62 protein-coding genes, 1 other RNA gene and 2 pseudogenes (1 of these 65 running past the window's edge) are annotated in these 57,671 nt (G+C 31.7%); 61 read left to right on the forward strand and 4 right to left on the reverse strand.

The genetic code is table 11. The features are described from left to right. The first annotated feature begins 74 nt into the window (after positions 1 to 74). The 4 genes from CAAU_RS06260 to mnmM all read left to right on the forward strand — a co-directional run bounded on the left by CAAU_RS06260 (position 75) and on the right by mnmM (position 2,440). Positions 75 to 524, forward strand: a complete 450-nt coding sequence (locus tag CAAU_RS06260) for a Nif3-like dinuclear metal center hexameric protein (RefSeq protein ID WP_008908584.1) — start codon at positions 75 to 77, stop codon at positions 522 to 524. A 98-nt stretch (positions 525 to 622) separates the two neighbouring features. Then, positions 623 to 995, forward strand: an RNA gene (gene rnpB, locus CAAU_RS13920) — RNase P RNA component class A. A gap of 129 nt (positions 996 to 1,124) precedes the next feature. Further along, complete coding sequence (locus CAAU_RS06265) at positions 1,125 to 1,829, forward strand: pseudouridine synthase (RefSeq protein ID WP_008908585.1); 705 nt, start codon at positions 1,125 to 1,127, stop codon at positions 1,827 to 1,829. 14 nt (positions 1,830 to 1,843) lie between these two features. Then, complete coding sequence (gene mnmM, locus CAAU_RS06270; RefSeq protein ID WP_008908586.1) at positions 1,844 to 2,440, forward strand: tRNA 5-(aminomethyl)-2-thiouridylate-methyltransferase MnmM; 597 nt, start codon at positions 1,844 to 1,846, stop codon at positions 2,438 to 2,440. Here the strand turns inward: mnmM and CAAU_RS06275 are convergent. Then, positions 2,388 to 3,041, reverse strand: a complete 654-nt coding sequence (locus CAAU_RS06275; protein ID WP_040306113.1) for a hypothetical protein — start codon at positions 3,039 to 3,041, stop codon at positions 2,388 to 2,390. The genes mnmM and CAAU_RS06275 overlap by 53 nt on opposite strands. A 57-nt stretch (positions 3,042 to 3,098) precedes the next feature. Here CAAU_RS06275 and surE point away from each other — a divergent pair, with 57 nt between their 5' ends. The 10 genes and pseudogenes from surE to speD all read left to right on the forward strand — a co-directional run bounded on the left by surE (position 3,099) and on the right by speD (position 12,286). Further along, the gene (gene surE, locus CAAU_RS06280; protein WP_008908587.1) at positions 3,099 to 3,863 is read left to right on the forward strand and encodes a 5'/3'-nucleotidase SurE; all 765 of its coding nucleotides are present in this window, start codon (positions 3,099 to 3,101) and stop codon (positions 3,861 to 3,863) included. Further along, positions 3,860 to 4,051 carry a YpmA family protein gene (locus tag CAAU_RS06285; RefSeq protein WP_008908588.1) on the forward strand — a complete coding sequence of 64 codons (192 nt, stop codon included), beginning with the start codon at positions 3,860 to 3,862 and terminating at the stop codon, positions 4,049 to 4,051. The genes surE and CAAU_RS06285 overlap by 4 nt, the downstream gene beginning before the upstream one ends. Before the next feature lie 148 nt (positions 4,052 to 4,199). Beyond that, positions 4,200 to 5,078 carry a MurR/RpiR family transcriptional regulator gene (locus tag CAAU_RS06290; protein ID WP_008908589.1) on the forward strand — a complete coding sequence of 293 codons (879 nt, stop codon included), beginning with the start codon at positions 4,200 to 4,202 and terminating at the stop codon, positions 5,076 to 5,078. A 160-nt stretch (positions 5,079 to 5,238) separates the two neighbouring features. Further along, positions 5,239 to 6,603: an NADP-specific glutamate dehydrogenase gene (gene gdhA / locus CAAU_RS06295; protein ID WP_008908590.1), complete on the forward strand. Its 1,365-nt coding sequence runs from the start codon at positions 5,239 to 5,241 to the stop codon at positions 6,601 to 6,603. A gap of 209 nt (positions 6,604 to 6,812) precedes the next feature. Beyond that, positions 6,813 to 8,045: pseudogene (locus CAAU_RS06300) on the forward strand (BaiN/RdsA family NAD(P)/FAD-dependent oxidoreductase); the annotation flags it as partial. Between the two features lie 11 nt (positions 8,046 to 8,056). Further along, entirely contained in the window at positions 8,057 to 8,419 is a 363-nt protein-coding gene (aroH, locus tag CAAU_RS06305) for a chorismate mutase (protein ID WP_008908592.1), read from the forward strand. A 36-nt stretch (positions 8,420 to 8,455) separates the two neighbouring features. Next, on the forward strand, positions 8,456 to 9,118 hold the full coding sequence (gene cmk, locus CAAU_RS06310) for a (d)CMP kinase (protein WP_008908593.1): 663 nt from the start codon (positions 8,456 to 8,458) through the stop codon (positions 9,116 to 9,118). 3 nt (positions 9,119 to 9,121) lie between these two features. Further along, positions 9,122 to 9,733: a lysophospholipid acyltransferase family protein gene (locus tag CAAU_RS06315; RefSeq protein ID WP_008908594.1), complete on the forward strand. Its 612-nt coding sequence runs from the start codon at positions 9,122 to 9,124 to the stop codon at positions 9,731 to 9,733. After that, positions 9,711 to 11,675: a bifunctional 4-hydroxy-3-methylbut-2-enyl diphosphate reductase/30S ribosomal protein S1 gene (locus CAAU_RS06320; RefSeq protein WP_051004391.1), complete on the forward strand. Its 1,965-nt coding sequence runs from the start codon at positions 9,711 to 9,713 to the stop codon at positions 11,673 to 11,675. The genes CAAU_RS06315 and CAAU_RS06320 overlap by 23 nt, the downstream gene beginning before the upstream one ends. Before the next feature lie 230 nt (positions 11,676 to 11,905). Then, entirely contained in the window at positions 11,906 to 12,286 is a 381-nt protein-coding gene (gene speD / locus CAAU_RS06325; protein ID WP_008908596.1) for an adenosylmethionine decarboxylase, read from the forward strand. Positions 12,287 to 12,332: 46 nt separating this feature from the next. Here the strand turns inward: speD and CAAU_RS06330 are convergent, their stop codons facing one another. After that, positions 12,333 to 13,955 (reverse strand): putative manganese-dependent inorganic diphosphatase, encoded by a 1,623-nt coding sequence (locus CAAU_RS06330; protein WP_008908597.1) that lies wholly within the window; start codon positions 13,953 to 13,955, stop codon positions 12,333 to 12,335. A gap of 145 nt (positions 13,956 to 14,100) precedes the next feature. Between CAAU_RS06330 and CAAU_RS06335 the strand changes: the two genes are divergently transcribed. Then, complete coding sequence (locus CAAU_RS06335) at positions 14,101 to 16,701, forward strand: calcium-translocating P-type ATPase, SERCA-type (RefSeq protein WP_008908598.1); 2,601 nt, start codon at positions 14,101 to 14,103, stop codon at positions 16,699 to 16,701. Positions 16,702 to 16,718: 17 nt separating this feature from the next. Here CAAU_RS06335 and CAAU_RS06340 read toward each other — a convergent pair whose 3' ends face one another. Continuing rightward, positions 16,719 to 17,129, reverse strand: a complete 411-nt coding sequence (locus CAAU_RS06340) for a hypothetical protein (protein WP_008908599.1) — start codon at positions 17,127 to 17,129, stop codon at positions 16,719 to 16,721. A 252-nt stretch (positions 17,130 to 17,381) separates the two neighbouring features. On the opposite strand from CAAU_RS06340, the gene hypF reads away from it, so the two are divergent. The 22 genes from hypF (at position 17,382) to CAAU_RS06450 (ending at position 35,181) form a co-directional block, all read left to right on the forward strand. Next, the gene (hypF, locus tag CAAU_RS06345; RefSeq protein ID WP_008908600.1) at positions 17,382 to 19,625 is read left to right on the forward strand and encodes a carbamoyltransferase HypF; all 2,244 of its coding nucleotides are present in this window, start codon (positions 17,382 to 17,384) and stop codon (positions 19,623 to 19,625) included. Next, the gene (locus CAAU_RS06350) at positions 19,616 to 19,849 is read left to right on the forward strand and encodes a HypC/HybG/HupF family hydrogenase formation chaperone (RefSeq protein WP_008908601.1); all 234 of its coding nucleotides are present in this window, start codon (positions 19,616 to 19,618) and stop codon (positions 19,847 to 19,849) included. Before hypF ends, CAAU_RS06350 begins: the two co-directional genes overlap by 10 nt. Continuing rightward, the gene (gene hypD / locus CAAU_RS06355) at positions 19,824 to 20,906 is read left to right on the forward strand and encodes a hydrogenase formation protein HypD (protein ID WP_008908602.1); all 1,083 of its coding nucleotides are present in this window, start codon (positions 19,824 to 19,826) and stop codon (positions 20,904 to 20,906) included. Before CAAU_RS06350 ends, hypD begins: the two co-directional genes overlap by 26 nt. Before the next feature lie 9 nt (positions 20,907 to 20,915). Continuing rightward, positions 20,916 to 21,917, forward strand: coding sequence for a hydrogenase expression/formation protein HypE (gene hypE / locus CAAU_RS06360; protein WP_008908603.1), 1,002 nt, complete (start codon positions 20,916 to 20,918; stop codon positions 21,915 to 21,917). Between the two features lie 14 nt (positions 21,918 to 21,931). Beyond that, entirely contained in the window at positions 21,932 to 22,321 is a 390-nt protein-coding gene (locus CAAU_RS06365; RefSeq protein ID WP_008908604.1) for an NADH-quinone oxidoreductase subunit C, read from the forward strand. Positions 22,322 to 22,325: 4 nt separating this feature from the next. Beyond that, positions 22,326 to 23,408 carry a hydrogenase large subunit gene (locus CAAU_RS06370; protein WP_008908605.1) on the forward strand — a complete coding sequence of 361 codons (1,083 nt, stop codon included), beginning with the start codon at positions 22,326 to 22,328 and terminating at the stop codon, positions 23,406 to 23,408. A 7-nt stretch (positions 23,409 to 23,415) separates the two neighbouring features. Beyond that, positions 23,416 to 23,757: a hydrogenase maturation nickel metallochaperone HypA gene (gene hypA / locus CAAU_RS06375; RefSeq protein ID WP_008908606.1), complete on the forward strand. Its 342-nt coding sequence runs from the start codon at positions 23,416 to 23,418 to the stop codon at positions 23,755 to 23,757. Further along, a complete protein-coding gene (hypB, locus tag CAAU_RS06380) occupies positions 23,757 to 24,416 on the forward strand; it encodes a hydrogenase nickel incorporation protein HypB (protein WP_008908607.1) in 660 nt (219 codons plus the stop codon). The genes hypA and hypB overlap by 1 nt, the downstream gene beginning before the upstream one ends. Before the next feature lie 12 nt (positions 24,417 to 24,428). Beyond that, positions 24,429 to 24,947 carry a Na+/H+ antiporter subunit E gene (locus CAAU_RS06385; RefSeq protein WP_156792048.1) on the forward strand — a complete coding sequence of 173 codons (519 nt, stop codon included), beginning with the start codon at positions 24,429 to 24,431 and terminating at the stop codon, positions 24,945 to 24,947. Further along, complete coding sequence (locus CAAU_RS06390) at positions 24,944 to 25,198, forward strand: MrpF/PhaF family protein (protein ID WP_008908609.1); 255 nt, start codon at positions 24,944 to 24,946, stop codon at positions 25,196 to 25,198. Before CAAU_RS06385 ends, CAAU_RS06390 begins: the two co-directional genes overlap by 4 nt. Then, positions 25,195 to 25,536 (forward strand): monovalent cation/H(+) antiporter subunit G, encoded by a 342-nt coding sequence (gene mnhG, locus CAAU_RS06395; protein ID WP_008908610.1) that lies wholly within the window; start codon positions 25,195 to 25,197, stop codon positions 25,534 to 25,536. Before CAAU_RS06390 ends, mnhG begins: the two co-directional genes overlap by 4 nt. Then, complete coding sequence (locus CAAU_RS06400; RefSeq protein ID WP_008908611.1) at positions 25,529 to 25,780, forward strand: hydrogenase subunit MbhD domain-containing protein; 252 nt, start codon at positions 25,529 to 25,531, stop codon at positions 25,778 to 25,780. Before mnhG ends, CAAU_RS06400 begins: the two co-directional genes overlap by 8 nt. After that, a complete protein-coding gene (locus CAAU_RS13915; RefSeq protein WP_008908612.1) occupies positions 25,777 to 26,127 on the forward strand; it encodes a Na(+)/H(+) antiporter subunit B in 351 nt (116 codons plus the stop codon). Before CAAU_RS06400 ends, CAAU_RS13915 begins: the two co-directional genes overlap by 4 nt. After that, positions 26,111 to 26,566, forward strand: coding sequence for an MnhB domain-containing protein (locus CAAU_RS06410; protein ID WP_040306115.1), 456 nt, complete (start codon positions 26,111 to 26,113; stop codon positions 26,564 to 26,566). The genes CAAU_RS13915 and CAAU_RS06410 overlap by 17 nt, the downstream gene beginning before the upstream one ends. A gap of 24 nt (positions 26,567 to 26,590) precedes the next feature. Next, positions 26,591 to 26,932 (forward strand): sodium:proton antiporter, encoded by a 342-nt coding sequence (locus CAAU_RS06415; protein WP_156792051.1) that lies wholly within the window; start codon positions 26,591 to 26,593, stop codon positions 26,930 to 26,932. Then, the gene (locus CAAU_RS06420) at positions 26,932 to 28,821 is read left to right on the forward strand and encodes a proton-conducting transporter transmembrane domain-containing protein (RefSeq protein ID WP_008908615.1); all 1,890 of its coding nucleotides are present in this window, start codon (positions 26,932 to 26,934) and stop codon (positions 28,819 to 28,821) included. Before CAAU_RS06415 ends, CAAU_RS06420 begins: the two co-directional genes overlap by 1 nt. 13 nt (positions 28,822 to 28,834) lie before the next feature. Next, positions 28,835 to 29,797 carry a respiratory chain complex I subunit 1 family protein gene (locus CAAU_RS06425; protein WP_008908616.1) on the forward strand — a complete coding sequence of 321 codons (963 nt, stop codon included), beginning with the start codon at positions 28,835 to 28,837 and terminating at the stop codon, positions 29,795 to 29,797. A gap of 6 nt (positions 29,798 to 29,803) precedes the next feature. Then, a complete protein-coding gene (locus tag CAAU_RS06430; RefSeq protein ID WP_303525646.1) occupies positions 29,804 to 30,256 on the forward strand; it encodes an NADH-quinone oxidoreductase subunit B family protein in 453 nt (150 codons plus the stop codon). After that, positions 30,253 to 30,693, forward strand: a complete 441-nt coding sequence (locus tag CAAU_RS06435) for a 4Fe-4S binding protein (RefSeq protein WP_008908618.1) — start codon at positions 30,253 to 30,255, stop codon at positions 30,691 to 30,693. The genes CAAU_RS06430 and CAAU_RS06435 overlap by 4 nt, the downstream gene beginning before the upstream one ends. 189 nt (positions 30,694 to 30,882) lie before the next feature. Next, complete coding sequence (orr, locus tag CAAU_RS06440) at positions 30,883 to 31,950, forward strand: ornithine racemase Orr (RefSeq protein WP_008908619.1); 1,068 nt, start codon at positions 30,883 to 30,885, stop codon at positions 31,948 to 31,950. Positions 31,951 to 32,073: 123 nt separating this feature from the next. Beyond that, positions 32,074 to 32,751: a deoxyribose-phosphate aldolase gene (deoC, locus tag CAAU_RS06445; RefSeq protein ID WP_008908620.1), complete on the forward strand. Its 678-nt coding sequence runs from the start codon at positions 32,074 to 32,076 to the stop codon at positions 32,749 to 32,751. 93 nt (positions 32,752 to 32,844) lie between these two features. Continuing rightward, a complete protein-coding gene (locus CAAU_RS06450) occupies positions 32,845 to 35,181 on the forward strand; it encodes a Lon protease family protein (protein ID WP_008908621.1) in 2,337 nt (778 codons plus the stop codon). A gap of 12 nt (positions 35,182 to 35,193) precedes the next feature. On the opposite strand, the gene ychF is transcribed toward CAAU_RS06450, so the two are convergent. After that, positions 35,194 to 36,291, reverse strand: coding sequence for a redox-regulated ATPase YchF (ychF, locus tag CAAU_RS06455; protein WP_008908622.1), 1,098 nt, complete (start codon positions 36,289 to 36,291; stop codon positions 35,194 to 35,196). A gap of 289 nt (positions 36,292 to 36,580) precedes the next feature. Between ychF and CAAU_RS15595 the strand changes: the two genes are divergently transcribed. The 24 genes and pseudogenes from CAAU_RS15595 to CAAU_RS06570 form a co-directional block, all read left to right on the forward strand. Then, complete coding sequence (locus CAAU_RS15595; protein ID WP_008908623.1) at positions 36,581 to 36,721, forward strand: Spo0E family sporulation regulatory protein-aspartic acid phosphatase; 141 nt, start codon at positions 36,581 to 36,583, stop codon at positions 36,719 to 36,721. A 142-nt stretch (positions 36,722 to 36,863) separates the two neighbouring features. Beyond that, positions 36,864 to 37,292 carry a division/cell wall cluster transcriptional repressor MraZ gene (gene mraZ / locus CAAU_RS06460; RefSeq protein WP_008908624.1) on the forward strand — a complete coding sequence of 143 codons (429 nt, stop codon included), beginning with the start codon at positions 36,864 to 36,866 and terminating at the stop codon, positions 37,290 to 37,292. 17 nt (positions 37,293 to 37,309) lie between these two features. After that, a complete protein-coding gene (gene rsmH, locus CAAU_RS06465) occupies positions 37,310 to 38,239 on the forward strand; it encodes a 16S rRNA (cytosine(1402)-N(4))-methyltransferase RsmH (protein ID WP_008908625.1) in 930 nt (309 codons plus the stop codon). A gap of 28 nt (positions 38,240 to 38,267) precedes the next feature. Further along, the gene (locus CAAU_RS06470) at positions 38,268 to 38,732 is read left to right on the forward strand and encodes an FtsB family cell division protein (RefSeq protein ID WP_008908626.1); all 465 of its coding nucleotides are present in this window, start codon (positions 38,268 to 38,270) and stop codon (positions 38,730 to 38,732) included. Between the two features lie 11 nt (positions 38,733 to 38,743). Further along, the gene (locus tag CAAU_RS06475) at positions 38,744 to 40,900 is read left to right on the forward strand and encodes a stage V sporulation protein D (RefSeq protein ID WP_008908627.1); all 2,157 of its coding nucleotides are present in this window, start codon (positions 38,744 to 38,746) and stop codon (positions 40,898 to 40,900) included. A gap of 60 nt (positions 40,901 to 40,960) precedes the next feature. Further along, positions 40,961 to 42,403 (forward strand): UDP-N-acetylmuramoyl-L-alanyl-D-glutamate--2,6-diaminopimelate ligase, encoded by a 1,443-nt coding sequence (locus tag CAAU_RS06480; protein WP_008908628.1) that lies wholly within the window; start codon positions 40,961 to 40,963, stop codon positions 42,401 to 42,403. Between the two features lie 30 nt (positions 42,404 to 42,433). Beyond that, on the forward strand, positions 42,434 to 43,393 hold the full coding sequence (gene mraY, locus CAAU_RS06485; protein WP_008908629.1) for a phospho-N-acetylmuramoyl-pentapeptide-transferase: 960 nt from the start codon (positions 42,434 to 42,436) through the stop codon (positions 43,391 to 43,393). Positions 43,394 to 43,402: 9 nt separating this feature from the next. Further along, positions 43,403 to 44,492 (forward strand): annotated as a pseudogene (gene ftsW / locus CAAU_RS06490) (putative lipid II flippase FtsW). A gap of 15 nt (positions 44,493 to 44,507) precedes the next feature. Then, complete coding sequence (gene murG / locus CAAU_RS06495; RefSeq protein WP_008908632.1) at positions 44,508 to 45,614, forward strand: undecaprenyldiphospho-muramoylpentapeptide beta-N-acetylglucosaminyltransferase; 1,107 nt, start codon at positions 44,508 to 44,510, stop codon at positions 45,612 to 45,614. A gap of 2 nt (positions 45,615 to 45,616) precedes the next feature. Then, positions 45,617 to 46,333: a cell division protein FtsQ/DivIB gene (locus CAAU_RS06500; RefSeq protein ID WP_008908633.1), complete on the forward strand. Its 717-nt coding sequence runs from the start codon at positions 45,617 to 45,619 to the stop codon at positions 46,331 to 46,333. 13 nt (positions 46,334 to 46,346) lie between these two features. Then, complete coding sequence (locus tag CAAU_RS06505; RefSeq protein WP_008908634.1) at positions 46,347 to 47,054, forward strand: DUF881 domain-containing protein; 708 nt, start codon at positions 46,347 to 46,349, stop codon at positions 47,052 to 47,054. Positions 47,055 to 47,062: 8 nt separating this feature from the next. Next, complete coding sequence (locus CAAU_RS06510; RefSeq protein WP_008908635.1) at positions 47,063 to 47,431, forward strand: small basic family protein; 369 nt, start codon at positions 47,063 to 47,065, stop codon at positions 47,429 to 47,431. Continuing rightward, positions 47,421 to 48,137: a DUF881 domain-containing protein gene (locus tag CAAU_RS06515; RefSeq protein WP_008908636.1), complete on the forward strand. Its 717-nt coding sequence runs from the start codon at positions 47,421 to 47,423 to the stop codon at positions 48,135 to 48,137. The genes CAAU_RS06510 and CAAU_RS06515 overlap by 11 nt, the downstream gene beginning before the upstream one ends. A gap of 88 nt (positions 48,138 to 48,225) precedes the next feature. Then, a complete protein-coding gene (ftsA, locus tag CAAU_RS06520; protein WP_008908637.1) occupies positions 48,226 to 49,494 on the forward strand; it encodes a cell division protein FtsA in 1,269 nt (422 codons plus the stop codon). A gap of 20 nt (positions 49,495 to 49,514) precedes the next feature. Next, the gene (gene ftsZ / locus CAAU_RS06525; RefSeq protein WP_008908638.1) at positions 49,515 to 50,600 is read left to right on the forward strand and encodes a cell division protein FtsZ; all 1,086 of its coding nucleotides are present in this window, start codon (positions 49,515 to 49,517) and stop codon (positions 50,598 to 50,600) included. Between the two features lie 182 nt (positions 50,601 to 50,782). Further along, positions 50,783 to 51,676: a sigma-E processing peptidase SpoIIGA gene (spoIIGA, locus tag CAAU_RS06530; protein WP_008908639.1), complete on the forward strand. Its 894-nt coding sequence runs from the start codon at positions 50,783 to 50,785 to the stop codon at positions 51,674 to 51,676. Positions 51,677 to 51,696: 20 nt separating this feature from the next. Beyond that, positions 51,697 to 52,413, forward strand: coding sequence for an RNA polymerase sporulation sigma factor SigE (sigE, locus tag CAAU_RS06535; RefSeq protein WP_423219150.1), 717 nt, complete (start codon positions 51,697 to 51,699; stop codon positions 52,411 to 52,413). 96 nt (positions 52,414 to 52,509) lie between these two features. Next, positions 52,510 to 53,283, forward strand: coding sequence for an RNA polymerase sporulation sigma factor SigG (sigG, locus tag CAAU_RS06540; protein ID WP_008908641.1), 774 nt, complete (start codon positions 52,510 to 52,512; stop codon positions 53,281 to 53,283). 71 nt (positions 53,284 to 53,354) lie between these two features. After that, the gene (locus tag CAAU_RS06545; protein ID WP_008908642.1) at positions 53,355 to 53,630 is read left to right on the forward strand and encodes a YlmC/YmxH family sporulation protein; all 276 of its coding nucleotides are present in this window, start codon (positions 53,355 to 53,357) and stop codon (positions 53,628 to 53,630) included. Positions 53,631 to 53,695: 65 nt separating this feature from the next. Then, positions 53,696 to 54,157 carry a transcriptional regulator NrdR gene (gene nrdR, locus CAAU_RS06550; protein WP_008908643.1) on the forward strand — a complete coding sequence of 154 codons (462 nt, stop codon included), beginning with the start codon at positions 53,696 to 53,698 and terminating at the stop codon, positions 54,155 to 54,157. A 66-nt stretch (positions 54,158 to 54,223) separates the two neighbouring features. Beyond that, positions 54,224 to 54,955 carry a peptidoglycan editing factor PgeF gene (pgeF, locus tag CAAU_RS06555; protein ID WP_008908644.1) on the forward strand — a complete coding sequence of 244 codons (732 nt, stop codon included), beginning with the start codon at positions 54,224 to 54,226 and terminating at the stop codon, positions 54,953 to 54,955. A gap of 4 nt (positions 54,956 to 54,959) precedes the next feature. After that, positions 54,960 to 55,649 (forward strand): winged helix-turn-helix domain-containing protein, encoded by a 690-nt coding sequence (locus CAAU_RS06560; protein ID WP_008908645.1) that lies wholly within the window; start codon positions 54,960 to 54,962, stop codon positions 55,647 to 55,649. An 8-nt stretch (positions 55,650 to 55,657) separates the two neighbouring features. Continuing rightward, a complete protein-coding gene (gene pnpS, locus CAAU_RS06565) occupies positions 55,658 to 57,376 on the forward strand; it encodes a two-component system histidine kinase PnpS (protein WP_008908646.1) in 1,719 nt (572 codons plus the stop codon). Between the two features lie 73 nt (positions 57,377 to 57,449). Beyond that, a protein-coding gene (locus CAAU_RS06570) for a DUF512 domain-containing protein (RefSeq protein WP_051004395.1) crosses the window boundary here: on the forward strand, positions 57,450 to 57,671 show its 5' portion. 1,122 nt of this gene lie beyond the right edge of the window; the window shows 222 of its 1,344 coding nt (coding positions 1-222); the start codon lies at positions 57,450 to 57,452; its stop codon lies off the right edge, out of view.

Consider the following 57,671-nt stretch of genomic DNA (forward strand, 5'->3'; position numbering starts at 1 on the left):
GGTCAATATCATTGTTAAATTTTACATAAAATGATATAATTCATAAAAGCAAAATATAAAATTGAGGTGAAAGGATGGAGAGAATTCAAAAGTATATAGCAAGGTGTGGTGTAACATCGAGGCGAGGGGCTGAGGAGCTAATTAAACAAGGAAGAGTGGGAAATTTAAAAGGAGAAATTAGGTTAAAAGAGTTTATCAATTTAATAAAGCAAAAATTTAATGTTGATAATGTGCGAATAGTAGGTAATTTAGATAAAAAGATTAAAAGGATAGGAATAGTAGGGGGAAGCGGATCATCCTTTATTAGAGACGCTTTAAATAAAGGATGTGATGTATTAATAACAGGCGATATAAAGCACCATGATGCTATTATAGCTTCTGTATTAGGTTTAAATATTATAGATGTAGGACATTTTGCAAGTGAATATTTAGCAGTTACATATTTATTGGACATAATTAAAAAAAGCTTTGATGTTGAATGTATTTTAACGGAAACTAATAAAAATCCATTTGCGGTGTTATAAAAGAAAATTTTACTTGTCTTTGAAAAAAATTATTATGGACAATATAACAAAAAGATGATATTATATAACTTGTGCTTGAAAGTTAAATGAATAATTGTTGAGTAAGCCGGATGGTCGCTGCCGCATTCAGCGGGAGAGGAAAGTCCGAGCTCCACAGGGCAGGGTGCTGGGTAATACCCAGTGGAGGCGACTCCAAGGAAAGTGCAACAGAGATATACCGCCAGATCCAATCCCTTGGATTGGTGAGAGCAGCTTATGCTGCCTGGTAAGGGTGGAAAGGTGAGGTAAGAGCTCACCAGCACACTGGCGACAGTGTGGCTCTGTAAACCCCACCTGGAGCAAGACCGAATAGGGGAGCAAATGCGCTGGCCCGGCGTGCTCCCGGGTAGTGTCGCTTGAGCCTGCTGGCAACAGTAGGCCTAGATAGATGACCATCTAAAACAGAACTCGGCTTACAGGCTTACTCAACTTATGCATCGATTCCACTACGCATATGCGTAGTGGATTTTTATATGCTTTATATTTTGGTCAATATCATTGTTAAATTTTACATAAAATGATATAATTCATAAAAGCAAAATATAAAATTGAGGTGAAAGGATGGAGAGAATTCAAAAGTATATAGCAAGGTGTGGTGTAACATCGAGGCGAGGGGCTGAGGAGCTAATTAAACAAGGAAAAGTCAAAGTTAATGGTGAATTAATAAAGGATATCATTCTTGTTGATCCTGAAAGGGATATAGTTGAGGTAAATGGGAAAATTATAAAACCTGAAGAGAGAAAAGTTTATATAATGTTAAATAAACCCGTTGGATATGTTACAACGGTTAAGGATGAAAAAGGACGAAGGACAGTATTAGATTTGATTGATGTAAAGGAAAGAATATATCCTGTAGGAAGATTAGATTATGATACTTCAGGGCTTCTTATTTTAACCAACGATGGGGACTTTGCCTATAAACTTATGCACCCTTCGAAGGAGGTAGACAAGGTTTACATAGCAGAGGTTGAGGGAATCCCAACTGAGAAGGAATTAGAGATGTTCAGAAACGGATTAAAAATAGAAGATTATATTACATCAAAGGCAAAAATAGAAATTCTTAAAACAATCGATAAAAATGCCATTGTAAGAATAGTGATACATGAAGGCAAAAATAGGCAAGTTAGAAAAATGTGTGAAAAAATAGGACATAAGGTGTTAAAACTAAAAAGGGTTCAAATAGGCAAAATAAAATTAGGAAGCTTGGAAGTTGGAAAATGGAGATATTTAAATAAAGAAGAGATAGAATGGGTTAAAAGATTATAAAAAGGAGGAAAAGGATGTATAGGATTGTTTTAAAGGCTACCAGAATGGCACAAGATATAGTTAAGAAGGTTATAGATGAAACTGATATTGCTGTAGATGCAACATTAGGAAATGGAAATGATACATTATTTTTGAGTAATCTTCTTCATAGAGGGAAAGTTTATGCTTTTGATATTCAAACTATTGCAATTGAAAAATTTAAAAAAACAATCCATGAAAGAAACATAAAAAATGTTATATTGATTAATGACGGGCATGAAAATATCCTAAATTATGTTATGGAAGCACCAAAAGCTATTATGTTTAATTTAGGATATTTGCCAGGTGGAGACGAAAAAATCATTACAAGACCAGATACAACATTAAAGGCCTTATCAGATTCATTAAAAATTTTAAAACCTGGAGGGGTAATAACTTTAGTTGTATATACAGGACATTTAGGAGGAGCTGAAGAAGGACTTTTGATTGACGAATTTATAAAAAAGTTAGATCCTAAGATTTATTCTGTTATGCAGATTAAATTTGCAAATAGGGATGAAAGGGCTCCATATTTAATTGTTATTGAGAAAAATGACAGTTATAATGAAGATAAACATAATATTCTCTGTTAGTAAAAAATTTAATAACCTTTATTTTAGCAGGGGGAGTTATTTTATAGCCACATTTTAAGCAAATATAATTCCCATTTAAAATATAATCCGTATGTCTTTGGATGTTTAAATTGTTTATATATTTTTGCCAACTATCCCATCCGGTTTTACAAAGCTTAATTCTGTTAGATGGATCAGCTAATACCCAGCGTAATAATTTATGAAAATGAAATGGATACTTTGTATAATCGATATAATCTTGAGGAACACCTAAACTAATTATATATTCTTTGAATGTATCTTCGATTAAAGTTTGAAGAGGATCGGTTATTTTTGAGCTGATTACTGTGTATCCCTTTTCAGATAAATGTTTCCTTGCCTTATTGAACATATATCCTCTACATATATTGATTTCTTCATATTTACTTATATTTAATGCTTTTATTCCATTTTCGATTATTTTTATACAATAATCTTCGAATTTTTTTTCTTTAAAGTATGGTGATTTAAAATATTTAATAGGGATAACTTCATAATAATATTCAAGAGTTGATGTTCTTAAAAGTCCAATAACTGTGCCTCCAACGAGGCTGCCGCTTCCAGCATCGTCAATTTGTATCATAGCCTTACTCCTTTCATGCTTATATATTTAATTTTCCAAAAAAGGAGGGCCTTTATTATGAGAATTTTAATAACCAATGATGATGGAGTCAATGCTAAAGGTATATATTTTCTTACAAAGGAACTTGAAGCTCATCATGAATGCATTGTAGTAGCACCTGATAAACAAAGAAGTGCAGCAGGACATTCAATTACACTACACAGACCTATAACGGTTAAAAAAGTAAAACTAGAAGGAATAAAAAGTATGGTTTATAGCGTTGATGGAAAACCTGCAGACTGTGTAAAGGTTGCAATTGAAAAACTATTGAATGAAAAGGTTGATTTAATAATATCTGGAATAAATAATGGATATAATTTAGGAACTGATGTGTTATATTCAGGGACAGTATCAGCTGCTGTTGAGGGTGCGATATATAAAATACCTTCAATAGCTGTGTCGGTAGATTTTGATGCTGATGAAGAATATCTAAAAAGGGCAGCAAAAATTTCAAAAGAAATTGCGGAAAGATCCTTTAATAACCTTAAAGATGATGTGGTTCTTAATGTTAACATCCCTAAAGATGAAACTAAAAAGGGTATTAGGGTATGCATTTTGGGAAATAGAGTATATAAAAATGCCTATATTGAGGAAGAGACTGACAATGAATATGAAAGAAGATTCCAACTTGCCGGAACAGTTATGGATAATGATGATGAAAATTCTGACGTTTTTTATATAAAGAAGGGTTATATAACAGTTACACCTTTACATTATGATCTTACTAACTTTAACATTATTGCACAAGTAAATTCATGGCTAACAGAGGAGGAATCTAAATGAAAAAAATTCATGAAGATTTAAATCTAATAGCAATTATGGAATTTAAAAGTTATGATGAAATGTATAAGGTAGTTGACTTTTTGAATAAAAATTTAAAAAAATATGGCTTAATTTTTGGTCTAACAAGCAAAAATGGTAAGGATACGATTTCTATTTATGATGCTGAGCCAGATAGTCCTACAGAATAAAGTTTATAGAATCAATTTGCATTCAATTGAAGGATATATTGCAAGAAACAAAATAAAATGATAAAATATAATTGTATTTTTAGAAAATTGCAATTAGGTCGATTTATTAATTTAGATGGGGAATATTTAATAGAAAAGGGGTATTTTTATGGATGGAAATAGGCAAGACTTAATGAAAATAATTCAAACGAAATTTCCAAGGTTAAGCAAAGGACAAAAAATCATTGCAGAATATATTTTAAAACATTACGATAAAGCCGCATTTATGACAGCAGCAAAACTTGGTCAGACTGTAGGAGTTAGTGAGTCTACAGTTGTAAGATTTGCCAATGAATTAGGATTTAGTGGATATCCAAGTCTTCAAAAAGAATTGCAAGAACTTATAAAAAACAAATTGACTTCGGTTCAAAGAATTGAAATAACAAATGATCTTATAGATGAGGAAAATCCTTTAAGAAGTGTCCTAAAGGCAGATATGGAGAATATAAGGGTTACTTTAGAAAAAATAAATCAAAATGTCTTTGATGAAGTTGTTAATGAGATACTAAAGGCAAAAAGAATCTACATAGTTGGATTCAGAAGTTCACAGGCCCTTGTTGAGTTTATGGGATTTTATTTGAATTTAATATTAGATAATGTAAGGGTTGTATCAAGAGGAGTTAGCGATATTTTTGAGCAGCTTCTTAGAGTTGGTGATGGGGATTTAGTTATAGGCATTTCATTTCCAAGATATTCAACAAGAACTATTGAAGCTTTAAAATTTTCAAAGGATCGAGGTGCAAAAGTGGTAGCTATAACAGATAGCTTGCTTTCCCCATTAGCTTCACATGCTGATTACACACTAATTGCACAAAGCAATATGGTATCCTTTGTTGACTCCCTTGTGGCGCCTTTGAGTCTGATTAATGCTTTAATTGTAGCAGTAGGAGTTAAGGAAAAAGAAACGATTTCGGAAACATTTAAGACCCTTGAAAATATTTGGGAAGAATATAATGTTTATGATAGTAAGATAAAAAATAACGATTAGTGCAAAATTTATAAAAATTCAAAAAATAATAAAAAACGGATGATAAATCTAAAAAACAAATGATTAAAATGAAATTAATTATTTTTTTGACTTGAAAAAATGCAAGAAATCATTCATAATAGAGTTGTAAGGATTCGTTATTTTGAAGGAGGTTATTAAAATGGCAAAGAAAAACATCTCTCCCTCTGATTACATTAAACAGGTAATCGAAAATGTAAAAAAGAGAAATCCAAATGAGCCCGAATTCCTCCAGGCAGTAGAAGAAGTATTACCAACTTTACAACCTGTTTTAGAAAAACATCCAGAATACATAGAGGCTAATTTGCTTGAAAGATTTTGTGAACCAGAAAGAGTTGTAATGTTTAGAGTTCCATGGGTTGACGATGAGGGAAATCTACATGTAAATAGAGGATATAGAGTTCAATTTAATGGAGCAATTGGACCTTACAAGGGAGGACTTAGATTCCATCCATCGGTTAATTTAAGCATCATTAAGTTCCTTGGTTTTGAACAAATTCTTAAAAATTCATTAACAGGGCTTCCAATTGGTGGTGGAAAGGGAGGTTCTGATTTTGACCCAAGGGGTAAATCTGATGCTGAAATAATGAGATTTTGCCAAAGTTTTATGACTGAACTATATAGACATATAGGTCCTGACGTTGATGTTCCAGCAGGAGATATTGGTGTTGGAATAAAGGAAATAGGATATCTATATGGACAATATAGAAGAATTAGAGGGGCCTTTGAAAACGGAGTGTTAACAGGTAAAGGATTATCATACGGTGGTAGTTTGATAAGACCAGAAGCAACTGGCTATGGTGTTACTTATTTTGCACAGGAAATGTTAAAGCATGAAGGAGAAACTATTGAAGGAAAGACTGTTGCAGTGTCAGGATTTGGTAATGTTGCATGGGGTGTATGCAAAAAGGTTGCAGAATTAGGCGGTAAGGTTGTAACACTTTCAGGACCAGATGGATATATTTATGATCCAGATGGAGTTGTTGGTGAAAAGATAGATTATCTACTTGAAATGAGAAATTCAGGAAGAGATAGAGTTCAGGATTATGCAGATAAATTTGGTGTTCAATTCTTCCCAGGACAAAAACCATGGGGTGTAAAAGTAGATATAGTTATGCCATGTGCTACTCAGAATGATATTCATTTAGAACATGCAAAACAAATAGTAGCAAATGGAGTTAAGTATGTTGTTGAAGGTGCTAATATGCCATGCACCAATGAAGCTTTAGAATATTTCTTAGCTAATGGGGTTCATGTTGGACCAGCAAAGGCAGCAAACGCAGGTGGAGTTGCAACTTCAGCCCTTGAAATGTCACAAAACAGCATGAGAATGGCTTGGACTGCTGAAGAAGTTGATCAAAAGCTACACCAAATAATGGTAAATATTCATAATATGGCAATGAAAGCTGCAGAAGAATATGGATTTGGATACAACCTCGTTGCTGGTGCAAATATAGCAGGCTTTATTAAGGTTGCAGATGCAATGCACTCGCAAGGTAATTATTAATTTGTAATCTTTTGTCCAATATTTAAGGTAGGCATATCTCAGAATGTGCCTACCTTATTTATTTTTGGCTTTGAATATATTTTTCATACTTGTGATAAAAGTTATAATTAATCAAGGTGATTTATTATAATATTTTTTTTGGATAAAATATGTTATAATAAACAATGTTTAATTTTACATAGAGTTTTTATTGTAAATTATTAAATAAGGAGGCCTATATGAAAAGGGTTATAGTAGTTGGTGGTGGTGCTTCAGGGATGATGGCTGCCATAATAGCAGCAAAATATGGAAAAGACGTTTTGCTCATTGAAAAAAACGATCGGCTTGGGAAAAAGATATTTATTTCAGGGAAAGGAAGATGCAATGTTACAACTAGCAAAAGCATCGATGAAATAATAAAAAATATTCCAGGAAACGGGAAATTCATGTATAAAGCACTACATACCTTTTCAAATTATGATTTAATAAAGATGATTGAGGATAAGGGGGTAAAACTTAAGATTGAACGAGGTGACAGAGTGTTTCCTGACAGCGATAAATCTAGCGACATAATAAAATGCTTTGAAAAATATATGCAAGAATATAAAGTGGGAATTATGTTAAATACAAAAGTAACTGACATTTTAGTAAAAGACAATAAAGCTATTGGGGTAGAAATAAATGGAAAGGAGAAAATCTTTTCTGATGTAGTAATTTTATCAACCGGCGGTGCTTCGTATCCAGGGACAGGCTCAAGCGGAGATGGTTATAGATTTGCTAAAAAATTGGGACACACTGTGATTGATTTAAAACCTTCATTAGTTCCACTCATTGTTAAGGAGGACTGGGTTAGAGAATTAATGGGACTTACTCTTAAAAATGTAGAAATTAAAGTTAAAAATAACAACAAAGTTATATATCAGGATTTTGGTGAAATGCTCTTTACACATTTCGGAGTTTCAGGACCTATAGTTCTTTCTGCAAGCAGAAATATCGTTGATATTTTACCAAAGGAAGTTGAATTTATAATTGATTTAAAACCTGCATTATCATTTGAAGAATTAAATAAAAGAATTTTAAGGGATTTTGAAAAATATAAAAATAAAGATTTTAAGAATTCCTTAGATGACTTATTACCTCAAAAACTTATTCCTATTGTAATAAAATTATCTGGTATCGATCCAAATAAAAAAGCCAACTCAATTACAAAGCAAGAAAGATTAAAGCTTGCTAGTCTTTTGAAGGAGTTTAAACTAACGATTGTTGGAACACGCCCCATAGAAGAAGCTATCGTTACAAGAGGTGGTATATCAATAAAAGAAGTAGATCCGCAAACAATGGAATCAAAAATAATAAAAGATTTGTATATAACGGGAGAACTTTTGGATGTTGATGCTTATACTGGGGGATTTAATTTACAAATAGCCTTTTCAACAGGCTATTGTGCTGGATATTACTGTTAGGGGTGATATCGATGTATTCAATTAGAGGTGCTATAACTGTTGAACGTGATACTAAAGAGGAAGTTTTTACTGCTACAACAGAATTATTTGAAAAAATAGTTGAGGAAAATAATTTAAACATTAAAGATGTATTTACTATCATTTTCACAGCAACAAAGGATATAAAAAGTGCATATCCTGCTGAAGCATTAAGAAATATAGGGTTAAAGCATATTTCATATATGTGCATGCAGGAGATGGACGTAGAAAATAGTCTTAATAAATGCATTAGAATTTTAGTATTAGTAAATGGAGATAAAAGACAAAGTGAAGTTAAAAATGTGTATTTAAGAGAAGCAATTAATTTAAGACCAGAACTAAATGAAGGAATTTAGCTTTTTTTATAGAATTATTATAAAGGGGAGTTGTGAATGAAAAAATTCTCTATAGCAATTGATGGACCTGCAGGTGCAGGCAAAAGCACTATAGCAAAAATTATTGCCCAAAGGTTAAAAATAGAATATATTGACACAGGAGCAATGTATAGGGCAATAACTTTAAAGATTATCAGAAATGGGACTGATATTAATAACATAGATGAAATTATTGAGTTATTGGAGAAAACTGATATAAATTTTATTAATGGTAGAGTTTATCTGGACGGCGAAGATGTATCGGAAGAAATAAGATTGCCTGAAATAGGTAAGCTTGTTTCACAAGTAGCTGCAATAAAAGAAGTAAGAGAAAAATTAGTTGCAATTCAGAGGGATATTGCTAAAAATAAAAGCGTTATTATGGATGGGAGGGATATTGGGACAAACGTTTTAAAGGATGCAGAGATAAAAATATTTTTAGTTGCATCTGTTGAGGAGAGGGCTAAAAGAAGATATAAAGAGCTTCTAGAAAAGGGAATAGAGGTATCCTATGATGATATAGTTAAAGAAATTGAAAAAAGAGATTATATAGATTCAACCCGAGAAGTTAACCCATTAAGAAAAGCTGATGACGCAATAGTAGTTAATAATACAAATAAGACATTAGAAGAGGTTGTTGAGGAAATTCTAAATATAGTTTGTAAAAAAGTTGAGGTGTAAAGTATGAGCTTATACAGGATTTTAAGGTTTATTGCTAAGGGGGTATTTAAATTAATTTATAGAATCGAAGTTAAAGGAATTGAGAATATCCCAAAGGATGAAGGAGCGTTAATTTGTCCGAACCATTACACATGGGCTGATCCTGTTATGGTAGCTATTACAACACCAAGACCTATAAGATTTATGGCAAAGTTTGAGGCTTTTCAGAACCCTTTTTTGAGATTTTTATTAAAAAATTTAGGAGCTTTTCCTGTAAGGAGGGGGGAGCCTGATTTAAATGCTATAAAAACAGCATTGAAGTTATTAAAGGATGAAAATTTATTAGGGCTTTTTCCACAGGGAACAAGAGTTAAGGGAGACGATTTAGGGAAGGCCCACTCTGGTGTAGCTTTACTTTCAATTAAATCAAATAAAAAAGTTATTCCTGTATATATAGGAGGAAACTATGTTCCGTTTACAAAAATGAGGGTTTTTTTTGGAGAGCCAATTGATTTTTCAGCATATACTAAGGACAAGCTAACTGGTGAGGATTATTTAAGATTAAGCCAAATAGTTATGGAAAAGATTAAAGAATTAAAAGAGGGGGGAATAAATGATGGAAATTCTTCTTGCTAAAAATGCCGGATTTTGTTTTGGAGTTAAAAATGCTATGGAAAAGGCATTAAAAGCTTCTGAGGAAGAAAAAAATGTAAAAACATTAGGGCCTATTATTCATAATCCGGATGCAGTAAGACTTTTAGAAGAAAAGGGTGTTTGCTCACTAAATAGCGTAGAGGATGTTGGAGAAGATGACACGATAATAATAAGATCTCATGGGATAGGAAAGGGTGAATACGAAATCTTAAAAAGTAAGGCTATGAAAGTAATAGATGCTACATGCCCATATGTAAAAAATATACACAACATTGTAGAGAAAAACTTCAAAAACGGATATAAGATAGTTATCATAGGTGATTCTGAACATCCTGAAGTAAAAGGGATTAATGGCTGGTGTGATAACGAAGCGATTATTATTAAGGATATTGATGGGGTTGTGGAGGATAATTTTAAAAATCAAAGAGTTTGCGTAGTTTCACAGACCACGTTTAATGCAAAAAAATGGCATGAAATAGCTTGTAAAATTATTGCTTTAACCAAAGAGGCTTTAATAATTAATACAATTTGTAGTGCCACTGAAATAAGGCAAAAAGAAACTGAGGATATATCAAAAAAAGTTGACCTAATGATAGTTATTGGTGGGAAAAATAGCTCAAATACAAGAAAACTTTACGAAATTTCAAAGGAAAATTGTAATAACGTTATGCTTATTGAAAATGCTAATGAACTTAACATAGAAAAAATAAAACAATTTAATAAAATAGGAATAACTGCTGGCGCATCTACTCCACAATTTGTTATAGAGGAAGTAATGAATAATTTGGTTAGTATATCAAATGAAGATAAGATTACTAATGATGTTTTTGAGAAAAATAAATTAGAAACTAAAATTGAAGATTCTAATGATATGGATTTAGATTATTTTAGTGATTTTATAAAAATTGAAGTAGGAGATGTTGTAATGGGTAAGGTTCTCCATGTTACAGATGAAGAGGTGTATTTTGATATAGGCTATAAATCCGATGGAATTTTACCAAAGGAAGAAGCATCTAACTTGCAGATTAATCTTAAGGAAAAATTCAAAATAGGAGAAGAATACGAGGTTGAGATTATAAAGCTAAATGATGGAGAAGGAAATGTTTTATTAAGCAGAAGGAGTCTAGAAAAGGAAGAATTCATAGAAAACCTAAAGAATTATAAACATGATGGAACATTAGTTGATATAGAAGTTATTAGAGTGATTAAGGGAGGATTTGAATGTAAAATAGGAGAATTAAGATGCTTTATGCCCCTTTCACACTCAGGCATCGATTTAGTAAAGGATAATCCTGAGGATTTAGTTGGGAAAAAACTTAAGGCAAATGTTTTAGAAGTAAAAGAAGATGGTAAAATTGAAATAATAGTATCAAGAAGGGAAGTTGCAAGACATGAAAGGCAACAAAGGTCTAGGAATATAATATTAAATCTTCAGGAAGGTATGACACAAAGAGGTAAAGTTAAGACTATAATAGATTCTGGTGTATTTGTAGATACTGGAGATTATGATGCCTTTATCCCAGTTTCAGAATTATCCTGGAAGAGAATTCAAAAACCAAGCGATGTAATTAAAATAGGAGATATAGTAGAATTTATAATAATAAAATTGGATAAAGCATTAGGAAAGGTTACTGGAAGCATAAAACGAACTATGGAAACACCTTGGGAAAAGTTTATTAAAAAATACTCTGTAGAAGATATAGTAGAAGGTAAAATAGTGGCATTTGCAGAATTTGGAGCCTTCGTAGAATTAGAAGAAGGTGTTCAAGGCTTAGTTCATATATCGAATATGTCTCATATAAGAATAAATAAGCCTCAGGATATTGCTAAGATTGGCCAAAAGGTAAAAGTAAAAATAATAGATATTGATTATGAAAACAAAAGAATATCACTATCTATAAAGGATGCAAAAAATAGCAGGTGAGAATCCTGCTATTTTTTTGCTATTATATTGCATTTTTTGAAAATAGTCATATAATATAAGTAGTAGAAATAGTAACTTTGCTTAAAAATAAGAGATTTATTGAGAAAAATTGATATGTTTTAATTGTAATTTTAAATAATTATGGATTTTGTTTAAAATGCTTGACTTTTTGTGTTATTTTGATAAAATTTAATTATTGTAAAAAATGAAAAAGGAGGTTGAGAGTTAGAATGAACGCTTTGGGTCGTCACATAATTGCAGAGATTTATGGTTGTGATGCAGAAATTTTAAACGACAGAGAAAAGATTGAAAAGATAATGGTTGATGCTGCACTTATGGCTGGTGCTGAAGTTAGGGAAGTAGCTTTTCATAAATTTAGTCCACTTGGCGTTAGTGGCGTTGTAGTTATTTCTGAATCTCACCTTACAATTCATACTTGGCCAGAGTTAGGATACGCTGCAGTAGATGTCTTTACATGCGGCGATCATATAAATCCTTGGGATGCTTGTAATTATATGACTGAAAAATTTGGAGCAACCCATATTACTGCTACTGAAGTTAAAAGAGGTTTGTTTGATCAACCTGTTCAAGTAAAAGTTTCATCGTTATAAATTCAAAAATGCGCCCTAAATCACAAGGACGCATTTTTTATTTGTGTTATTCAATTATTTGTGAAAGTGGAGGAATTATTTGCTTTTTCCTTGAAATTACTCCAGGCAAAAATACAAAATTATTATGCACATCCACGTTAAAGGCCTTTGCAATAAGATCTTTTTCCTTTCCTGTAAATATTATCTCTGAACCTTCTCTAATAATATCAGTTAACATTATTATTAATAAATCATATCCTTTTTCGTTACATAATTTGTTCATGAAATTTAATAAATCATTTTTGGTTTCACCAAGGCTTTCAACGTTCATAGTATTAACTTGACTTATACCAATTTTATATTTTCCAAGTTTAAATTCTTTAAAATCTTGGAAGAAAATTTCTTCTGGCGTTCTGTTTTGAAGAGATGTTCCAGCTCTAAACATTTCAAGGGCAAAGCTTTCGATATCTATACCAGCTATTTCTGCCAGCCTTTCAGCTGTTATTTTATCTATGTATGTGCAGGTAGGTGATTTAAATTTAACTGTATCTGATATAATAGCTGCACAAAGTAAACCAGCAATATTCTTTGGGGGTCTAATCCCATTTTCAAAATACATCCCTGCAATTATAGTCGATGTGCTTCCGACAGGTTCATTCCTAAAGAAAATAGGTTTACCCGTCTGAATGTCAGCAACTCTATGGTGATCTATAATTTCAAGGATTTCGGCATCATCAATTCCATGGACAGTTTGGGATCTTTCGTTATGGTCTACTAAAATAACCTGCTTTTTCTTTTGTGATATTAAATGATATCTTGATATAAAACCATAGATTTTATTATTTTCATCTAAAACAGGATAACTTCTATATCTTGTTTGCAGCATCTTATCTCTTATTTCATCTACAAAATCATCGATATGGAAGCTTATTATATTTTCAGTAGTCATTACATATTTTACAGGTATGCTTTGATTTATTAATCTGGCAGTAGTATAGGTGTCATTAGGTGTATTTATAATAATGCAGTTGTTTTGTTTTGCAAGTTCTAAAATTTCATCCTCAGCACTAAACCCTCCAGTTATAATTAAACAATTAGCTCCAAGTTCTATAGCCTTTTTTTGGGAATCCTTTCTGTTGCCTATTATTACGATATCTCCCTTTTCAATAAACGGCTTCATGCTTTCAGGGGACAAAGCTGCAACTACTATTTTACCGTTGGAATTAAATTTCGCTTCGTCTCCCAAAATAATTTTAGCGTTTAAGGTTTCCAATATATTTCTCAATGGCGTTTTAATTATATTGTTTTCAAGTGTATCCATGTATTTACTTGTAATATTGGATAATGTAACAAGCCCCAAAAATTTTTCGTTTTCATCGATAACTGCCAGCGTCTTGACATTGTTTTTTTTCATAAGCATCCAAGCGGTTTTTATAGAAGAATCTGGGGATATTGGGATTACTTTATCCAAGTTTAAATCTGAAACTTGAGTTTTTACAGTTGGAAGGATGTCTGGCTTTGGAATATTAAAGTAATTTAATACAAAGTCTGTTTCTTGATTGATATCCCCAAGTCTTTTAGCGATTGCGTTAAAACCCAAACGTTTTTTTAGCTCAGCATAGGCTATTGCAGCTGAAATTGAGTCAGTATCAGGATTTTTGTGGCCAAATATGTAAATAATATCTGTCATTAAAACACCTCCTATATACTTAAATATTATAACCAATAAATACTATTTTTTAAATAATGACTTCTTTTTGTGATATAACTATATATTTAAAAATATATTTTAATTAGATTTATCTTCTTTAATTTTAACTAAGGGGGATGGTATTTTGGCATTTTATGGAGTCGACATAAAAAAAGAAAATGAATTTTTAGGTTTAACAAAATACGAAGTAAAAAAGAGGCAACAAAAATATGGGTATAATGAAATAGCTAAAAAGAAAAAGAAATCATCATTAATTATCTTTTTGTCACAGTTCAATGATTTTATAGTATGGGTTCTATTAGTTGCAACTATAATTTCTATATTTTTGGGGGAAATCGCCGATGCAATAACTATATTTATAATAATATTGATGGACGGAATTTTAGGCTTCATTCAGGAATATAGGACCGAGAAGGCTTTAGAAGCTTTAAAGGAGTTTGCTGCACCAACTGCAAAGGTTATTCGCGAAGGAAAGAAAATGGTAATAAAGGCTAAAGAATTAGTTATAGGAGACATAGTAGAATTAGAAAGCGGTGATAGAGTTCCTGCAGACATATTGATATTAAAATGCGATGCCCTACAGAGCGATGAGTCAATTTTGACTGGCGAATCAATGCCGATTGATAAAAAAGCTTATAATGGAGATAAAATAAAACAAGAAAATATGGTCTATATGGGCTGTTTAGTAACTAAAGGGAAGGCCTTAGGTAAAGTTATAGCAACTGGGATGAATACAGAAATGGGTAAAATAGCAGATATGCTAGAAAATATAAATGATAACAAGACCCCTCTTCAGGAAAAACTTGATAAATTAGGAGAATATCTTGTATATCTAATATTGGCGATATGCGCATTGGTTACTATTACAGGGATATTAAGGGGCGAAAACATATATAAAATGTTTTTAGTTGGTGTAAGTTTAGCAGTTGCTGCTATTCCAGAAGGTCTTCCTGCAGTAGTAACTGTTTCATTAGCATTGGGAGTTCAAAGGATGATGAGAAAAAATGCTCTTGTAAGAAGACTTCCGGCAGTGGAGACATTAGGCTGCACCCAGGTAATCTGCTCCGATAAAACTGGAACATTAACTCAAAATAGGATGACGGTGAGGAAATTATATATTTTGAATAAGGAATATAAAATAGCTGGTGAAGGTTATGACATAAAGGGAGAATTATTATATGAAGGAATAAGGGTAAACTTAAACAATAAGGAAGCCTTTAAAAAATTGCTTGAATGTTGTGTTTTATGTAATAACTCTTCGATTGAAGGGAATAATTATTTAGGAGATCCTACTGAAATTGCATTACTTGTATTAGCGGCAAAATTTGGATACAAAAAGGAAGAACTAAAGGAATTCAAAATATTAAAGGAGAACCCCTTTGATTCTGATAGAAAGATGATGTCGGTTCTTGTGCAAAAGGGCAATAGAAAATTTCTTTTCGTAAAAGGAGCACCTGAGAAGGTTATGGAAAATTGTAAAGCTCTTTTGGAAGATATGAAGACAAGAGTTATAACAGAAAACGATAGAAAGGCAATTTTATCAGCTAATGATAAATTGGCAAAGGAAGCATTGAGAGTATTGGCTTTTGCTTATAAAGAAATTGAAAACACGGAGGACGAAAAGGAACTAATATTTTTAGGTTTAGCAGGAATGATTGATCCCCCAAGAAAGGAAGTTTATGATGCTGTAGTAGAGGCAAAAATGGCGGGAATAGTTCCAGTGATGATAACAGGTGATCATAAATTAACAGCTGAGGCTATAGCAAAGGAATTAGGCATATTAAACGAAAAGGAGCTTATATTAACAGGAGAAGAACTAAATAAAATCTCAGAAAAAGAACTTGATGATATAATAATGAAAGTAAAAGTTTTTGCTAGAGTGACTCCAACACATAAATTCAGAATAGTTAAGGCATATAAGAGAAAAGGACTAGTGGTTGCAATGACTGGCGATGGAGTTAATGATGCTCCAGCGGTAAAGGAAGCCGATATAGGTGTTGCTATGGGTAAAAGTGGAACAGATGTAACTAAAGAATCGGCATCTTTAATATTGCTTGATGATAATTTTGCAACTATTGTTACTGCAGTTAAAGAGGGTAGAATTATTTATGATAACATAAGAAAATTTATAAGATATCTTCTTTCATGCAATATTGGGGAAGTATTGACTATGTTTTTAAGTTCATTGTTGAGTTTACCTATTCCGCTATTACCGATACAGATATTATTTGTAAATTTAGCTACGGATGGCCTACCTGCAATGGCTCTTAGCATGGAAAAGGGAGAAAAGGATATCATGCAAAGGATGCCAAGGAAAAGGGATGAAAGCATATTTTCGGAGGGATTGTTACACAAAATTATCTTAAGAGGAATACTTATCGGTTTGTGCACAGTGGCATCCTATGCAATAAGTTTAAATTATTTTGGCAACATTGTTATATCTAGAACAATAGCCCTTGGCACATTAATAATGTCGCAGTTATTCCATGTTTTTGAGTGTCGTTCAGAGAGACAATCTATATTTAATATAGGTATTTTGACTAATAAATATTTAATATATGCAGTTTTATCTTCGCTATTTATGTTGATTTTTATAATTTACAATCCCTTCATGCAGAAGGTTTTTTATACGCAACCTTTGAATACTATTCAATGGCTTATAGTGCTATTATTTTCAGGTATAATTTCTTTGATTTCTAGCCTTTATTGGTATAAAAGAAATTAAAGGAAGTAAAGACAGCTTTACTTCCTTATTATTTGTTTTTGTTGAAGCTTTTTAAGGTCAAGTCCGATAGGAATTAATTCTTTTTTAGTTGTCATATTTATGACATTCATTATTTCTATAACATCAGAATCTTTCTTTTTGTTCTTTTTAGGTTTTAAACCTTGAATTAAAACTAAATGCCCCTGATTTACTTGAATAAATTCTGGCTTTTTAAAGAACCTTCTTTTTTTGTATTGGCACTTAACTACAAGTTTGCTTCTTTCAGGTTTTACAACAATATCAACCTTTAGCAAGTGAATAAATCCCAATATTACTTTTTCAGCAACTTTTACACTTAGAACATGTCCGTGAACCTGGGTTAGGCGATCTTTATATTTTTCCCAGTAAGCATCTTGAAGTTTTTGATTTAATTTTTCTTTAAATCCCATATTTCATTCTCCTTTATACTAAATTTATTGTAAAAAATTGCTTAAAAAAATCTTAACATTATTATATTATAACAATAATTTAGAGTGTAGTCGAGGGGGAATAGATTGTTAATAATTTAATCTGTTAAATCTATTTAAAAAATAAATAAATTGTGTTATACTTATATAAAGCCCAAAATTTAACTAATTTTTCTATCTGTTATATATAAAAATAGATACTGTTATATCAAATAAAATACAGGTGATAAAATTATGATACGAGCTGTAATAAGAGTTAACGGTATTGTTCAGGGTGTTGGTTTTAGACCTTTTATAAATAAGTTAATTCAAAATTTTAATTTAAAAGGTTGGGTTAAAAATACTTCTTTGGGGGTTGAATTAGAGGTTGAAGGTGAAGAAATTTATATTAGAAGTTTTTTAGAGGAAATAATAAATAACCCTCCAAAGTTAGCCTATATAGAAGATTTACAATATGAATTTTTTCAAGATTTAAAATATTATAAAGGGTTTGAAATTATAAAAAGCCAAGATAAAGAAGACAAGTTTACCTTTATATCTCCTGATGTTAGCATTTGTGATGAATGCCTTAGTGAATTATTCGATAAGGAGAATAGAAGATATTTATATCCTTTTATTAATTGCACCAATTGTGGACCACGTTTTACAATAATAAAGGATGTTCCCTATGACAGAGATAAAACCACAATGAAAGAGTTCAAGATGTGTCATAAATGTCTAAGTGAATATTTAGATATTGAGGATAGAAGATACCATGCTCAGCCTAATTGCTGCAGCGATTGTGGACCTAAGGTGTATTTTATAGACAAAAATATGGAAAAATTCGATAAAGGAATAGAAAAGGCAATAGAATATTTAAAGGATGGTAAAATAATTGCAATTAAAGGCATAGGAGGATTTCATGTAGCCTGTGATGCAAAAAATAAAGAATCATTAGTAAAATTAAGACAACGTAAAGGTAGGGATGAAAAGCCCTTTGCCCTTATGATGAAGGATATAAATACTGTAGAAAATTATTGCTATTTAGGTAAAGAAGAAAAAAATATCTTGGAGAGTTATAAGAGGCCTATTGTATTGCTTAAAAAAAGAAATAATCTTTTGGATCATGTGTCAGAAAATAAATGGTTAGGAGTTATGCTACCATATTCTCCTTTACATTATATACTTATGCAGGAATTAGACGTGCTTGTAATGACAAGTGGAAATATTCATGATGTTCCAATAGTTTATAAAAATGAAGATGCTATAAATGAACTTTGGGATATCGTAGATGGGTTTTTGATTCATGAAAGAGATATACATGTAAGGTGTGATGATTCAATCGTAAAGGTATTTGAGGGCAAGGAATATTTTATTAGAAGATCAAGGGGCTATGTTCCTTTCCCGATAAGATATAATTCAAGAAATAAGATTTTAGCCTGTGGAGCAGAACAGAAGGGATCCTTTGCTTTGAGCAAAAATGGTTTTGTCTTTTTGAGTCAGCATATTGGAGAATTAAGAAATATTGAAACCTACAAGCATTATATAGATCAAATTGAACATTATAAAAAATTATTTGATATAGATATTGATAGAATTGCCTGTGATATGCATCCTGATTACTTGTCAACACAATATGCGAAGGAGATAAGCAAAAAGCAAAATATTCCCCTTTATATGGTGCAGCATCACCATGCCCACATGGCATCATGTATGGCGGATAATAAGTTGGAGGGGGAAGTAATAGGTATCATTTGGGATGGAACAGGTTATGGGTTAGATGGGAAAATATGGGGTGGAGAGTTTTTGGTTGGTGATTATAAAGAATTTAAAAGGGTAGCTACTATAAGAGACATAGCTTTACCTGGAGGAGATATGGCTATAAAGGATATTTATAGGATAAAGTATTCTATATTAATGGATGCATTAGGAGAAATTCCAAATGAATTTGCTACAACAGATGACCTGCAAGTAATAAATATGATGTTGAATAAAAATTTCAACACAGTTAAAGCCAGCAGCATAGGCAGGTTGTTTGACGGCGTTGCAAGCATTCTTGGTATTAAAGATAGGGTATCCTATGAAGGTCAAGCAGCGGTTTTATTAGAGTCAAAGGCTTTGGAAAATGATTTGTTTTATAAATATGAAATTTACAATGATGAAATATTAAAAATAGATTGGAGGCCTATTATAAGAGATATAGTAAATGATGTTACTTTAGGTAAGAATGTAGATATTATTACAGCTGCATTTATGAATACTTTAGTAAATTCAGCTGTTGAAATAGTTTTAAGGCTAAAGGATATTTATAAGATAGACAGAGTTGTTATTTCTGGTGGAGTTTTTCAAAATATTTATCTACTAAGTAAATTAGTTCAGATTCTTAGAAACAATAATTTTAAAGTATATTATCATAATAGGGTTTCCACTAATGATGAAGGAATAGCATTAGGACAATTAGCTGTTGCAGAAAAAGGGGGAGGAATATTATGTGTTTAGCAGTTCCTTTAAAGGTAATAGAAATTGATGGCAACGATGCTGTAGCAGAGCTAGATGGTATTAAGATGAAGATCAGAGTAGATTTTGTCAAAGATATAAAAATTGGTGATTATGTATATGTTCATGCTGGTTTTGCAATAAACAAACTTGATGAAAAGCTTGCAAAGGAAAATTTAGAATTATTTAGGGAGGTTGCCAATGCAGCTAAAAATAAATCCAAGTGAGGTAAAGGACATTGTAGAGTTTATAAAAAACTATGATAAAAGGAAAATAAAAATAATGGAAGTATGTGGAACACATACCATGTCTATTGCTAAAAGTGGCATAAAAACGATACTTCCAGAAAATATAAAATTAATTTCTGGGCCAGGGTGTCCGGTTTGTGTCACAGCAATTAATAGAATTGATGAAATTTTAACTCTATCCCAAAATCCTAAAGTTTTGATAGCTACTTTTGGTGATATGCTTAAAGTTCCAGGAAGTCGTCAGGGATTTAATTTGGCTACATTAAAGTCTATGGGGGCTAAAGTAGAAGTTGTTTATTCTGCAATGGATGCAATTTCAATAGCAGAAAATAATCCTGATTTTGAGGTTGTTTTTTTGGGAATCGGCTTTGAAACAACGGCTCCAGGAACGGCTGTTGCAATAAAAGAAGCAAAGGAAAGGAATATTAAAAATTTTTCGGTTTTTTCTATGCATAAATTTGTAGAACCAGCATTGAGGGCCTTATTAGATTCAAAGGAGATCGAAATCGACGCATTTATTTGTCCAGGACATGTATCAACTATTCTTGGAATAAAGGGATTTAGATTTTTAGCTGATGACTACAAAAAGCCCTCTGTAATATCAGGTTTCGAACCGGAAGATATTTTAACAGCAATATATAAAATAATTATGCAGTTTGAAAAAAATATTGCTATCATTGAAAATGAATATATGCGAATTGTAACCTTAGAGGGAAATGAATTTGCTCAAAGAATAATGGAGGATGTTTTTGAACCTGTTGATGATATTTGGAGAGGTATAGGAATCATTCCTAAGAGTGGTATGGGAATTAAGGATACTTATTGTGATTTTGATACGGTTAAAAGGTTTGATATAAAATTAGATTTTAAAGATAAATTAACAATTTGTAAATGTGGTGATATAATAAAAGGGAAGATAGAACCTAAGGAGTGTTCATTGTTTGCTAAATTATGTTCACCTGAAAATCCAATAGGTCCATGTATGGTTTCAAGTGAGGGGGCCTGTGCGGCATATTATAAGTATTTAAGATTCTGAGGTGAAATTATGGAAGAAATAATTACTTTAGACTATGGAAGCGGTGGAAAGAAAACTTCAAGTTTAATAGAAGAAATTCTTTTACCTAAATTTGATAACAGCAAGTTAAATGAATTAATGGATGGAGCAGTTCTAAAAAGTAAAGGAAGAATTGCATTCTCAACTGATAGCTTTGTTGTTTCACCTTATTTTTTTCCTGGAGGAGATATAGGCAAATTAGCAGTTTGTGGGACTGTTAATGACCTTTTAATGTGTGGTGCAATCCCTAGGTATCTAAGTTTGAGCTTCATTATAGAGGAAGGATTCAAAATTGAGCACCTAAAAAAAATAGTAAATTCGATTAGCGAAACCGCAAAAGAATGTGGTATTGAGATAGTAACAGGAGATACAAAGGTTGTGGAAAAGGGAAAGGGAGATGGCATATATATAAATACTTCAGGTATAGGTTTTATGGAAATAGAAGGGTATGCTAAGGCAAGGATTAATGATGGAGATGTAGTTATAGTTACGGGAAATGTTGGGGATCATGGAGTTGCAGTTATGTCAGCAAGAAATGGCTTCTTTTTGGATACGGATCTTAAATCGGATTGTATGCCCCTAACTAATTTAGCAAAAACTATTTTTAAGTATGGTAGAGAAGTTAAAATAATGAGGGATCCTACACGAGGGGGATTAGCTACTACATTAAATGAGTTTGTTGAGGGGACTGAATTTTCTATTGAACTTATAGAAAAAGATGTTCCAATTGCACAAAATGTATTTACTGCTTGTGAAATACTTGGAATTGATCCATTATACAGTGCAAATGAAGGAAAGATAGTTTTGATAGCGTCAAAAGATATAGCAGAAGATTTAGTAAAGGATATTAAAAATCTACCTGAGGGTAAAAATGCAGCTATTATAGGAAAAGTAACCTCAAACCATAAAGGTTTAGTTGTGTTAAAAACTCCAATCGGAGGTTCAAGAATATTAAATAAGTTAACTGGGGCACAGCTTCCCAGGATATGTTAAATGGAGGTGATTTAATGCAAAATTTTAAGTCAATTGAAATTAAGAAGGAAGAAATAGTTCCTATTGCAGAAAAGATGAGTGGTGAAGGAAGAAGACTTGTTATGATCCACGGATATGTGGATAAGGAGGGGCAAAAAATAGTGAGTTACCATTATGAAGTTGGTGATACTATTGAAGCCTATACGGTTAAAGGAGAAGATGTTTTACCTACAATATCGCATATTTATGATGTTTCAGCCTCATGGCCAGAAGAAGAACTTCATGAACTTATTGGAGTTAACTTTGAAGGTTTAAATATGAAGGGCAGGCTTTTCCTTCCAGATACGATGTTTGAAGGAAAGGGTCAGATACTTGTTACTCCATTAAATGAACTAGTGAAAAAAACTCAAGGAATAAAGGAGTGATTAGATGAGTTACGTAATTCCAATTGGACCATATCATCCTTCTTTAGAAGAACCCATACATGCTAAACTTTATACTGAAGGTGAAATAATAAAGGATGCTGAAGTTTTTATAGGCTATAATCATAGAGGTATAGAAAAATTAGCTCAAGAAAAGAATTTTATCCAAACATTAGTTTTAGTAGAAAGGGTTTGTGGTATTTGTTCTCACTCTCATCCCTTTGCATATGCTCAAGCTATAGAAAAGATTGCCAATATGGAGGTTCCTAAAAGGGGACAATATATAAGAGTTATAATGGCTGAACTTGAAAGACTTCACTCCCATTATCTTTGGCTGGGTATAGCTGCCCATTTAGTTGGATATGATAGTTTATTCATGCATATTTGGAATGTAAGGGAAAAGATAATGGATATTTTAGAGGCTATATCTGGCAATAGAGTTAACTATGGTATGATAATTATAGGAGGTTCAAGAAGGGATATTAGTGATGATTTAAGAAGAAATATATTGCAGATTTTAGATGAATTTAAAGCGGAACACGAAAAAATAAAGGAAATTGTTCTTAACGATAAAACTTTAGCCATGAGAACAAAGGGAGTAGGTGTTTTACCAAAGGATATAGCTATAAAAATGGGAACAATTGGTCCCCATGCAAGGGCTTCTGGAGTTAAGGTAGACGTTAGAAAGGATGCTCCATATTCATCTTATGAAGATTTTGAATTCGATGTTCCTGTAGTTGAAGATGGAGACGTTTTTGCAAGGATATTAATAAGGGCATTAGAAGTTGATGAAAGTATAAAGATTATAAAGCAAGCATTAGAAAACCTACCTGAAGGACCAATTAATTTAGGAATGAAGATCCCTAAAGTTCCTGCTGGGGAGTTTACACAAAGGGTTGAAGCTCCAAGAGGTCAAGTAATATATTATGTTGTTACAGATGGAGGACAAACAAATTATAGAGTAAGTATACATGTTCCGACCTTTAAAACAGCACCTACAGTTCCTTATATGCTAAGGAATAATACCGTTGCAGATGCAGGACTTATTATTGCAAGTATAGACCCTTGTTTCTCATGCTTAGATAGGTAGTGATATTATGCACGAGTTAGCTATAACTGAAGGAATAATCAAAATTGCAAAGGAAGTAGCAGAAAAAAATAATGCCAAAAGGGTATTAAATATAAAGGTAAAATGCGGGGACTTCTCGGGGGTTATTCCTTCTTTAATTCAGGAGTATTTTGATATTGTTTCTAAAGGAACTATAGTTGAAGGTGCTAAACTTCTTATAGATAGAGTTCCTATTAAAATTATATGCTCAGAATGCAATAATGAAAGTGAGATAAAAAGAAGCGATATACGATGTCCAAAATGCGGTGGGTATAGATATAGGATTATTAGTGGTAAAGAATTTTACGTAGAAGCATTGGAGGTGGAATAGTGGAAATTAAAGTAGTAAAACAGATAATGGAATGGAATGAGGATTGCAGCAATGAAGTAAAAAAGGAATTAGACGAAAAAAAGGTTTTTATGATAAATATAATGGGATCTCCTGGTGCAGGAAAAACAAGTGTAATTGTTGAATTAATAAAAGAGCTTTCTAAAGATTATAAGCTCGCTGTTATTGAAGGAGATATAACTGGACAAATTGATGCTGAGAGAATTAGTCAGATGGGGATTCCAGTGGTTCAGCTTAATACAGATGGAGCTTGCCATATTGAGGCTATGTCCATAAAAAATATATTAAATTATTTTAATTTAAATGATATCGATGTATTATTAATTGAGAATATAGGTAATTTGGTATGTCCTGCTGAATTTAATTTGGGAGAGGACCTAAAAGTAGCAATTTTAAGTATTCCAGAGGGAGATGACAAAGTTCAAAAGTATCCATTGATGTTTTCAGTTGCAAATATTCTTTTGTTAAACAAATACGACATGAAGGAATTTTTCGAATTTGACTATGAAAAGGTATCCATGTATGCAAAAGGTTTAAATCCTAATCTTGAAATATATAGATTTTCTTCAAAAAAAGAATTTGATAACAAAGACCTATTTGCATCATTAAGAAGAAAAATAAAAGATAAATTAAATAAATAAGGGGGGATAATGATGAAAAATAAACCAGCTGCTGTTATTGCAACGTTTATATTATGCTTTCTAGTATGGATATTATTTACATTAACCTTTACAGCACAGGAATTAATAGCAGGTGCTATAGTCTCATTACTAGTTGCATTATTTACATCAAGTTACTTTATCCATGAAGATGCATTCCATTTATTAAAACCAAATGTGTTTATCAATTTCATAATTTATGTATTATTTATATTTCCAGTAGAACTTTGGAAGGCGAATGTAGATGTTGCAAAAAGAGCATTAAGTCCAAAACTTCCAATTAATCCTGGTATTGTTAAAGTTCCAGTTGACTTAAAATCCGAATATGGACTTGCTATGCTTGCAAATTCGATTACCTTAACACCGGGAACAATAACAATGGAAATAGTAGAAGAAAATGGACAGAATTATTACTATATCCATTGGATTGATGTTGCAAGTAAGAATAGCAAAGAAGCTGGTGATATGATTAAAGGAAAATTAGAAAACTGGATAAGGAGGATTTGGAAGTGATAGAGTTTGTTTATGTTGGGATATTTTATGTTATACTAGCATTAATGCTTTTATATAGGGTTTTAAAAGGACCTAGTGTTGTAGATCGAGCTGTTGCAGCTGATAGCATTGATATTTTAACTGCCATTGCTTTAATTGTTTTTTCGATTTATAGCAATAGAAGCATTTATCTTGATATTGCGCTTGTTTTAGCAATTTTAGGTTTCTTGGGGACTGTCCTTATAGCAAGATATTTGGAGGGAAGACTATGATAGTTAGGATAATAATTGATTTGTTTTTAATATTAGGTTGCTTTTTTGCTTTTGCAGGAGCAGTTGGTCTTCTTAGAATGCCAGATTCCTTTACTAGGATGCAATCAAGTACTAACATTGCAACCTTTGGAGTTCTTTGGACGGTTTTAGGTGTAGCTGTATATGCCTTTTCAAATCAAAATTTTGTTTTTGGAATCAAAACGGTCATGATAGGAATTTTTATAGTTCTTACGAGTGCAGTTGCGGGACATGCCATTCTAAAGGGAGGATATAAACATGGCATAAGACCGGAGAATTTAGTGGTTGATGAGTATAGGAGGGATAATCCTAATGAATAGTATAGTTATATTAAATACACTGGTTATAATTGCAATTATAGTTTCTGCAATTTTGACTGTAAAATTTGATAACCTTTTATCATCAATAATAGCTTTAGCAGTTACAGGATCCTTTGTAGCATTAGAGTTTATATTGCTACATGCACCCGACGTTGCAATAGCAGAAGCTGCTGTTGGAGCGGTCTTATCACCTGTGATATTTATTATAACCCTCAAAAAAGTAAAGGAGGGCAAGGAAAGATGAAAAGATTTGCTATAGCTTTTTCGTTGGTGGTTTTCTTGTTAATGGGATGTTATGCAATGTATTATTCATCTACATTAGATAGAACTTATAGTGGAACAAAACTTTCTGAGGTTTTAAAGAATGAACAAAATTACGATATGAATAAACCAGATGGAGTTGCTAATATTATCGTGAGAGAAAACTTAAAAAGAACAAAGTCTGTAAATGCGGTTACTGCTGTTGTATTTGACTATAGAGGATATGACACACTTGGAGAATCCTTTATTCTTCTTACAGCAATTGCCGGTTCAGTAGTTATTTTAAAGAGCCATAAGAAGGGAAGTGACCATGATGAAGGGCAAGAATAGACAAGTAAAGGATGTTATAGTAAAAACTGCTGCTGACTTTTTTACACCGATAGCCTTGGTCCTTGGATTTTATATAATATTACATGGACATCTAAGCCCAGGGGGAGGTTTCCAAGGTGGAGTTTTAGTTGCTTCTGCGGTGGTGTTAATCTATTTAGGCTATGGATATAATGAGGTTTCGAAGAAATTTAATATGGAAATCATAAAGAAAAATGAAGCTCTTGGTGCTATATTATTTACAGTATTTGGTCTTGCCGGTATTATATATGGCTCGGTTTTCTTTGCAAATGTATTTACAAATATAGGTGATGTTGGAGACTTAATTAGTGCAGGAACAATTATGTTTATGAACAATTCAGTAGGATACAAGGTTTTAACTGGGGTTGGATTCTTGATCCTACTAATGATAGGGCTTTTAGCTCCAGATAATGATAACTAAAAGGGGTGGATAGATTTGATATTAGTGAACTATATCGCCTGCATTATATTAATAGTATTAGGTTTTTATGTAATTCTAACAAAAAAGAATATTTTAAAGATTATCATCGGTATGGGGCTTATTGATTATGGAATAAATTTATTAATAATAAGCATAGGATTCAATCCTGGGGGAACAGCACCAATATTTACTTTTACTGAACTTAAACCCGAATCCTTCTTTGTTGACCCTGTTCCACAAGCACTTACTCTTACTTCAATAGTTATAGGTGCCTGTGTTACGGCGATGGCTTTATCCTTAGTTATAAAAATAAAGGAAAAGTATGGAACCCTTGATGCAGATAAGGTAAGGAGGTTGAATGGCTAATGCAACATTTTCCTATTTTATCAATTGTTACGTTATTTTTGGGAGCCTTCCTTACGGTAATTTTTGGAAGCAAAAATGAAACTGTAAGAAAGTTTATAGCTTTAGTTGCTTCATCTATATCGTTAATTTTGGTTTTAATGCTTATAAAGCCAGTTATGATAAAGAACAATGTTATTCAATATTGGTTAGGTAATTGGAGACCCATTCATGATTGGGCTATAGGTATAGGCCTTGAGGTTGATGCACTAGGATTATTCTTCGGGATTATAGCTGTTTTAACAATCTTTTTATCAATTATATTTTCATTCAAATACACAAAAAAGGATTCTGAAACAGACAAGTATTATGTTTTATTCTTAATGCTTTCTGGTGCTGTATTAGGTCTTGTATTTACTGGTGACCTTTTCAATATGTTTGTAATGATAGAAATTATGACCTTTGCAGCAGTTGGCTTAACTGCCTTTAGAAATTATCAAGAAGGAGCATTAGAAGCAGCTTTTAAATATCTTGTTTTGGGTTCTATCGGATCATCAATGGTTTTGGCAGGGACAATTACTATTTACTCACAAGTTCATACGCTGAATATGGCTCAAATTTCTGCTTTATTGTTTAACAATCTTACTCCATCGGCACTTTTCGCCTTTGCATTACTTTTAGCAGGATTTTCATTAAAGGCATTTGTGGTTCCTTTCCATCCTGCTGCACCAGATGCGTATATGTCAGCACCTTCGTCAGTGTCAATGGCCTTTTCGGGTATGGTTAATAAGGCGGGGGTATATGCTATTATTAGATTAGTTTATGTTCTTTTTCATGCAATGGACTTTAAGTCAGTTCAAATTTTATTAATAATCATTGGGACGATTACAATGTTTATTGGTGTTACAATGGCGCTTGCACAAAATGATTTCAAACGTTTACTTGCTTTTCATAGTATTTCTCAGATAGGTTATGTTATAACAGCTGTTGGGGTTTCAACAGCATTGGGATTAACAGCAGGTTTATATCATGCTCTTAACCATACTTTATTTAAAGGTTTGTTGTTCTTAACTGCTGGTGCAATATTTTATGCAACTGGAACAACTGATTTAAATAAACTTGGCGGCTTAGCAAGAAAAATGCCACAGACAGCAGCAATATTTTTAATTGGTGCCTTCTCAATCAGTGGTTTACCACCATTCAACGGATTTGTTTCCAAATGGCTTGTTTACCAAGCTACATTCCAGGCTAATCTTGCACCAGTTACTATAATAGCACTTTTAGTAAGTGTAATGACTTTAGCTTCATTTATAAAGGTTGCACAGTCAATATTCTTTGGACAAATGCCAAAGGAATTTGAAAACGTTAAAGAGGTTCCATTATCAATGAGAATTCCAATGTGGATTATGGCTATCCTTTGTGTAATAACAGGGGTTTTACCAAATATAGTGACAAAATATTTAGTATCGCCGGCAGTTACTGCGGCTCTAAATATAGGCAAATATATTGATCTTATGATGGGGAATGGATATTCAGAAAAAATATTAGGTAAACCAATTGAAATTCCTGCTGTTGATTTTACTCTTGCAGGTTATTGGGATCCTATTGCATGGCTTGTTCTGTTTGCCTTGCTATTGATAGCAGTAACCATAGTTGCAGTAGCAGGAGGATTTAATGCAGTTTCTCTTCCTACAGAAGTTGATGATCCAAAATATGATGTATTCTTTAGTGGGGAAGCAAGTGAGCATTCTCACGTTAAGGGAAATGACCTTTTCTGGGGATTAAAACATGATTTAAGACACTATTTTGGGTTTATGCATGATGCACATAGTGGGATAATTAATGACTATGCATTGTGGGCTATCTTTACAACAACAATATTTATAGTATATATTTTCTTACTTGTTCCATAAGGAGGGACTGGATTTGGTAGTTTTAAAGTATTTGTTTAATGTTTTAGTTTTTCCAGGTTTATTGTTCTCAGCATTGGTTGGTTTACTTTTATCAGGTTTAGATAGAAAAGTTGTTGCTAGAATGCAAAAGAGAATTGGACCACCAATAATTCAGCCAATTTATGATTTTTTTAAGCTTTTAGGTAAAGAAACAATTGTCCCAAGAGCAGCATCAAGAAGAACATTTTTATACGCACCAGTTATTGGACTTTTGGCGTTAGTAACTGTGACACTCTTTATCCCTATTTATAAATATACTGCAATTTCAACAGTTGCAGATATAATAGTTATTTTATATCTTTTAACAATCCCTGCAGTTGCCTTAATTATGGGTGGAGCAGCATCGGGTTCACCATATGCCGGCGTTGGAATTTCCAGGGAAATGGTAGCTATTATATCTTATGAACTCCCTTTAGTGATAGTTCTTCTAACTATTGGTAAACATGTAGGAATGGCTTTAAATAAGGGAGTAATAACATTTTCGCTTTCTCAAATAGTAAGTTATCAAGCAGAATTTGGACCGATGATTACTAATTGGAGGTTAATTCCAGCTGCATTGGCGTTACTTTTAATAATTCCAATTAAGGTTGGTAGCCTTCCTTTTGATATTGCAGAGGCGGAAATTGAAATTTGTGAAGGACCACTTGTAGAATATAGTGGTGCACCGCTTGCAATATTTAAGTTAAATCATGCAATAAAAATGTTCATAATGACTTCATTATTTGTAACATTGTTTTTAAGCGGTAAAGGAACAGGAATACTAATATTAGATATAGTATTGCAAGTTCTATTAAGTGCAGTAATAGTTGTTATTTCTATATCCACATTAAAAGCGATTACAGCAAGGCTTAAGGTAGAACAGGTTTTGAAATTCTTCTGGACTTATCCAACGGCATTAGCTTTAATTAGTTTGATACTTGTTTGGATTGGTCGTTAATAGGAGGTGTTACTTTTGTTTAAAAAGTTAATCGAAAAAAGCTTTGAAAAATCGCCTTGGTTATTTCACTTAAATACAGGATCATGTAACGGCTGTGATATAGAAATAGTTTCGGTTATAACTCCAAGGTATGATGCTGAAAGAATGGGCTTTAAGTTAACTGGTTCACCAAGACATGCAGATATAATTTTAGTTACAGGACCTATAACTTCGCAGTCAAGAGATAGGTTAATAAGAACTTTAGCCCAGGTTCCAGATCCAAAAGTTGTTGTATCAATTGGGTCTTGCCCGAGGTCTACAAATGTATTTAATGGTAGTTACTCTGTAGAAGGCCCACTAGATAAATATGTTCCAATTGATGTTTCTATAGCAGGTTGTCCTCCAAAACCAGAAGCCATAATCGATGGGCTTGCTAAAGCTATAGAGATACTCAGAGAAAAAAGGAGGGCAATGAAATGAAGTTCCCTTATTTAAAAGAAGCGATAAAATCTGTCTTTAAAAAACCAAGCACAGAAATATATCCAATAGTAAATAAAGAGGCACCGGAAGGATATAGAGGTAAAATAAATTATTATCCTGAAAAGTGTGTAAATTGTGGAATGTGTATAAGGGTTTGTGCTCCTGGTTGTATTACTAGAACTATTGAAAAGACCGAAGAGGGAGATAAAATCACCTTTAATTTTTATCAAGGTCAATGCACCTTCTGTTCTCTTTGTGCTGACTTTTGCCCAAGAGGAGCAATAGAACTTACTAAAAATTATCATCTTGCTGTTACGGATGAAAAGGATTTGTTGGTTTCAGGAACATTTATAAAAAAGCTTCCACCAAAGCCTCCTGTTCAACCACAACAACAAGTTCAAAATCAACAAAATCAAGGGGCAGCTAAAACTGAATAAGTTTAAAAAAGCCTTAAGGTTTAGCCTTAGGGCTTTTTTACTTATAGGAAGGAATTTAAACTTTGGTGAAGAATATATTTATAAAAGAATTTATTAAAAAAGTAGTGTTAAACGTTGAAAAACCTTTAAAGAAAGAGTTTGCAATATGGATATTTACTATATAAATTATAGCAATTTTGGGGGTGGGTTATGGGTTACCCAATGCTTGAAATAAACAGTAGTAAAATAAAAGAAAACACCAAACTTATTGTTGATGAATGCCACAAAAGAGGGATACAAGTTGCTGGGGTAACAAAGGTTTTTGCGGGATACGAAAGGATAGTTAGGGCAATAGTAGATGGGGGAATAGACATAATAGCAGACTCAAGAATTGAAAATTTAAAGAAATTTAAAAAATACGATCTCCCTAAAATGTTAATAAGAATTCCTATGAAAAGTCAGGCAAGAGAAATAATAAACTATTCAGATATAGCATTGGTTTCGGAATTTGATACTATTAAAGAATTACAAAAATATGCTAAAAAAGAAAACAAAAAATACAAGATAATATTAATGGTAGATGTCGGCGATTTACGGGAAGGAATATTTTATAAGGAAAAACAGGAGATATATGAAACAGTAAAAAAAATTTTAGAACTTAGCAACATTGAACTCCATGGAATTGGGACTAATTTATGCTGCTATGGTGGGGTGATTCCTACCAAAGATAATCTAACTGAGCTTGTAGGTGTCAAAAAAGATTTAGAAAATTACTTTAATATTAGAATCCCTATAATTTCGGGAGGCAACTCAGAGAATATTCAAATTATGAGGATGAATGAAATGCCAATGGAAATAAACCAATTAAGAATTGGTGTAGCATTGGCAATGGGGATAGGCTTATATGACAAGCCGATAGAGGGACTAAATACAGATACAATAAAGCTTTATGCAGAAATAGTAGAAATAAAGGTAAAGCCATCAGTTCCTATTGGAACAATTGGGATAGATGCTTTTGGAGCTAAGCCGCAATTTGAGGATAGAGGATTTAGAAAAAGAGCAATTTGTGCGTTAGGAAGGCAGGATGTTTATCCTGAGTTTTTGCAACCTATTGATGAAAAAATTAAGGTATTAGGAAGTAGTAGCGATCATCTGATAATTGATATAACTGACTCTGATAAAGAACTTAGGATAGGTGATGTAATTGAGTTTCGTGTTTTATATGGTGGTCTTCTTTCAGCTATGACATCTAAGTATGTAAAAAAGAAAGTTTTATAGTGACAAAGTTTGCTTAAATAAGTATTACTATTGTAAAACCAAAAGAAGTATGTTATTATGATAAGGCAAATAAAATACTAATCGGCTATTTATAGATGCATTACATATTTAAGGAGGGTAAATATGATTACAAAGGAATATGTAGCCTCAATCATCGACCATACAATTCTAAAGGCAGAGACTACACCAGACGATATAAAAAAGATATGCAATGAGGCAAAGGAGAATTCATTTGCATCTGTTTGTGTTAATCCTTGTTATGTTAAATTAGTTGCAGATGAATTAAAGGGATCAAATGTTAAAGTTTGCACTGTCATAGGCTTCCCATTGGGGGCAACAACTAAAGAAGTGAAAGCCTATGAAACAGAGAAGGCAATCGAAGATGGTGCTAATGAGGTTGACATGGTTATAAACATAGGTATGCTAAAGGCAGGAAATTATGATTATGTAAAGGAAGATATAAAAGCAGTTGTAGATGCAGCTAAAGGTAAGGCGTTAGTTAAGGTCATTATAGAAACATGTCTTTTAACTGATGACGAAAAGATTATGGCGTGCAAATTAGCAAAGGAAGCTGGTGCGGATTTTGTTAAAACTTCAACAGGTTTTAGCAAATGGGGAGCAAAAGCAGAGGATGTTAAGCTAATGAGGGATACAGTAGGACCAGAAATGGGAGTTAAAGCATCCGGTGGAGTTCATAGTTTTGAAGATGCTGTTAAAATGATTGAAGCGGGGGCAAATAGAATAGGAGCAAGTTCATCTTTGAAAATAATTGGCAAGTCAAAAGATGAGCAATCCTATTAATTTTAATATCCTAAAGGATTATATTTTAATCCTTTAGGATATTTTTGCTTTATTGGTGAATATTTATATAATAAGGCTATAAGGGGGGATTTAATGGCTAAGTATAAAAAGTTAAAATATGAAGACTTAGTTGTAAAGTTGGATTTTGTGCCAGATTTTAAAACAACAGAGGAAATTGCAAATTATTATGATTTAATAGGGCAGGAGAGGGCTGTTCAAGCGTTTGAGATGGGATTAAAACTTGACAAACCTTATTACAATATTTATGTATGTGGAACAAATGGGAGTGGGAGAAAAAAATTTGTTTTGGATAAGTTAAAACAAATTGCAAAGATGCAAAAAACACCGGACGATTGGTGTTATGTTTATAATTTTAATGATGCACTAAGCCCTTTAGCAATTAATTTAAAGGGTGGAACAGCAGAAGAATTTAAAAGCGATATTGAAACGATGATAGAATCTTTATTTGAAGAAGTTCCGAAGATGTTCTCAGATGAAGAGTATGAAAAACAAAGAGAAGATATAATTGATTATTATCAAAAAGAAACAATTAATATATTAGATAGACTATATGATGAGGCTAAAAGTAAGAATTTTACAGTGAAGTCTACAAAAGAAGGATTTGTTTTTATTCCTCTAATTGATAATGAAGAGATGAGCGAGATCCAGTATAATGAACTTGAGCAGTCTGAAAAGAATAAAATAGCAGAAGATGTTAAAACTTTAAAACTTTTAGCATTAGAAGTTTTAAGAAAGACCAAAATATTAAGAAAGGAAATGGCTGAAAGGCTACGCAAACTTGATGAAGAGAAATCCTTTGAGCTTATAAATGGGAAAATAAATAAGTTTATTAATAAGTATAGTTATAACGATAAAATAGTTCAATATTTAAAGGATTTACAGAATGATTTAATAAATAATATAGATGCATTTATGCAGGATGATGAAAACACTCTTGAGGATGATTACTTTAAAAAATATTATGTTAATATAATAACTTGTAATAAGGAAGAAGGAGCACCGGTTATCTATGAAGAGGATCCTGAATTTAATAATCTTATTGGAACAATCGAATATGAAAATTACAAGGGTGCTTTAGTTTCAGATTTTACGATGATTAAGCCTGGAAGTTTACACAGAGCAAATGGAGGCTACCTTGTAATAGATGCACTTCAACTATTAAGCACATATCAAGGATGGAAGGCGTTAAAGAATGCATTGAAAAATGGTTGCATTTCAATAGAGAATCTAAGAAATCAATTAGAAATAATCCCTATTGTATCTTTAAAACCAGAAAAAATACCATTAAAAATAAAAGTTGTTTTAATCGGAAGTGAATTTTTATATAGTTTGCTTTATGAGTATGATGAAGAGTTTAGGGAACTATTTAGTATTAAAGCAGAATTTGATAGTGTAATAAAAAATACTCCAGATAACGTAAACGAATTCTTAGGTTTTATAAGTTACTATTGTTCCCAGAACAATATTCCACATGTTACTTATAAAGGATTTTTAGAATTATATAAATATGCTTTAAGATTAGCAGAAAGCAAGAAATATTTTACTGCAAGAATAAGAGAAATTGCAAATATTATTGACCAATCGGCGTTAATATGTAAAGAAAGGAAAGGAAAACACATTACTGATAAAGATATTAAAGAGGCTATAGAAAAATTATATAAAAGGCATAGTCTTTATAAAGAAAGAATTTTGGAAATGTATAAAGAAGGCAAATATATTATACAATTAAACGGATATAAGATAGGAGAAATAAATGCTCTATCGGTGATTGAACTTGAAGACTTTGCCTTCGGAAAACAAAATAGAATAACTGTTACTACTTATAGAGGTAAGGGAGGAGTAATAAATATAGAAAGAGAAGTAAAAATGTCTGGTTTTATACATGATAAAGGAGTCTTAATTTTAACGGGTTATTTAGGCCAAATGTTTGGACAAAAATATCCTCTTTCCTTTAATGCCAGCATTTGCTTTGAACAATTGTATGGGGGAATAGAAGGGGATAGTGCTTCGGCAGCAGAACTTATTGCGCTAATTTCAAGTTTAGGAGATATACCGATAAAACAAAGCATAGCAATAACAGGATCTGTCAATCAAAGGGGAGAGATACAACCAGTTGGAGGAATAAATGAAAAAATAGAAGGTTTTTATGATATATGTAAATTATATGGACTTGATGGAACTCATGGGGTTATTATTCCTGCAAGCAATGTTGGAGATTTAGTATTAAAGGAGGAGATAATAGAAGCTGTTAGAAAGGGAATATTTAATATATATTCAGTTAGTAATATAGAGGAATGTTTTGAAATACTTTGCGACGAAAAAATGGTAAAGGACAAAAAAATTATGGATGTTATAAGAGAGAGGGTAGAAAATAAATTGAAAAGTTACAATGAAGGCTGCCCTAATTAGGCAGCCTTATGATTAAACGTTAAATCTAAATACTACTATATCTCCATCCTGCATAACGTATTCTTTTCCCTCTAGACGGATAAGTCCTTTTTCTCTTGCTGCAATTTCAGAGCCACATTTTATAAGATCATCATAAGCAACAACTTCCGCACGTATAAATCCCTTTTCCATATCGGAATGTATTTTTCCTGCTGCCTGAGGGGCCTTAGTTCCTTCTTTAATAGTCCAAGCTCTAACTTCCTTGGGACCAGCTGTTAAAAAGCTTATAAGGCCTAACAATTTATAACTAGCTTTTATTAGCTTATTTAATCCTGGCTCCTCAAGACCGTAGCTTGCTAAAAATTCCATCTTTTCTTCGCCTTCAAGCGTAGATATTTCTTCTTCTAATTTTGCACAAATAACTACAACTTCAGAGCCTTCATTCTTAGCATACTCTTTAACTTTTTGAACGTATTGATTTTCTACATTACCCGAGATAAGATCATCTTCAGAAATATTGCAGGCATACAATACAGGTTTTGAAGTCAATAAGAAGTATTGCTTTAACATTTCCTGCTCATCATCAGACATTTCTAATGTTCTTGCTGGTTTTCCTGATTCTAGATGAGTATATAATTTTTCCATAAATTGGAGTTCATCTTGAGCTTTTTTATCTCCTGATCTTGCTGACTTTTTTGTTTTATCCATTCGTCTTTCTAGAACTTCCATATCAGAAAATACAAGTTCGAGATTAATGGTTTCAATATCCCTTATTGGATCAATAGATCCCTCCACATGGACTATGTTTGAGTCTTCAAAGCATCTTACAACGTGGACTATTGCAGCTACTTCGCGAATGTGAGATAGAAACTTATTTCCAAGCCCTTCTCCTTTACTTGCTCCCTTTACAAGGCCTGCTATATCATAAAATTCTATTACTGCAGGAGTAACCTTTTCAGGGTTATACATCTCAGCCAACTTTTCAAGTCTTTCATCTGGAACAGCTACTACGCCAACATTGGGCTCTATTGTGCAGAAAGGGTAATTGGCACACTCAGCACCAGCTTGAGTTATAGCATTAAATAATGTGCTTTTACCCACGTTTGGCAATCCAACAATACCAAGTTTCATGATTTTTCTTCCTTTCTTTATGTTTTGTTAACGACATTGTAATTATATAATATACAAAATCATTATTCAAGTAAGTATGATTATGTAGAAATTAATAAATTCTATATAATTATTTATTTGTCATTTAGTATCACTTGATGTATTATTTTTAACAAATAAATAATAATAATGGATATGTTGACAAAAAATAGTATTTATAATAATATATAATCATCACCACTTTCCACCACAAAAAAAATCGGTGGTGATTAAAAATGATTGGAAATAAAATTGAAGAGTTAAGAGATAATTGTATGAAAAGATTAATTCAAATTGTGATTATGAAACTATAGTTAAATTAAGTCAAGAATTAGACAGGCTAATTAATAGCTATTATATAGATTTTTACATTATGAAAGGTAAGGAAAATAAAAATATTATCGAGCATTAAGAGGTGCCAAAGGCACCTCTTAATTTTTTTGTAAAATATATATTTTAAATTTTTTTTAAAATATAGCAGGAAAACGAAAAATGGTATAGAATTATAAATGTAGTGGTGGAAAGTGGAGTAAAGTGGTTAACGGGGGATAGTTATGTTTATCGGAGAGTATCAACATGCCCTAGATTCAAAAAACAGAATAATTATTCCAGCAAAGTTTAGAGAAAAGCTAGGTTCAAAATTCGTTATGACAAAGGGACTAGATGGATGTTTATACGCATATCCTATGGATGAATGGGCTAAATTAGAAGAAAAATTAAAAGCCCTTCCGTTAACCAATAAGGATGCTAGGGCTTTTGTAAGATTTATATTTTCTGGTGCGGCAGAAATTGAAATCGATAAGCAGGGTAGAGCTTTAATTCCGCAAAATTTAATTGAATATGCAGGCATTATAAAGGAGATAGTAACAATAGGAGTATTAAGTAGAATTGAAATTTGGAGTAAGGAAAAGTGGAATGAATACAATGACCAAAATATCGATTATAATGAAATTGCTGAAAAAATGTCGGAGCTTGGAATTTAAAAGAAAAGGTGAAGTGTATGGAGTTTAAGCATTATTCTGTTATGTTAAATGAATGTATAGAAGGTTTAAACATAAAAAGCGATGGGATTTACGTAGATGGAACCCTAGGAGGAGCAGGACATTCTAGTGAAATATTAAAAAGATTATCAAATGGAAAGCTAATCGGTATCGACCAAGATATCGAGGCTTTAGAATACTCAAAAAGAAAACTGTCTAATTATAACAATGTGATTTTTGTTCATGATAACTTTTCAAATATAAAGTCAATATTAAATGAATTAGAAATAGATAAAGTAGATGGTGTTTTGTTAGATCTTGGAGTTTCTTCCTATCAACTTGATAATCCAGAAAGAGGATTTAGCTACATGCATAATGCTAGATTGGATATGAGGATGAATAAAGATAATTCAATAACGGCATGGGATGTTGTCAATAAATATTCTAAGGAAGAATTGACAAGGATTATTAAAGAATATGGAGAGGAAAACTTTGCATCAAAAATAGCAGATCTTATAGTTAAACGAAGAAAAGTAAAGCCAATAGATACGACCTTTGAGTTGGTCGATATAATTAAAGATGCAATTCCAGCAAGGGCAAGAAGAGAAGGTGGACATCCAGCAAAAAGGACTTTTCAAGCTATAAGAATAGAGGTGAATCAAGAATTACAAATACTAGAAAAGGCAATATATGATTGTATAGATGTCTTAAAATCAGGAGGGAGGATATGCATAATAACATTTCATTCACTTGAAGATAGAATTGTTAAAAATGTCTTTAAAGAGCGTGAAAACCCTTGTAGTTGTTCTAAAGATTTACCCTTTTGTGTTTGTGGAAAAAAACCAGAATTAAAAGTTATAACTAAAAAACCGGTTCTTCCATCGGAGAAAGAGCTTTTGGAAAATTCCCGTTCTAAAAGTGCAAAGCTTAGAATAGCAGAAAAATTATAAGTTCTAAATGAATTGAGGGGTGAATAAATTGATAATGGCAAGCAATAAAGCTTATATGAGGGGTTCTGTTGCATATAAATTAGAAGAAAAAAAGACTATAGAAGCACAGCAAGAAAGATCTAAGAAAGTTGAAAAGAAGTCTAAAAAGAACTTTGCCAAATTCGTAATAACTGTTGTTTTCATTTCTTTTATTTCCTTTGCATTATTAGTAAGATTTTTTTATATTTTAAAATTAAATGCTGAGATTAGAAGCATAAAAAAGGAAATTAAATTAATGCAAGATGAAAATGACAATTTGAGAGTTGAAATTGCAAAACTTAATAATATAAAAGATATAGATAGAATTGCTGTTCAAAAATATGGCATGATAGTTCCTCATCCAAGCGATGTTCACTATTTAGAGGTTACACCTTTAAATATAGCAGATAAAGAAGATGAAAAAACAAATAATAAAATGGCGTTTATTTATAGATTATTGGGATTAATTAATTAGGGGGTATCTATTTGACAGGGCCAAAGACTACAATTATCAATAAAAAAAGAGCAGCATGGTTATTAGTAATTATATTCTTATTACAGCTGGGTATTGTAACAAGATATGCCTACATTCAGATAATCTGGTCTCCTAAGCTTCAGAAGTGGGCAGTTGAACAATGGACACATGATATAAAGATTGACGCAAAAAGAGGCAAGATACTTGATAGAAATGGAAACCCTTTGGCTGTGAGCGGCAATGTTGAAAGGGTTGACGCTTTTATGAAGGATATATTTGATGCTGAAAAGGAGAAAAAAATAACCCGTGAAGAGATTGCTGAAAAGCTTTCTCCAATATTAGGAATAAGTAAGGAGACTATATTAGCAAAATTTAATAAGAAATTGTCAAATGGACAGCCGATTGGAAGTGTAACGATTGCAAGAAGAATAGAAAAGGAACAGGGAAATAAAATAAGGGAACTGAAATTGCCTGGGATAGTAGTTTCTGAAGATACTAAGAGATACTACCCTAATGGCAATTTTTTAGCTCATGTGCTTGGCAATACTGATATTGATGGAAATGGAAGAGCAGGGCTAGAGTATTATTATAATGATATATTAAAGGGAGTTCCGGGCAGATTTATGGGTGAGACGGATAAATTCTTTAGGGAACTTCCATATAGATTAGCTACTTATGTTCCACCTCAAAACGGTTCAGATATAGTCCTTACAATAGATGAATATATTCAATATTATACTGAAAAGGCCCTTGAAAAGGGGTTGCAGGAATATAAAGCAAAGCAAATATCAGCAATTGTAATGGATCCCAAAACTGGAGAAATTCTTGTCATGGCAAATAAACCCGATTACGATCCTAATAATCCAGTTAAGGGTTCGGTTGAAGAGGCATTGAAGCTTTGGAAAAATAGAACAGTTAATGATAGCTTTGAGCCAGGTTCGGTTTTAAAGATATTAACTGCAGCTGCTGCGATTGAAGAAGGAATTGTTAGTGAGAAGGATAGATTTGTCTGCAACGGTTCTATAAAAGTAGCTAATAGAATTATTCGTTGTTGGAGGACAAGGGGACACGGCATACAAAATTTTACAAATATACTTGAAAACTCTTGTAATGTTGGATTTGTTATTTTAGGCCAAAAACTTGGAAAAGAGAAACTACACAAATATTATTCTCTTTTTAACTTAGGGAAAAAAACAGGTATAGATTATCCAGGGGAAGCTTTAGGCCAGGTAAGGGATGTAAGTAAAGTTGGACCTGTGGAATTAGCGACAGAATCATTTGGACAAGGAATTTCAGTCACTCCAATACAATTTATAACAATATTAGGATCAATAGCAAATGACGGTAAGATGATGCAGCCACATCTTGTAAAAAGGATTGTTAAGACAGATGACGAAGGTAATACAACTGTCGTTAAGGAATTTGAGCCTAAGGTTTTAAAGCAAACAATTTCAAAGGAAACGGCCAATAAACTTCTTCTCATGCTTGAGAGCGTTGTAAAAAATGGGGCAGCAAATAAGGCTTACATTGAAGGATATAGAATAGGAGGAAAAACCGGAACAGCTCAGAAGGTAATAGATGGTAGATATGCACCTGGAAAATATATTTCATCCTTTGCTGCAATTGCTCCGATAGATGATCCAAAGGTTGTTATATTTTTGTCTATCGATGAGCCTGATCCTTCAAATTATTATGCAGGAAGCACAGCTGCACCACTTGCAAGGGAGATACTTGAAGATGTTTTAAGATACATGAATGTTCAGCCTAATATTTCTTCAACGAATATTCCCAAGGAAGTGATGATACCTGAAGTTAGAGGAAAATCCATAGAACTAGCTATTAAAACTTTGAAGGAATTAAAATTAGACTATGAAACTCAAGGAAATGGGACAATTATATATGATATAAGTCCTAAACCTGGTATAATAGTAAAGGAAAATACAAAAATAGCTTTATATCTTGGAACATCAGAAAATAAAAACTTAAGAGTAGCTGTTCCAGATTTTACTGGAAAAACTAAAAAGGAAATAATAGAGATTGCAGAAAAGATTGGATTAAAGGTTGAATTTTTAGGAGATGGAATTGCTGCCTCACAAGATATTTCACCAAATACTGAAGTTAATAAAGGAACTATAGTTAAAATAATATTAGAGGTTCCAGAAGATTAATAGGAAGTCAATGCCTTATGGCATGACTTCGTTTTTAATTTGATAAAGGGAGGTAAGAATATGAGATTAAGTGAATTAATATCGGGAATAGATAGTTGTATTTTTGTGGGAAATGATGTTGACATAAAACATATTACTTATAATAGTAAGGATGTCACTGAGGGATCTTTGTTCATTTGCATAGAAGGTTTTAAAGTTGATGGACATCATTTTGCACAGGAGGCTGTGGATAGGGGAGCTAAAGCCCTTATTATAAGTAAAGATATAAATATCTTTGGCGATGTAACCTTAGTAAAGGTTAAAGATACGAGAAAAGCCATGGCCATTATATCATCAAATTTTTATAAAAAACCTGCTGAAAAAATAAAAATTGTAGGTATTACTGGAACAAATGGAAAAACCACATCAACTTTCATGATGAAAAGTATACTAGAGTCTTACGGCCAAAAAATAGGATTAATAGGAACTATTTATAATATAATTGGAGATAAAATAATAGAAGCTAAGAGAACGACTCCAGAATCATTAGATTTGCAATGTTTATTTAAAGAAATGGTTGATAATAATTGCGCTTATTGTGTTATGGAGGTTTCATCACATTCTTTGGAACTAGAAAGGGTATATGGAGTGGACTTTGAGGCAGGAATCTTTACAAATCTAACTCAAGATCATTTAGATTTTCATAAAACAATGGAAAATTATTTTAAAGCCAAACTAAAACTTTTTGAAAGGGCAAAAAATGCTATAATAAATATAGATGATGATTATGGAAAAGAAGCTTTAAGATATGTAAAAGGGAACATATTAAAATATGGTATTGATAGTGTTGCTGATGTTTATGCTAAAGATATAACAATGTCAGATGAAGGGACAAAATTTAAGTTATGCTATGAATCAAATGAAATTGAAGTTAATCTGCATTTGCCAGGGAAATATAATGTTTATAATGCATTAGGTTGTGCAGCTGCAGCATTGTCTTTAGGAATTGATATAAATACTATCAAAAAAGGTCTCGAAGCTTTAAAATCAGTTCCAGGTAGAAGTGAAAGAATTAAGGCAAAACAGGGATTTACTGTTATAATTGACTATGCACATACTCCGGATGGCATTGAAAATATTTTAAAGGCAACAAGGGAATATACAAAAGGAAGGCTAATTATTTTATTTGGAGCTGGTGGAGATAGAGATAAAACTAAAAGACCTTTGATGGGAAAAGCTGCGGGAACTTTTGCTGATTATTGTATTATTACTTCAGATAATCCTCGAAATGAAGAGCCAGAGCAAATAATACAAGATATAATTCCAGGTGTTGAAAAAACAGGGTGTCCTTATAAGATCATAGTTGATAGAAAAGAAGCAATTAAGTATGCTTTGATGAATGCAAAGAAGGATGATGTCATTGTTATAGCTGGAAAAGGTCATGAAACATATCAAATATTAAAGGATAAAACGGTTCACTTTGATGAAAAGGAGATAGTTAATGAATTATTACAGGAAATTTAACGAAAGATCTTAAAGGAAGAGGGGAAAAGAATGCAGATAACAATATTGGCTACGATAATTTCCTTTATAATTTCGCTTCTATTAGGTCCTGTTATAATACCTGCCCTAAGAAAATTCAAATTTGGACAAAGTATTAGGGAGGAGGGCCCCAAAAGCCATCTTAAAAAAGCGGGAACTCCTACAATGGGGGGAATAATTTTTATTCTAAGCCTAATTCTAACTGTTTTAGCTATAACAAATAAATTTTCCGGCGCTTTGTTTATTGCTCTTTTAACGACCGTCGGATATGGATTTATTGGATTGCTTGATGACAGCATTAAGATTATAAGAAAAAGAAATTTGGGACTTAGGGCATATCAAAAATTATTAGGACAAATTTTATTAGCTTTGATTTTATCTTATTATGCTTTTACAAATCCACAGATAGGAAGTAAAGTTCATATTCCATTTACAAATCTCTTTATTGATTTGGGATATTGGTATATTCCTTTTATGGTTTTTGTTATAGTTGGGACAACAAATGCAGTTAATTTAACTGATGGTTTGGATGGACTAGCCGCATCGGTAACCTTGATTGTAAGCGTATTTTTTTCAGTAATAACTTATGGATTAGGCCAAAAGGATTTATCTGTATTTTGTGGTGCATTGGCAGGGAGCCTACTTGGTTTTCTAAAGTTTAATGCATACCCTGCAGAAGTATTTATGGGAGATACAGGATCCTTAGCATTGGGTGGTGCAATATCTGCCCTTGCTGTTTTGCTCAGAATGCCCTTTATAATAGTAATAGTTGGTGGAATCTATGTTATTGAAACGTTATCTGTAATTCTTCAAGTTATTTCATTTAAATTGACTGGCAAAAGAATATTTAAAATGGCTCCTTTACATCATCACTTTGAACAAAAAGGCGAGCATGAAACAAAGATAGTGGCATGGTTTGTGATTTTTACTGCTATTTTATGTTTAATAGGTTTTTTAGCAATTAGTATTTAGGAGGTTTATATGAATAAAAAACAGCCCTTTGACTATGTTTTGTTTGGTGTTATACTGATTTTGCTTGCTATAGGTATAAATATGGTATTTAGTGCCAGCATGTATATCGATAAGGAACTATATAATGATGGATTTTATCATTTGAGGAAACAGGCTATATGGGCATCCTTAGGAATTGGTGCTATGTATTTTACATCTAAAATTGATTATAAAATATACAAAAACCGTAAATTAATAGCATTAGGCATGCTTATAACAATATTTTTGTTAGTTGTGGTTTTTGCTTTTACCTCCTATAAAAGGTGCAAGGAGATGGATTGGGTTTGGAAACCTTGGAATTCAGCCATCAGAACTTGCTAAAATAATTTTAGTTATTTATTTGTCGGATAATCTTTCAAGAAAGGGAGAGAAGGTTAAGACATTTTTACAAGGTGTATTGCCAGTTCTTATAGTGTCTGGAATTTTTGCTGGACTTATAATTGCTGAGCCCAATATGAGCACATCTGTAATTGTTATGGCAACTGCATTTTCTATGCTGTTTGTTGCCGGTGCAAAAGTTAGTCAATTAAGTGTAATCTTAATTTTAGGGGCAGTGGTGGCCTTTTTTGCAATGAAAAGTGCAGATTATAGATGGAGAAGATTCACAGCTTTCCTTAATCCTTGGGCTGATCCCCTTGGCGATGGTTATCAAGCTATACAATCTTTATATGCATTAGGAGCAGGTGGATTTTTCGGCGTGGGTTTTGGACAGTCAAGACAAAAAAATTATTATATACCTGAAGCTCAAAACGATTTTATTTTTGCAATTATTGGTGAAGAGTTTGGATTCATTGGAGTATTTTTTATTATTTTGTTATTTACAATTTTAATATGGAGAGGGATTAGAATTGCAATAAATTGTAAAGATAGATTTGGAATGCTTTTGGCAGCAGGAATAACGAGTTTAATAGCAATTCAATCAAGTATAAATTTACTAGTTGTATCATCTTCAATGCCTGTAACCGGCGTAACATTGCCACTTATTAGTTATGGAGGCTCTTCTTTATTGTTTACGTTGATATCTCTAGGTATTCTTCTAAATATTTCGAGGGATTTGTAGAATGGAGTGATTAAGGTGCGAGTTCTAATTTCAGGTGGCGGAACGGGTGGCCATATTTACCCTGGTGTTGCAATAGCAAAAAAGATATTACAAAAATATCCAGATGCAAAGGTCTTATTTGTTGGAACAGAAAATGGGCTAGAAAAAAAATTAATTCCACATGAGGGATTTGAAATTCAATTTATAACGGTTGAGGGATTGAATAAAAGGCTTTCTAAAAAAACTTTATCTTCGATAAAAAAGGTATTTAAAGGATTTTTTGATGCTAATAAGATAATAAATATATTTAAACCTGATATCGTTATAGGAACTGGGGGATATGTTTGCGGTCCTGTTGTTTTAGCTGCTAGCTTAAAAGGAATCCCTACAATTATCCATGAGCAAAATGCTATCCCCGGACTTACAAATAAAATATTGTCTTATTTTGTATCAAAGATCGCTATTACTTTTTCTGAATCAGAAAGATTTTTCCCTAAAAGTAAAGTTGTTTTAACAGGAAATCCGATTAGAGAAAATATATTAAGGAAAATAGGTGAAAGCAATAAAGAAAAATGGGGAATAAATAAGGATAAACCTACAGTATTAGCTGTTGGAGGCAGTAGAGGTGCGAGTCGTTTAAATGATTTTGTTATAAATATAATTCCAAAATTAATAGAAGAAAAAATACAATTAATATTTATAACTGGAGAAAGAGAATATGAAAGGGTTATAAGAACCTTAAAAGAAAAGGGAATAAACAATTTAGAGGGAATCATTATTATTCCATATGCCTATAATATGGACGATGCTTTGACAGCCTGCGATTTAATCATTAGTAGGGCAGGAGCTACAATTATTTCTGAGATAACTGCCCTTGGAATACCTTCTATACTTATTCCATCGCCAAATGTTGCCAACAATCATCAGGAATATAATGCATTATCCCTTGAGCAGAATGGAGCTGCGATTGTTATTAAGGAGTCGCAGATTTCAGATGATGTTTTTTCACAGCAAGTTATTAGCCTTGCCAAAAATAAAGACTTATTAACTAAAATGTCTTCAAATGCTAAAAAATTTGCAAAAATAGATGCTGCTGATAAAATTTGTGAAATAATTTTAGAACTTGTTAAAAAGGATGATTAAATATGGGAAAAAACAAGAAAAAACTTATAAGATTATCTTTTTTAATTTTCTTTATAGCTGTATTTATTTTTTTATTAATAAAGTCAAGTTTTTTTAATATTAAGTCGATAAATGTTGTAGGGAATTACTTAGTTTCAAAAGAAGAAATAATTGCACTATCAGACGTTCTGGAAAAAAATATATTTTTAATATCCAAAAATAGAATAACAGAAAATATTAAAAATAACCCTTATATTGAAGAAGTAAGAATAAAACGTAAGTTGCCTGCCACATTGGAAATTACTATAGAAGAAAAGAAAATTAAAGGGGTGCTTAAGTTAAATAATTCCTTTGTTAATATAGATAATGAAGGTAGAATGGTCCAAGCACTCGATACATTTCCACATGATAAGGTGTTTATTATTGAAGGGATCAATGTTAAGGAATATATTCCAAACGAATACGTTTCAAAGGATAAAAATGTATTAGAATCATTAAAGGAAGTATTAAAGGTTTGCGAATATACTAAAGAGCTAGGAATTATTTCTGCTGATTTAAGGGACCTTGAAAACATAAAGTTTAAAACCAAAAATAATTTGGTTATTGATGTTGGTGATTGCAGTAATTTAGACTATAAATTAGGGTATGCCAGAACTATAATTAAAAGCAAGCTTGTTAATAATAAAAGTGGTGTAATAGAGATAACCTCAACTGGAATAGCTGTTTTTAAAAAACAATGAAAGGAGATCAAAGATGAACAACCGATCTTCTCAGCTATGGATAGGATTTATTTGTGTTATTTTAGGGTTTATGGTTTCGTATCAGTTAAGATATATAAAAACTCCGAGATATCAGTATACGACAAGGCAGTTTGAAAACCTTGTAAAAGAAACAGAGGACCTAAAAAAACAAAGAGATGAATTATTAATAAAAACACAAGAGCTACAAATGAAAATTGATGAAATTGAAAAATCCGTAGCAAGCTCAAATAAAGTTGCTAGCCAAATGAAGGAGGAGCTTGATCAATTAAGGTTACTATCGGGATTAACAGATGTTGAAGGACCAGGAATTGAAATAACAATAACTCCAGTAAACGATCTTTCAAACAAACAGGCGTCGCAGGTTTATTATAAGGATTTAATTGACATTGTGAATGAACTTAATTCAGCTGGTGCGGAAGCTATATCAATAAATGATGAAAGGTTTGTAGGAAGAACTCAGATAAGACAGGCAGGGCTATCGATAAAGATAAATGACAGCAAATTTGATCCAACTCAACCCTTTGTTATTAAAGCAATAGGGGATCCTGCAATATTAGAAGGAGCTTTTAAAATGCCAGATAGTATAATTGAGATTCTTAAAAAAATTGGTGGATTTGAAATTAAAATTGTAAGATCGGATAAAATAAAAATTTTAAAGTATAATAAAAATCTTGAATATAAATATATTCAAAGGAAGTAGGTGATAAATTGATCCCATTAATTGGATTGATAATTGGTATTATTTTAGGGATGTTTCTAAAGGTAGATATTCCAGCTGCATATTCAACTTATGTTCCTGTAGCTATTCTTGCTGCTTTAGACTCTGTATTTGGAGGCTTTAGGGCATCTTTAGAAGGTAAATTTCAATCAGATATATTTATTTCAGGATTTTTTGGTAATGTAATTATAGCAGCTCTTCTTGCATATTTAGGAGATAGATTAAATGTCCCAATTTATCTTGCTGCAGTATTTGTATTTGGAAGCAGGTTATTTAATAACTTTGCAATTATAAGAAGGCAAATAATTGACATGGCTAAGGAAGGGAAACATGTAAGGAGGAAAAATGATGAGGCTTAATGTTAAAAATATTTTCCTTCTTACATTAGGAGTGTTGTGCGGAATTATTTTAACTTCTTTTATTTTAACGAATCCATTTAAACCTACACTAATTTTAACTTATAAGGAGTTTCAGAGAAAAAACTTAGAACTAAACCAGTTAAAGAATCAAATAAGCATCTTAAATAAAGATATTGAAAATATGCAACAAAAGTTAATAGAATATCAAAATAGCAGTAGAATCACTCAAAATGTATTGATGACAATGAAAAATGAATTAGATGATGTTAGACTGTTTTCAGGTTTTTGTGATGTTGAGGGGCCAGGAGTTAGGATTATTATTGATGATAATAGAAACTACGATATATCTGATGACAATATATTGGATTATATTACACACAATAGTGATATTTTATATGTTATATATGATTTGAAGAATGCTGGTGCTGAAGCTATCTCAGTTAATGGCCAGAGAATAATTTCAACCTCTGAAGTTACTTGTGAGGGCCCAATTATTAAAATAAATAATCAATATATTGTTCCACCCTTTGAAATTTTAGCTATCGGCGATCCGGATGCTCTTTATTTTGCGATGACTATGCCAGATAGCAAAATAAAGGAATTACAATTTCGCCAGTTGTATGTTAGAATAGTAAAAGAAAAAAGTATAAAAATATCAGGTTACAATAGGAAGACTGTTCCAAAATACATTAAAATTTCTAAATAATTTTTATGCTGAATAAAAAGGAAATTAATGATTTGTGTTGAATTTATATAAATAGACATAAAACGAGATTTAAGGAGGTCATTAATGAATGAACAATGTAGTAGTCTCACTTGACATTGGTTCTTCGAAGGTAAGCGTAGTTATTGCAGAAATAAATAAAAAACAATTTAATGTAATAGGTGTTGGAACCTCCGAATGCAAGGGTGTCAAGAAAGGAGTAATAGTTGATATAGATGCAACAGTAGAAGCCATTAAAACTGCTGTTGAGATGGCAGAACAGATGTCGAATATTAAAATAAAATCGGCTTTTGTTAATATTAAAGGAGGTTACACGACATTAATAGATAATAGAGGAGTTATAGCTGTTTCAAGGGAGGATAAGGAAATAACAAATGAAGATGTTGCAAGGGTAATACAAGCAGCTAAAGTTGTTGCTCTTCCACCTGATAAGGAAATTATAGACATAATACCTCAACAATATATAGTAGATGGATATGATGAAATAAGGGATCCAGTTGGTATGGTTGGAGTAAGACTTGAAGTTGATGCAAAATTAGTTGCTGCATCTATGACTAATGTTCAAAACATAATTAGAACAGTTCAAAAAGCAGGTTTAAATGTTGATGGCATTGTATTGGAACCATTAGCAACTTCGACGATAGTCCTAAATGATGATGAAAGAGAACTTGGAGTAGCTTTAGTAGATGTTGGTGCAGAAACAATGGATATTTCAGTTTTTAGAAATAAAACCTTAGTATTTTCCAAACTTATTCCAGTTGGAGGAAATCATATAACTAGCGATATTTCTTTGATATGCAAAATTACCTTTAGCGATGCTGAAAAAATAAAAAGACAATACGGAGCTGCTTCAACAAAATTAGTGAAAAGTGATGATATTATTAAGATAAGTAACGTGGCAGGTAAAGGTGAAAAGGAAATCCAAGTAATAAATGTAGTAGAGATTATGGAAGCCCGCATTCAAGAGATGTTATATTTGATAAAAAGTGAATTAGAGAAAAATAATTTGCTAAATCATCTTGGTGCTGGTATTGTAATTACGGGTGGAGGATTATTTAATATTAAGGGTATTCAAGATTATGCTCAAGACTTTTTTGATATCCCTGTTAGATTTGGATATCCTAATTATATAGGGGTAGCAAATCCTACATATTCAGCTTCTGCAGGAATAGCGATGTATGTATTAAAACAAAAGAAAAACAGCACAATTCATGTTGATTCTAAAAAAATAAATAGAGTATTAGAAGAGAATGAAGAAAGTTCTTCAATTGATGAAACAGAAGAAAACAAAACAAATTGGATTGAAAAGGTAAAGGAATTTTTTGCAGATTTCTTTTAATTAACAAAGGGGGTATTATTGTGCTAGATTTTGAATTCAACGTAGATGCCGGTGCTCAAATAAAAGTTGTAGGAGTAGGTGGTGGTGGAAACAACGCAGTAAATAGGATGATTGAATTTGGATTAAAGGGTGTAGAGTTTATTTCAATTAATACTGATAGACAAGCTCTTAATTATTCTAAAGCAACAACAAAAATTCAGATTGGCGATAAATTAACAAAGGGATTAGGTGCAGGGGCAAATCCTGAAATTGGCCAAAAAGCAGCTGAGGAAAGCATAGAGCAAATAACTCAAGCTCTAAAGGGTGCTGATCTAATTTTCATTACTGCTGGTATGGGTGGTGGAACAGGAACAGGTGCAGCACCTGTAGTTGCTGAGATTGCAAAGGAATTGGGGATATTAACAGTTGGAGTTGTTACAAAGCCATTTATATTCGAAGGAAGACAAAGAATGCTTAACGCTGAAAAAGGAATTATGAAGTTAAAGGAAAAGGTTGACACATTAGTTACGATTCCAAATGATAGATTACTACAGGTTGTTGATAAAAAGACACCAATGACTGAAGCCTTCAAGATAGCAGATGATATTTTAAGACAAGGGGTTCAGGGTATATCGGATTTAATAACTGTTCCTGGTTTAATAAACTTAGACTTTGCTGATGTCAAAACTATAATGCTTAACAAAGGATTAGCTCATATGGGAATCGGTAGAGCTTCTGGAGAAGGAAGGGCAATTGAAGCTGCAAAACAAGCTATATCAAGTCCATTGTTGGAGACAACAATAAATGGAGCAACTGGAGTATTATTAAATATTACTGGGGGCTCTAACTTAACTATGTTTGAAGTAGCAGAAGCTGCTGATCAAGTAAGACAAGCTGCGGATCCTGATGCGAATATAATATTTGGGGCTGTAATAGATGATACTTTAGGAGATGAAATAAGAATAACGGTTATTGCAACTGGATTCGAAGAACACACAAGATTAAGCAACAAAGAAGTGGCAGCAGATAAACAAGAAAATTCACCTTTAAAAATTAAAATGGATATTGATATAAATGATGAAGATCTCGATTTGCCACCCTTTATTAGAAATCAGAAAAGAAGGTAAACAGTGCTAACAATAACGGTATTAACTTATGGTTAATACCGTTATTTATTTTGTAAAAAAAACAAAATAAAGTAAAAAAAGTAATAATTTGACGAGAAATTGTGTATTTATAGTATTATGAAATGACAAAAAGAAAGGACTAAAGGTTTTATAATTATAATAAATAGGTTTGGAGGGTGAATATGGGGGATATTCTATATATCGATATAGTATTTATAGAAAATCTTTTTATGAATTATTTTCTGCTTTATCTCCTTAAACGTCTCGTAAGGTCAAAGGCACCTATCTGGAGATTGTTATTAAGTGCACTTATTGGGGCTTGGTATGTTTTAGTTATTTTAATGCCAAGTATGGAAATTTATCTTAATTTGTCAATGAAAATTCTAGTCTCATTGTTGATGATTGTAATTGCATTTCTTCCTTATACATTCCGGGAAGTAATAAAACTGGTCCTCTTATTCTATTTAGAAACTTTTCTCATAGGTGGAAGTATAATGGCTATCTTTTATTTGACACATGGGGATCTTAATAATATTAATGGAGTCATTTTGTTGAATAGAATGTCACAAATTTATTTGATTATTGGAAGTCTATTGGGAATAGTATTTTCTAAAATAGCCTTTGATTACATCGATTCATATTTTTTTGATAACAATTTTATTGTTGATTTAGAGATATTTTTAGACAAAAAACACCAGAATATTAAGGCACTTATTGATACCGGAAATAATTTAAAGGATCCACTCTCAGGGGATCCTGTAATTGTAGTATATTATAAGGCTTTAAAGGATTTATTGCCTAATGATTTATATCATAATTTAAATCTATCTAAAAGTTATGAAGACTTTGTTAAATGCATTTTAAATTCAAAATACAAAAATAGGATAAGAGTTATACCATATAATGCAATAGGAATCAGTAACGGTTTAATAACAGGAATAAAAATAGATAAGTTAATAGTTAAAAAGGAAGGACACTTAAAGGTTTTAGAGGATGTAATAATGACATTTTATCATCTTCCATTATCTCAAGAGGGAATTTTTGATGCATTAGCTTTTCCAGAAATTATAAGATAGGGGGAAATGTTATGGGCATTATAAATTTTATAATTAATTTATTGATAAAATTTGTTAATTTCATAATGAATAAATTTTTTAGAAGAAGTTTTGTGTATTATATCGGGGGAGCCGATGTTTTACCGCCACCTTTATCGAATGAAGAGGAAAATAAGTTGGTTGAAGAATTAAAAAATGGCAACTACAAAGTTAAAGATGTTTTGATTGAAAGAAACCTTAGATTAGTTGTATATATAGCTAAAAAATTTGAAAATACTGGAGTAAGTATAGAAGATTTGATATCCATAGGAACAATAGGATTAATTAAGGCTGTTAATACCTTTGAGCCTACAAAAAGAATAAAACTTGCAACATACGCATCAAGATGTATAGAGAATGAGATATTAATGTATTTAAGAAGAAACAGTAAGGTTAGAAGTGAAATTTCCTTTGACGAACCATTAAACGTAGATTGGGATGGTAATGAATTATTGCTTTCAGATATATTAGGAACTGATAATGATTTAATCTATCATTATATAGAGGACGAAGTAGAAAAACAACTATTGATGAATGCAATAAATAGACTAAGTAAGCGTGAAAGACAAATAATGGAACTAAGATTTGGCTTAAAAGGTGAAGGAGAAAAAACACAAAAGGAGGTCGCAGATATATTAGGAATTTCACAATCCTATATTTCAAGGCTTGAAAAAAGAATAATTAAAAGATTAAAAAAGGAAATAACTAAAATGGTTTAAATTATAAATTTATTGTAAATTTATGAAAAGAATAAAAAAAATATCCTTCGGGAATAATTATAATACAAAATTAACCGAAGGAGTTGAAGCATCGCTATGGCAAACACCAAAGTTGAAATATGTGGAGTAAACACTTCAAAGCTGCCTGTTCTTACAAATGAAGAAATGAAAGAATTGTTGACGAGAATGAAACAAGGAGATAAAGAAGCTAGGGAAAAGTTTATAAAGGGAAATTTAAGGCTAGTTCTAAGTGTTATTCAAAGATTTAATAATAGAGGAGAAAATGTAGATGATTTGTTCCAAGTTGGATGCATTGGGCTTATTAAGGCAATTGATAATTTCGATATAGATCAGAATGTAAAATTTTCAACTTATGCTGTTCCTATGGTTGTTGGTGAGATAAGAAGATATTTAAGAGATAACAACTCTATTAGAGTTAGCAGATCATTAAGGGATATTGCCTATAGAGCTTTACAGGTTAGGGATAAATTGGTTTCGGAAAACAATAAAGAACCAACAATTTCTGAAATAGCAAAAGAGCTAAATGTTCCCCGTGAAGAAGTTGTTTTTGCGCTAGATGCTATTCAGGATCCTGTTTCTTTATTTGAACCTATATATCATGATGCAGGAGATGCAATATATGTAATGGATCAAATTAGTGACACAAAAAATGATGATGATTCTTGGATAGAAAATATTGCAATTAGGCAAGCCCTTAAAAAATTAAATAAAAGAGAAAAGACGATTTTAATGATGAGATTTTTTGAAGGAAAGACACAAATGGAAGTAGCTGAAGAGATTGGAATTTCCCAAGCACAGGTTTCAAGATTAGAAAAGTCAGCTTTGAACCATTTGAGAAAATTTGTTTAAAGTATGGGTGTTTATAAATTACACCCATATTTTTTTTATTTATATCATATAATTTTTTAGGAGGTGAAGTTATGAGGGATAATTTAGAAAATGTCCATGTTACTTTATCGGAATTAAGACAGATGGAGGTTATAGATATCAATAAGGGTAAGAGATTAGGATTTATAAGTGATCTTATTTTTGACGATAATTTAGAAAGAATTGAGTATATTGTTATCCCCCCAGAAAATGCTTTTTTGTCCTTTTTTAAGAAAAGGGATGAAATCTTGATAAGTTGGAACAAGGTAAAGACTATAGGGGTAGATGTGATTTTAATAGATCTCTTACAGGATAACAGTGAAGAATAATAGACAATAAACAAAAATGATGTTATAATTTATCAATAAAAAGTTATACGATGGAGATGAAGGAAATGAAATGCCCATTTTGTAATCATGTTGAGACTAAGGTTTTAGATTCACGACCAACTGAAGATAATACATCAATTAGAAGAAGAAGGGAATGCTTAAATTGCAATAGAAGATTTACTACATATGAAAAGGTGGAGGATATACCTGTTTATGTTGTAAAAAAGGATGGTAGAAGGGAACCATTTGATAAAAGAAAAATACTAATTGGTGTTTTAAAATCGTGCGAAAAAAGACCTATATCGATTTCAAAGATTGAGGAACTTGCAAATGAAATCGAAAAACAAGTTTATAATACAATGAGACAAGAAGTAGAAAGCAGTTTGATCGGTGAGCTTGTTATGAAAAAATTAAAAGAGTTGGATGATGTAGCTTATGTAAGATTTGCTTCGGTATATAGGCAATTTAAAGATATTAATACTTTTTTAGAAGAATTACAAAAACTATTAAGTGAAAATAAGGATTAGCTTTATGCTGAATCCTTTTATTTTTTATGATAAAATATTTATAAAGAAATTGATGGTGGTGTTATTATGTTTATTTATTCAGATAAAGGAGTTGAAGTCAAAGCCTTTATAGAATTAGGATTTATAAATCATATTTTTACAAATAAATATTTTGGTATTGATTTTAACGAGTATAGTTTAATGCGTAATGATTTAAGAATACCTGATGCTGTTATTGAAAAAGTATTTAAGTTAAATTTTAACGCAGATAATTTAGTCTTTACTAAACAGGTTCATGGAGATAAAGTAATTATTGTGACTCATGAAAATAGAGAAAATATACTTGGGACAGAAGCAGATGCAATAATTACAAAGGAATTAAACCTTCCAATTGTGATATTTACAGCAGATTGTGTCCCAATTTTTTTAGTGGATAAAAAAAAGAAGATTGTAGCTGCTGTGCATGCTGGATGGAAGGGGACTGCCCTTAAAATCGTAACAAAGGTTGTTAAAGGGATGACAGAGTATTTTGGTAGTATCCCTAATGATATAATTGCTGCTATAGGACCATCAATAGGACCATGCTGCTATGAAGTTAAAGAAGATTTAGGCGTATTTTTCAATTTAATAAATAAAGGCGAAAAATTTTATATAAGCTTGAGTGAGGAAAATAAAAAACAACTTATTGAATCAGGAATTTTAGAAGAAAATATTTATGAAAGTTTAATTTGCACTATGTGCAGAAATGATTTCTATTCCTATAGAAGGGATGGAACTATGACTGGTAGACAGCTAAATATTATACAAATAAAGGAGTGATATTATGGCGGGAGAAAAAATACTTTTAATTGATGATGAACTGCATATAATTGAATTATTAAAGTATAACTTGGAAACAAATGGTTACAAGGTTTTTTATGCATTAAATGGGAAGGAAGGACTTAAGTTAGCTATTGAGAAAAAGCCAGACTTGATTTTGCTTGATATAATGCTTCCTGAGATGGATGGATTTGATGTTTGTAAGGAATTAAAGAAGAATGAAAGTATATCCAATATACCCATTATTATGCTTACAGCAAAAAGCGAAGAGTTTGATAAAATTTTAGGTTTAGAGCTTGGTGCTGATGATTATATAACAAAACCATTTTCGGTGAGGGAATTATTGGCCCGTGTAAAGGTAGTATTAAGAAGAAATAGCAAAGAAGAAAAAAAGAATGTAGTTCAAATTCATGACTTAAAATTGGATTTTGATAAACATGAGGTTTTAAAAGATGGCAAAAAAATAGAACTGACCTTAAAAGAATTTGAACTTTTGAAACTTTTGATTTTAAATAAAGGTAAGGTTTTAACAAGGGACTTTTTGCTGGATAAAGTGTGGGGATATGAATATTATGGTGAGACAAGAACCGTTGACGTTCATGTAAGACATTTAAGGCAAAAGATTGAAGACGATGATAAAAATCCTAGATATATTGAAACTGTGAGGGGAATAGGATATAAATTTAAAGAATAGGTGATTGAATGAGAAAGAAGTTATTAGTTTTTATTACTACTATTTTAATAACAACTATATCTTTTATTAGTTTTTTGTTTTATTACTATACAAAAAATTTGTTAATAAATACTGTTGAAAATGAATTGGATTATCAAGCTAATTTAGCTATAGATTTTGTGCAATATTCAAAGTTTAATAATTTTGATGAATTAGCTAAAAAAATTAAAGGAGCTACCAATAAAAGGGTTACTATAATAAGAAATGATGGTGTGGTATTAGGGGATTCAGATGTAGAAAGTTTTAAAATGGAAAATCATAAGAACAGGAAGGAATTTTTAGATGCTATTTATTATGGTAAAGGAATAAGTTTAAGAAAAAGCTCAACTATAAATCAAAATCTTTTTTATTATGCAAAGCGTTTTGATTATAATGGCAAAATATGTATTATGAGATTAGCAATGCGGTTTGATTTGATTAAATACATGCAGCATAATATTATATACTTTCTGTTAGTAACAATATTAATTGCTTTAATTTTGTCTAGTTTACTTGCTTGGGTTTTCTTAGGTAAATTTATTGAACCAATAAGAGACCTTACAAGAATAGCAACTATAATATCAATGGGGGACTATGATAAAAGAATAAAGATAAAAACCAAGGATGAAATAGGAAAGCTTGGACATGCTTTTAATATAATGGCTGCAAGATTACAGGAAACAATACTGGATTTAGAGGATAAAAGAAATAAATTAATATCAATATTAAAAAGTATGGAAGATGGTGTTATCGCTTTTGACAACAATGAAAAAATAATTTTAATTAATCCTGCTGCAAAGAAAATGTTTGGCATCAAAGAGGATGTTACTGGCAAACATTTCATTGAAGTTATAAGAAATCTTGAATTGGAAGAATTAATTAAACAAAATTTAGACGACGAAATCGAGATAAAAGTTTCGTATCCTGATGTAAAGTATTTTAAAATAAAGATAATTAAGATAAATAGTGAAAAAAATACCGAAAATGTTGGAACTTTAATGGTTATTCAGGATATAACAAAAATGAAAATGCTTGAAAATATGCGTTCAGAATTTGTTGCTAACGTATCCCATGAATTAAAGACACCTTTAACATCGATAAAGGGATTTGCTGAAACACTAAAGGATGTAGAAGATGAAAATATTCGTAAGAAATTTTTAGATATAATTAATATTGAGGCGGAAAGATTAACAAGGTTGATTAATGATATTTTAACTTTATCAGAACTAGAGAATAAAGAATATGCCCTTAATTTTGAAAAATTAAATGTTATAGAAATATTAGAAGAAATTAAATATATTATGAAACCATTGGCAGAAAGTAAAAATATCGAAATATATTTAGAAAAAGAATGTGAAGATATTTATGTTCACGGAGATAGAGATAAATTTAAGCAAATGCTAATTAATTTATTAGATAATGCGATTAAATATACCAATGAGGGAGGAAAAGTAAAAATTATATTAGAAAAAAGCACGAATGAAGTAATCATTTCTGTCATTGACAATGGAATTGGTATTCCAAAAGAACACTTGCCAAGGCTTTTTGAGCGTTTTTATAGGGTTGACAAAGCAAGATCAAGAAGTTTAGGAGGAACGGGACTTGGACTTGCGATAGTTAAGCATGTTGTAAATCTTATGCAAGGGAAAATAGATGTCGAAAGTAAAGTAGGAGAAGGAACTACTTTTAAGATAACATTGCCTATGTGAGTTTACTAACTTCGGTTATTCGAAGTTAGTATTTTTCTTGATATTATTTTTTTTAAATGTTAATATTAAATTTATGATAATTAAAGTTGAGGTGTCGAATTTGAAAAGAGATGGACTTGTTATAAAAAGTGTAGCTTTTAATTCTATTGCACAGGAAGTAGGGATAGAAGCTGGAGATGTTTTGCTTGAAATAAATGGAGTTAAGGTAAGGGATATTCTAGAGTATAAGTATTTAATTACGGATGAATATTTAAACTTGGTAGTAAGAAAAAATTATGGAGAAGAGTGGGAGATT

Origin of the sequence: Caloramator australicus RC3, from assembly GCF_000297115.1 — a bacterium.
Lineage (GTDB): Bacteria > Bacillota > Clostridia > Clostridiales > Caloramatoraceae > Caloramator > Caloramator australicus.

Bases quoted from the DNA above. Each gene is read 5' to 3' on its own strand.
- CAAU_RS06370 (WP_008908605.1), top strand. From the start codon at position 22,326: ATGAGTTACGTAATTCCAATTGGACCATATCATCCTTCTTTAGAAGAA.
- CAAU_RS06420 (WP_008908615.1), top strand. From the start codon at position 26,932: ATGCAACATTTTCCTATTTTATCAATTGTTACGTTATTTTTGGGAGCC.
- nrdR (WP_008908643.1), top strand. From the start codon at position 53,696: ATGAAATGCCCATTTTGTAATCATGTTGAGACTAAGGTTTTAGATTCA.
- mraZ (WP_008908624.1), top strand. From the start codon at position 36,864: ATGTTTATCGGAGAGTATCAACATGCCCTAGATTCAAAAAACAGAATA.
- CAAU_RS06545 (WP_008908642.1), top strand. From the start codon at position 53,355: ATGAGGGATAATTTAGAAAATGTCCATGTTACTTTATCGGAATTAAGA.
- CAAU_RS06320 (WP_051004391.1), top strand. From the start codon at position 9,711: ATGATGGAAATTCTTCTTGCTAAAAATGCCGGATTTTGTTTTGGAGTT.
- CAAU_RS06400 (WP_008908611.1), top strand. From the start codon at position 25,529: ATGAATAGTATAGTTATATTAAATACACTGGTTATAATTGCAATTATA.
- CAAU_RS06450 (WP_008908621.1), top strand. From the start codon at position 32,845: ATGGCTAAGTATAAAAAGTTAAAATATGAAGACTTAGTTGTAAAGTTG.
- surE (WP_008908587.1), top strand. From the start codon at position 3,099: ATGAGAATTTTAATAACCAATGATGATGGAGTCAATGCTAAAGGTATA.
- CAAU_RS06260 (WP_008908584.1), top strand. From the start codon at position 75: ATGGAGAGAATTCAAAAGTATATAGCAAGGTGTGGTGTAACATCGAGG.
- CAAU_RS06340 (WP_008908599.1), bottom strand. From the start codon at position 17,129: ATGGGATTTAAAGAAAAATTAAATCAAAAACTTCAAGATGCTTACTGG.
- mraY (WP_008908629.1), top strand. From the start codon at position 42,434: ATGCAGATAACAATATTGGCTACGATAATTTCCTTTATAATTTCGCTT.
- hypD (WP_008908602.1), top strand. From the start codon at position 19,824: ATGCAGCTAAAAATAAATCCAAGTGAGGTAAAGGACATTGTAGAGTTT.
- hypF (WP_008908600.1), top strand. From the start codon at position 17,382: ATGATACGAGCTGTAATAAGAGTTAACGGTATTGTTCAGGGTGTTGGT.
- sigG (WP_008908641.1), top strand. From the start codon at position 52,510: ATGGCAAACACCAAAGTTGAAATATGTGGAGTAAACACTTCAAAGCTG.
- CAAU_RS06365 (WP_008908604.1), top strand. From the start codon at position 21,932: ATGCAAAATTTTAAGTCAATTGAAATTAAGAAGGAAGAAATAGTTCCT.
- ychF (WP_008908622.1), bottom strand. From the start codon at position 36,291: ATGAAACTTGGTATTGTTGGATTGCCAAACGTGGGTAAAAGCACATTA.
- CAAU_RS06435 (WP_008908618.1), top strand. From the start codon at position 30,253: ATGAAGTTCCCTTATTTAAAAGAAGCGATAAAATCTGTCTTTAAAAAA.
- speD (WP_008908596.1), top strand. From the start codon at position 11,906: ATGAACGCTTTGGGTCGTCACATAATTGCAGAGATTTATGGTTGTGAT.
- CAAU_RS06315 (WP_008908594.1), top strand. From the start codon at position 9,122: ATGAGCTTATACAGGATTTTAAGGTTTATTGCTAAGGGGGTATTTAAA.
- CAAU_RS06500 (WP_008908633.1), top strand. From the start codon at position 45,617: ATGGGAAAAAACAAGAAAAAACTTATAAGATTATCTTTTTTAATTTTC.
- hypE (WP_008908603.1), top strand. From the start codon at position 20,916: ATGGAAGAAATAATTACTTTAGACTATGGAAGCGGTGGAAAGAAAACT.
- hypA (WP_008908606.1), top strand. From the start codon at position 23,416: ATGCACGAGTTAGCTATAACTGAAGGAATAATCAAAATTGCAAAGGAA.
- gdhA (WP_008908590.1), top strand. From the start codon at position 5,239: ATGGCAAAGAAAAACATCTCTCCCTCTGATTACATTAAACAGGTAATC.
- aroH (WP_008908592.1), top strand. From the start codon at position 8,057: ATGTATTCAATTAGAGGTGCTATAACTGTTGAACGTGATACTAAAGAG.
- CAAU_RS06560 (WP_008908645.1), top strand. From the start codon at position 54,960: ATGGCGGGAGAAAAAATACTTTTAATTGATGATGAACTGCATATAATT.
- mnhG (WP_008908610.1), top strand. From the start codon at position 25,195: ATGATAGTTAGGATAATAATTGATTTGTTTTTAATATTAGGTTGCTTT.
- CAAU_RS06505 (WP_008908634.1), top strand. From the start codon at position 46,347: ATGAACAACCGATCTTCTCAGCTATGGATAGGATTTATTTGTGTTATT.
- spoIIGA (WP_008908639.1), top strand. From the start codon at position 50,783: ATGGGGGATATTCTATATATCGATATAGTATTTATAGAAAATCTTTTT.
- CAAU_RS06275 (WP_040306113.1), bottom strand. From the start codon at position 3,041: ATGATACAAATTGACGATGCTGGAAGCGGCAGCCTCGTTGGAGGCACA.
- CAAU_RS06285 (WP_008908588.1), top strand. From the start codon at position 3,860: ATGAAAAAAATTCATGAAGATTTAAATCTAATAGCAATTATGGAATTT.
- CAAU_RS06350 (WP_008908601.1), top strand. From the start codon at position 19,616: ATGTGTTTAGCAGTTCCTTTAAAGGTAATAGAAATTGATGGCAACGAT.
- deoC (WP_008908620.1), top strand. From the start codon at position 32,074: ATGATTACAAAGGAATATGTAGCCTCAATCATCGACCATACAATTCTA.
- CAAU_RS06330 (WP_008908597.1), bottom strand. From the start codon at position 13,955: ATGACAGATATTATTTACATATTTGGCCACAAAAATCCTGATACTGAC.
- CAAU_RS06290 (WP_008908589.1), top strand. From the start codon at position 4,200: ATGGATGGAAATAGGCAAGACTTAATGAAAATAATTCAAACGAAATTT.
- CAAU_RS13915 (WP_008908612.1), top strand. From the start codon at position 25,777: ATGAAAAGATTTGCTATAGCTTTTTCGTTGGTGGTTTTCTTGTTAATG.
- rsmH (WP_008908625.1), top strand. From the start codon at position 37,310: ATGGAGTTTAAGCATTATTCTGTTATGTTAAATGAATGTATAGAAGGT.
- cmk (WP_008908593.1), top strand. From the start codon at position 8,456: ATGAAAAAATTCTCTATAGCAATTGATGGACCTGCAGGTGCAGGCAAA.
- CAAU_RS06265 (WP_008908585.1), top strand. From the start codon at position 1,125: ATGGAGAGAATTCAAAAGTATATAGCAAGGTGTGGTGTAACATCGAGG.
- mnmM (WP_008908586.1), top strand. From the start codon at position 1,844: ATGTATAGGATTGTTTTAAAGGCTACCAGAATGGCACAAGATATAGTT.
- CAAU_RS06515 (WP_008908636.1), top strand. From the start codon at position 47,421: ATGAGGCTTAATGTTAAAAATATTTTCCTTCTTACATTAGGAGTGTTG.
- CAAU_RS06480 (WP_008908628.1), top strand. From the start codon at position 40,961: ATGAGATTAAGTGAATTAATATCGGGAATAGATAGTTGTATTTTTGTG.
- ftsA (WP_008908637.1), top strand. From the start codon at position 48,226: ATGAACAATGTAGTAGTCTCACTTGACATTGGTTCTTCGAAGGTAAGC.
- CAAU_RS06385 (WP_156792048.1), top strand. From the start codon at position 24,429: ATGAAAAATAAACCAGCTGCTGTTATTGCAACGTTTATATTATGCTTT.
- pnpS (WP_008908646.1), top strand. From the start codon at position 55,658: ATGAGAAAGAAGTTATTAGTTTTTATTACTACTATTTTAATAACAACT.
- CAAU_RS06410 (WP_040306115.1), top strand. From the start codon at position 26,111: ATGAAGGGCAAGAATAGACAAGTAAAGGATGTTATAGTAAAAACTGCT.
- orr (WP_008908619.1), top strand. From the start codon at position 30,883: ATGGGTTACCCAATGCTTGAAATAAACAGTAGTAAAATAAAAGAAAAC.
- pgeF (WP_008908644.1), top strand. From the start codon at position 54,224: ATGTTTATTTATTCAGATAAAGGAGTTGAAGTCAAAGCCTTTATAGAA.